This is a genomic window from Stenotrophomonas sp. 21LCFQ19 (assembly GCF_056861425.1).
The window spans coordinates 298,551-356,221 of the sequence record NZ_JBSPUF010000001.1; the positions used below are offsets into that span (position 1 = coordinate 298,551).

At 64.4% G+C, this 57,671-nt stretch carries 44 protein-coding genes and 1 riboswitch (1 of these 45 only partly in view); of the genes, 20 read left to right on the forward strand and 24 right to left on the reverse strand.

Features of this window, described 5'->3' with window-relative positions:
• Positions 1–96 precede the first annotated feature (96 nt).
• Together mpl and AC13FW_RS01355 are read right to left on the reverse strand one after the other, a co-directional pair.
• Positions 97–1,602, reverse strand: a complete 1,506-nt coding sequence (gene mpl / locus AC13FW_RS01350; protein ID WP_482987923.1) for a UDP-N-acetylmuramate:L-alanyl-gamma-D-glutamyl-meso-diaminopimelate ligase — start codon at positions 1,600–1,602, stop codon at positions 97–99.
• 330 nt (positions 1,603–1,932) lie between these two features.
• The gene (locus AC13FW_RS01355; RefSeq protein WP_057627841.1) at positions 1,933–2,496 is read right to left on the reverse strand and encodes an adenylate kinase; all 564 of its coding nucleotides are present in this window, start codon (positions 2,494–2,496) and stop codon (positions 1,933–1,935) included.
• A gap of 143 nt (positions 2,497–2,639) precedes the next feature.
• Between AC13FW_RS01355 and AC13FW_RS01360 the strand changes: the two genes are divergently transcribed.
• From AC13FW_RS01360 to AC13FW_RS01375, 4 genes are all read left to right on the forward strand, one after another.
• Positions 2,640–3,896, forward strand: coding sequence for a 6-phosphofructokinase (locus AC13FW_RS01360; protein WP_482987924.1), 1,257 nt, complete (start codon positions 2,640–2,642; stop codon positions 3,894–3,896).
• A 62-nt stretch (positions 3,897–3,958) separates the two neighbouring features.
• Positions 3,959–4,549: a YiiX family permuted papain-like enzyme gene (locus tag AC13FW_RS01365; protein ID WP_482987925.1), complete on the forward strand. Its 591-nt coding sequence runs from the start codon at positions 3,959–3,961 to the stop codon at positions 4,547–4,549.
• Positions 4,550–5,112: 563 nt separating this feature from the next.
• Complete coding sequence (locus tag AC13FW_RS01370) at positions 5,113–5,826, forward strand: hypothetical protein (protein WP_482987926.1); 714 nt, start codon at positions 5,113–5,115, stop codon at positions 5,824–5,826.
• A 4-nt stretch (positions 5,827–5,830) separates the two neighbouring features.
• Positions 5,831–6,424 carry a DUF2846 domain-containing protein gene (locus AC13FW_RS01375; protein WP_282268556.1) on the forward strand — a complete coding sequence of 198 codons (594 nt, stop codon included), beginning with the start codon at positions 5,831–5,833 and terminating at the stop codon, positions 6,422–6,424.
• A gap of 37 nt (positions 6,425–6,461) precedes the next feature.
• On the opposite strand, the gene AC13FW_RS01380 is transcribed toward AC13FW_RS01375, so the two are convergent.
• Complete coding sequence (locus tag AC13FW_RS01380; RefSeq protein ID WP_481511670.1) at positions 6,462–6,968, reverse strand: hypothetical protein; 507 nt, start codon at positions 6,966–6,968, stop codon at positions 6,462–6,464.
• Between the two features lie 242 nt (positions 6,969–7,210).
• On the opposite strand from AC13FW_RS01380, the gene AC13FW_RS01385 reads away from it, so the two are divergent.
• Positions 7,211–9,238, forward strand: coding sequence for a sodium-translocating pyrophosphatase (locus tag AC13FW_RS01385; RefSeq protein ID WP_482987927.1), 2,028 nt, complete (start codon positions 7,211–7,213; stop codon positions 9,236–9,238).
• Positions 9,239–9,422: 184 nt separating this feature from the next.
• On the opposite strand, the gene AC13FW_RS01390 is transcribed toward AC13FW_RS01385, so the two are convergent.
• The 10 genes from AC13FW_RS01390 to AC13FW_RS01435 all read right to left on the reverse strand — a co-directional run bounded on the left by AC13FW_RS01390 (position 9,423) and on the right by AC13FW_RS01435 (position 19,402).
• Complete coding sequence (locus AC13FW_RS01390) at positions 9,423–10,091, reverse strand: glutaminyl-peptide cyclotransferase (RefSeq protein WP_482987928.1); 669 nt, start codon at positions 10,089–10,091, stop codon at positions 9,423–9,425.
• Between the two features lie 47 nt (positions 10,092–10,138).
• On the reverse strand, positions 10,139–11,359 hold the full coding sequence (locus AC13FW_RS01395; RefSeq protein ID WP_482987929.1) for a helix-turn-helix domain-containing protein: 1,221 nt from the start codon (positions 11,357–11,359) through the stop codon (positions 10,139–10,141).
• A 222-nt stretch (positions 11,360–11,581) separates the two neighbouring features.
• Complete coding sequence (locus AC13FW_RS01400) at positions 11,582–12,322, reverse strand: energy transducer TonB (protein ID WP_482987930.1); 741 nt, start codon at positions 12,320–12,322, stop codon at positions 11,582–11,584.
• Positions 12,319–12,744: a TonB system transport protein ExbD gene (gene exbD / locus AC13FW_RS01405; protein ID WP_482987931.1), complete on the reverse strand. Its 426-nt coding sequence runs from the start codon at positions 12,742–12,744 to the stop codon at positions 12,319–12,321. The genes AC13FW_RS01400 and exbD overlap by 4 nt, the downstream gene beginning before the upstream one ends.
• A gap of 9 nt (positions 12,745–12,753) precedes the next feature.
• Entirely contained in the window at positions 12,754–13,470 is a 717-nt protein-coding gene (exbB, locus tag AC13FW_RS01410) for a tonB-system energizer ExbB (RefSeq protein WP_482987932.1), read from the reverse strand.
• Positions 13,471–13,596: 126 nt separating this feature from the next.
• Positions 13,597–13,986, reverse strand: coding sequence for a YbaN family protein (locus tag AC13FW_RS01415; RefSeq protein WP_296251842.1), 390 nt, complete (start codon positions 13,984–13,986; stop codon positions 13,597–13,599).
• A gap of 40 nt (positions 13,987–14,026) precedes the next feature.
• Positions 14,027–14,617, reverse strand: a complete 591-nt coding sequence (locus AC13FW_RS01420) for a biliverdin-producing heme oxygenase (RefSeq protein ID WP_282268566.1) — start codon at positions 14,615–14,617, stop codon at positions 14,027–14,029.
• 179 nt (positions 14,618–14,796) lie between these two features.
• The gene (locus AC13FW_RS01425) at positions 14,797–17,715 is read right to left on the reverse strand and encodes a TonB-dependent receptor (RefSeq protein WP_482987933.1); all 2,919 of its coding nucleotides are present in this window, start codon (positions 17,713–17,715) and stop codon (positions 14,797–14,799) included.
• Positions 17,716–17,841: 126 nt separating this feature from the next.
• Positions 17,842–18,813 carry a FecR family protein gene (locus tag AC13FW_RS01430; RefSeq protein ID WP_482987934.1) on the reverse strand — a complete coding sequence of 324 codons (972 nt, stop codon included), beginning with the start codon at positions 18,811–18,813 and terminating at the stop codon, positions 17,842–17,844.
• 88 nt (positions 18,814–18,901) lie between these two features.
• Positions 18,902–19,402 carry an RNA polymerase sigma factor gene (locus AC13FW_RS01435; RefSeq protein ID WP_282268570.1) on the reverse strand — a complete coding sequence of 167 codons (501 nt, stop codon included), beginning with the start codon at positions 19,400–19,402 and terminating at the stop codon, positions 18,902–18,904.
• Between the two features lie 219 nt (positions 19,403–19,621).
• Between AC13FW_RS01435 and ppa the strand changes: the two genes are divergently transcribed.
• Together ppa and AC13FW_RS01445 are read left to right on the forward strand one after the other, a co-directional pair.
• The gene (ppa, locus tag AC13FW_RS01440; protein WP_282268572.1) at positions 19,622–20,167 is read left to right on the forward strand and encodes an inorganic diphosphatase; all 546 of its coding nucleotides are present in this window, start codon (positions 19,622–19,624) and stop codon (positions 20,165–20,167) included.
• Between the two features lie 161 nt (positions 20,168–20,328).
• Positions 20,329–21,444, forward strand: coding sequence for an HDOD domain-containing protein (locus tag AC13FW_RS01445; protein ID WP_296251853.1), 1,116 nt, complete (start codon positions 20,329–20,331; stop codon positions 21,442–21,444).
• 225 nt (positions 21,445–21,669) lie between these two features.
• Here AC13FW_RS01445 and AC13FW_RS01450 read toward each other — a convergent pair whose 3' ends face one another.
• The 6 genes from AC13FW_RS01450 to thiC form a co-directional block, all read right to left on the reverse strand.
• On the reverse strand, positions 21,670–24,540 hold the full coding sequence (locus AC13FW_RS01450; protein WP_481614947.1) for a TonB-dependent receptor plug domain-containing protein: 2,871 nt from the start codon (positions 24,538–24,540) through the stop codon (positions 21,670–21,672).
• 61 nt (positions 24,541–24,601) lie between these two features.
• Positions 24,602–25,504, reverse strand: a complete 903-nt coding sequence (locus AC13FW_RS01455; RefSeq protein ID WP_482987935.1) for a helix-turn-helix domain-containing protein — start codon at positions 25,502–25,504, stop codon at positions 24,602–24,604.
• Positions 25,505–25,637: 133 nt separating this feature from the next.
• Positions 25,638–27,917: a winged helix-turn-helix domain-containing protein gene (locus tag AC13FW_RS01460; protein ID WP_482987936.1), complete on the reverse strand. Its 2,280-nt coding sequence runs from the start codon at positions 27,915–27,917 to the stop codon at positions 25,638–25,640.
• A gap of 241 nt (positions 27,918–28,158) precedes the next feature.
• On the reverse strand, positions 28,159–28,842 hold the full coding sequence (locus AC13FW_RS01465; protein WP_296251859.1) for an ion channel: 684 nt from the start codon (positions 28,840–28,842) through the stop codon (positions 28,159–28,161).
• 56 nt (positions 28,843–28,898) lie between these two features.
• Positions 28,899–29,489 carry a DUF4136 domain-containing protein gene (locus tag AC13FW_RS01470; protein ID WP_296251861.1) on the reverse strand — a complete coding sequence of 197 codons (591 nt, stop codon included), beginning with the start codon at positions 29,487–29,489 and terminating at the stop codon, positions 28,899–28,901.
• Between the two features lie 106 nt (positions 29,490–29,595).
• On the reverse strand, positions 29,596–31,470 hold the full coding sequence (gene thiC, locus AC13FW_RS01475) for a phosphomethylpyrimidine synthase ThiC (RefSeq protein ID WP_482987937.1): 1,875 nt from the start codon (positions 31,468–31,470) through the stop codon (positions 29,596–29,598).
• A 116-nt stretch (positions 31,471–31,586) separates the two neighbouring features.
• Positions 31,587–31,688, reverse strand: a riboswitch (TPP riboswitch).
• 278 nt (positions 31,689–31,966) lie between these two features.
• Here thiC and AC13FW_RS01480 point away from each other — a divergent pair.
• The gene (locus AC13FW_RS01480) at positions 31,967–33,547 is read left to right on the forward strand and encodes a BCCT family transporter (protein ID WP_482987938.1); all 1,581 of its coding nucleotides are present in this window, start codon (positions 31,967–31,969) and stop codon (positions 33,545–33,547) included.
• A gap of 293 nt (positions 33,548–33,840) precedes the next feature.
• On the opposite strand, the gene ggt is transcribed toward AC13FW_RS01480, so the two are convergent.
• Both ggt and AC13FW_RS01490 read right to left on the reverse strand, forming a co-directional pair.
• Positions 33,841–35,544, reverse strand: a complete 1,704-nt coding sequence (gene ggt, locus AC13FW_RS01485) for a gamma-glutamyltransferase (RefSeq protein ID WP_482987939.1) — start codon at positions 35,542–35,544, stop codon at positions 33,841–33,843.
• Between the two features lie 272 nt (positions 35,545–35,816).
• Positions 35,817–36,539 (reverse strand): AfsR/SARP family transcriptional regulator, encoded by a 723-nt coding sequence (locus AC13FW_RS01490; protein ID WP_482987940.1) that lies wholly within the window; start codon positions 36,537–36,539, stop codon positions 35,817–35,819.
• A gap of 732 nt (positions 36,540–37,271) precedes the next feature.
• Between AC13FW_RS01490 and ilvC the strand changes: the two genes are divergently transcribed.
• The 9 genes from ilvC to gdhA all read left to right on the forward strand — a co-directional run bounded on the left by ilvC (position 37,272) and on the right by gdhA (position 47,931).
• Positions 37,272–38,246 carry a ketol-acid reductoisomerase gene (ilvC, locus tag AC13FW_RS01495; protein WP_481511693.1) on the forward strand — a complete coding sequence of 325 codons (975 nt, stop codon included), beginning with the start codon at positions 37,272–37,274 and terminating at the stop codon, positions 38,244–38,246.
• A gap of 38 nt (positions 38,247–38,284) precedes the next feature.
• Entirely contained in the window at positions 38,285–40,012 is a 1,728-nt protein-coding gene (gene ilvG, locus AC13FW_RS01500) for an acetolactate synthase 2 catalytic subunit (RefSeq protein WP_482987941.1), read from the forward strand.
• Entirely contained in the window at positions 39,996–40,247 is a 252-nt protein-coding gene (locus AC13FW_RS01505) for an ACT domain-containing protein (protein ID WP_057632948.1), read from the forward strand. The genes ilvG and AC13FW_RS01505 overlap by 17 nt, the downstream gene beginning before the upstream one ends.
• A gap of 159 nt (positions 40,248–40,406) precedes the next feature.
• Positions 40,407–41,459: a threonine dehydratase gene (locus AC13FW_RS01510; RefSeq protein ID WP_481545083.1), complete on the forward strand. Its 1,053-nt coding sequence runs from the start codon at positions 40,407–40,409 to the stop codon at positions 41,457–41,459.
• Positions 41,456–43,012, forward strand: coding sequence for a 2-isopropylmalate synthase (locus AC13FW_RS01515; protein WP_481534435.1), 1,557 nt, complete (start codon positions 41,456–41,458; stop codon positions 43,010–43,012). Before AC13FW_RS01510 ends, AC13FW_RS01515 begins: the two co-directional genes overlap by 4 nt.
• Before the next feature lie 35 nt (positions 43,013–43,047).
• Positions 43,048–44,466 (forward strand): 3-isopropylmalate dehydratase large subunit, encoded by a 1,419-nt coding sequence (gene leuC, locus AC13FW_RS01520; RefSeq protein WP_481534436.1) that lies wholly within the window; start codon positions 43,048–43,050, stop codon positions 44,464–44,466.
• A gap of 193 nt (positions 44,467–44,659) precedes the next feature.
• Positions 44,660–45,238, forward strand: a complete 579-nt coding sequence (gene leuD / locus AC13FW_RS01525; protein WP_482987942.1) for a 3-isopropylmalate dehydratase small subunit — start codon at positions 44,660–44,662, stop codon at positions 45,236–45,238.
• 168 nt (positions 45,239–45,406) lie between these two features.
• Positions 45,407–46,468, forward strand: a complete 1,062-nt coding sequence (leuB, locus tag AC13FW_RS01530) for a 3-isopropylmalate dehydrogenase (RefSeq protein WP_482987943.1) — start codon at positions 45,407–45,409, stop codon at positions 46,466–46,468.
• A gap of 113 nt (positions 46,469–46,581) precedes the next feature.
• A complete protein-coding gene (gdhA, locus tag AC13FW_RS01535) occupies positions 46,582–47,931 on the forward strand; it encodes an NADP-specific glutamate dehydrogenase (RefSeq protein ID WP_482987944.1) in 1,350 nt (449 codons plus the stop codon).
• Between the two features lie 52 nt (positions 47,932–47,983).
• Here gdhA and AC13FW_RS01540 read toward each other — a convergent pair whose 3' ends face one another.
• From AC13FW_RS01540 to AC13FW_RS01550, 3 genes are all read right to left on the reverse strand, one after another.
• On the reverse strand, positions 47,984–50,836 hold the full coding sequence (locus AC13FW_RS01540) for a ligand-binding sensor domain-containing protein (protein WP_482987945.1): 2,853 nt from the start codon (positions 50,834–50,836) through the stop codon (positions 47,984–47,986).
• Positions 50,837–51,075: 239 nt separating this feature from the next.
• Positions 51,076–54,237, reverse strand: coding sequence for an efflux RND transporter permease subunit (locus AC13FW_RS01545; protein ID WP_482987946.1), 3,162 nt, complete (start codon positions 54,235–54,237; stop codon positions 51,076–51,078).
• A gap of 3 nt (positions 54,238–54,240) precedes the next feature.
• On the reverse strand, positions 54,241–55,368 hold the full coding sequence (locus AC13FW_RS01550) for an efflux RND transporter periplasmic adaptor subunit (RefSeq protein WP_482987947.1): 1,128 nt from the start codon (positions 55,366–55,368) through the stop codon (positions 54,241–54,243).
• Between the two features lie 106 nt (positions 55,369–55,474).
• Here AC13FW_RS01550 and AC13FW_RS01555 point away from each other — a divergent pair, with 106 nt between their 5' ends.
• From AC13FW_RS01555 to AC13FW_RS01565, 3 genes are all read left to right on the forward strand, one after another.
• On the forward strand, positions 55,475–56,149 hold the full coding sequence (locus AC13FW_RS01555; RefSeq protein ID WP_482985882.1) for a TetR/AcrR family transcriptional regulator: 675 nt from the start codon (positions 55,475–55,477) through the stop codon (positions 56,147–56,149).
• A 125-nt stretch (positions 56,150–56,274) separates the two neighbouring features.
• Positions 56,275–56,922 carry a protein-L-isoaspartate O-methyltransferase family protein gene (locus AC13FW_RS01560; RefSeq protein ID WP_296251412.1) on the forward strand — a complete coding sequence of 216 codons (648 nt, stop codon included), beginning with the start codon at positions 56,275–56,277 and terminating at the stop codon, positions 56,920–56,922.
• Positions 56,923–56,942: 20 nt separating this feature from the next.
• On the forward strand, positions 56,943–57,671 hold the 5' portion of the coding sequence (locus tag AC13FW_RS01565) for a TolC family outer membrane protein (protein ID WP_482987948.1). Its footprint extends 630 nt past the window's final position; the window shows 729 of its 1,359 coding nt (coding positions 1–729); it begins with the start codon at positions 56,943–56,945; its stop codon lies off the right edge, out of view.

Here is a 57,671-nt window from a genome sequence, read left to right on the forward strand (position 1 = left end):
CCAACCCGGCCGCCCCCATCGTGCCGCCCCGCCCTCCCCCCCCCCAACCCCCCCCCCCCCCCCCCCCCCCCACTACAGATGAAGCTGCAGTCCGTTCTACGCCGACTGCAGCTGCGCCAGGAACCGGCGCGGTGCGCCATCAAAACCGCCGTTGGACATGAACACCACGTGGTCGCCAGCAGCTGCAACGTCGCCGAGCGTGGACAACAAGGCATCCGTATCCGCCACGGCCTGCGCATCGCCACGCACCGCATCGATCACCTTTGCCGCGTCCCACGGCAGCTCAGGCCGGGCCAGGAATACCACCGCATCGGCGATATCCAGCGACGGCGCCAACGCATCCGAGTGCGCACCCAGCCGCATTGAATTGCTGCGCGGCTCCATCGCCACCACGATGCGCGCATCGCCAACCTTGGCCCGCAGGCCTTCCAACGTGGTGTGGATGGCGGTCGGGTGATGGGCGAAGTCGTCGTAGATGGTGATGCCCTGCGCCTGTCCGATGACTTCCATGCGCCGCTTGACGCTGTGGAAGCCAGCCAAGGCCGGCGCGACGCTGGCAACGTCGACGCCCACCGCATGCGCTGCAGCCAGGGCCGCGAGCCCATTGAGCACGTTGTGCCGGCCCAGCAGCGACCATTCAACGGTCGCCAACTCGGCACCGCGATGCAGCACCGCAAAGGCGCTGCCATCCTGGTTGATCAGGCGTGCGCTCCATTCCAGCGACGGATCAAAACCGAAGCGCTCCACCGGCGTCCAGCAGCCCATCGCCAGCACTTCGGCAAGGTACTTGTCCTCGCCATTGACGATCAGGCGACCACGACCAGGCACCGTGCGTACCAGATGATGGAACTGGCGCTGGATAGCGGCCACGTCCGGGAAGATGTCGGCGTGATCGAATTCCAGATTGTTGAGGATGGCGACCAAGGGGCGGTAATGGACGAACTTGCTGCGCTTGTCGAAGAACGCCGTGTCGTATTCGTCAGCTTCCACCACAAAAAGTGGTCGATTTGACACTGATCGATCCGAAAGGATCGATGCGTCCTCCCCTTCCCCCGCCGGGGGGACAAAGGGCCTGCCCCCGCGAAGGCGGGGGTGCCCCGAAGGGGCGGATGAGGGTAAGGCCTTACCCGCACTCCCAGCCAGCGACCTACCCAACCGCGCCGACACCCCGAAATCCTCCGCCACGCCACCGATCAGGAAGCCCGGCTCACGCCCGGCCGCCTGCAGCAGGAAGGACAGGATGGTGGTGGTGGTGGTCTTGCCGTGCGTGCCGGCCACCGCCAGGGTGTCGCGGCCCGGCAGCACCTGCTCGGACAGCCATTGCGCGCCCGATGTATAGCGTCGGCCCGAATCAAGCACCGCCTCTACCGCCGGGTTGCCGCGCGAGAGCGCGTTGCCGACCACTACCTCGTCGCAATCGGGACTGATATTGCCCGGCAGATAGCCCTGTGAAAGGCTGATCCCCAAGGTTTCCAATTGGGTGGACATCGGCGGGTATACCGCCTGATCGCTGCCTTCGACCTGATGACCGAGTTCGCGGGCCAGAGCGGCCACGCCGCCCATGAAAGTGCCGGCAATGCCGAGGATATGGATCTTGCTCATCCCCAGATTGTCGCCGATGCGCCGGTTTAGGGGTATCCAGATCCAAGTTGAGCTGTATCCCCAATCGCCTGTAGGGGATTCCCCGATACCGTCACGCGACATTCACAATGAAAATACGTGACGCCAGCCTCAGTATCCCTCAGGTCCTACTCCCCAAGAGGCCATCCCCAGGGAGCTCATGCTGATGGGGCCGTGAGCACGCCCTTAGCTGGCTTTTTATAAGCGAAACGCCCGGTTCCAGCACATGGCCCCGGGCGTTTCTGTATGCGCGGCCGCCGCAGCGAGCACGCAGATGGGCGCACGGCGGTCAGCCGCCGGCGCCCTGCATCATCAGCGCTTGATCGCCGCCAGGATGCGGGCCAGCACTTCGTCCAGCGCGCCAACGCCGTCCACGCGCGCCAGGGTGCCCTTGGCGGCGTAGAAGTCGATCACCGGTGCGGTGGAATCGTTGTAGACCTGCAGGCGCTGACGCACCGATTCCGGGTTGTCATCGGCGCGGCCCTGCTCCTGGGCGCGGCCAGCGATGCGCTCGACCAGCAGCTCGGTCGGCACGTCCAACTGCACGATGGCATCCAGCGGCTGGTTCAGCTTGGCCAGCAGTTCGCCCAGCGCGTTGGCCTGGGCCACGTTGCGCGGGTAACCATCCAGGATGAAGCCCTTGGCGGTATCGGCCTGCGACAGGCGCGATTCCAGCATGCCCAGCAGGATGTCGTCGGACACCAGGTTGCCGGCATCCATCACCGCCTTGGCCTGCTTGCCCAGCTCGGTGCCGGCAGCCACTTCGGCGCGCAGCAGGTCACCGGTGGAAATGTGCGGAACCTGCAGTTGTTCCTTCAGGCTCGTAGCCTGTGTGCCCTTGCCCGAACCGGGCGGTCCCAACAGAACCAATCGCATTCCTGACTCCCATATGTTTTGAGGAAACGGGACGGACAGCGGCGTTAGACTCATGGGCCGATTCACGCTGCACCGCAATATGTGCAGCTTACCGCATCCGGCCAATGTCCCGGAATGTCCTCCCGCTCTGGAGAGTATTGCCCATGTCCAAAGGCACCTTGCTGTATGCCCAGTCCGGCGGCGTCACCGCCGTCATCAACGCCACCGCCTCGGCCGTCGTTGCCGAGGCAAGAACCAGGAAAATCAAGGTGTTGGCTGCGCGCAACGGCATCCTCGGCGCATTGCGCGAGGAGCTGATCGACACCTCGAAGGAGTCGGCCGCCAACATCGCCGCACTGGCCCACACCCCGGGCGGCGCGTTCGGCTCGTGCCGCTACAAGCTCAAGTCGCTGGAGGCCGACCGCGCCAAGTACGAGCGCCTGCTGGAGGTTTTCAAGGCGCACGACGTGCGCTGGTTCCTCTACAACGGCGGCAACGACTCGGCCGACACCGCGCTCAAAGTTTCGCAGCTTGCCAAGGAATACGGCTACCCGCTGACCTGCGTGGGCGTACCCAAGACCATCGACAACGACCTGGCGGTCACCGACACCTGCCCGGGCTTCGGCTCGGCAGCCAAGTACACCGCAATCTCGGTGCGCGAAGCCGCGCTGGACGTGGCAGCGATGGCCGAGACCTCCACCCGGGTCTTCATCTACGAGGCGATGGGTCGCCATGCCGGTTGGCTGGCCGCAGCTGCGGGCCTGGCTGGCGAGAACCCCGACGACGCACCGCAGATCATCCTGTTGCCGGAGCGCGCCTATGACGAGCCGGTGTTCCTGGCCAAGGTCAAGCAGACGGTCGAGAAAGTCGGCTTCTGCGTGGTGGTGGCCAGCGAAGGCATCCACACCGCCGACGGCCAGTTCGTCGCCGATGCCGGCGGGGCCAAGGATTCTTTCGGCCACACCCAGCTCGGCGGCGTGGCTTCGTACCTGGCCGGCAAGGTCAAGGCCGAACTCGGCTACAAGGTGCACTGGACCCTGCCCGACTACCTGCAGCGCTCGGCCCGCCATATCGCCTCCAAGACCGACTGGGAACAGGCACAGGCGGTGGGCAAGGCAGCGGTGCAGTTCGCACTGAAGGGACAGAACTCGGTGATGCCGGTGATCGTGCGCAGCTCGGACGTGCCGTATCGCTGGAAGATCGAAGCCGCGCCGCTGTCCAAGGTCGCCAACCACGAAAAGAAGATGCCGGCCAGCTTCATCCGCAAGGACGGCTTCGGCATCACCGAGAAGGCGCGCCGCTACCTGCAGCCGCTGATCCGCGGCGAAGCGCCGCTGCCGTACGGCCGCGACGGCCTGCCGAAGTACGTGACCCTGAAGAACGTCGCCGTGGCGAAGAAGCTGGCAGCCTGGGAAGGCTGATGTCGCGCCGTCGCCGGTGCTGTCTGCGGCCTCCACGCCGCTTCACCGCTGGTTCCAGGGCGATGCAGTGCATCGCCCTGCTGCTGTGCATGGCATCCGCGCAACTGGCCGGCGCCTACACACCGCAGGATGGCGACATCGTCTTCCACACCTCCACCTCCAGCCAAAGTGCAGCAGTACAGGCCGCCACCGGCTCGCGTTACAGCCATATGAGTGTCGTCCTGCTGCGTGGCGGTCAAGCCCAGGTATTGGAAGCGGTGCAGCCGGTGCGGTATACGCCCTTGCAGGCCTGGTTGGATCGCGGTGCGCAGCGTCACTATGTGATCAAACGCCCATCAAGACCGCTGACACCGGCAAACAAGGCCCGGATGCACACCGCCGCCGCACGCTATGTGGGCCGCCCCTATGACCTGGGCTTCGCGTGGTCTGACCAACGCATCTATTGCTCGGAGCTGGTGTGGAAGCTGTACCGCGACGCCGCCGGCATCGAACTGGCGCCACTGGCGCGCCTGGACAGCTTCAACCTGCAGGCGCCTGTGGTCCGCAGCAAACTGCGCGAACGTTACGGCAACCATGTCCCGTTGGCCGAGCCGGTGATTTCGCCAGCGGCCATCTTCGCCTCACCCTTGCTGGTGACGGTTGACCAGCGCTGACGGAAGCACGGCGTAGTGCCGAGCCATGCTCGGCAGAGGCTTTCCCGGCAACGCTCCAGCCGAGCATGGCTCGGCTCTACCGGTTGTGCTTTCCCGGTAACGCTCCAGCCGAGCATGGCTCGGCTCTACCGGTTGTGCTTTCCCGGTAACGCTCCGGCCGAGCATGGCTCGGCTCTACCGGTTGTGCTTTCCCGGTAACGCTCCAGCCGAGCATGGCTCGGCTCTACGGTTAAAGCCTGATCACGCATTACTTCAGACAGGTGTGCCGCCCCGGTGGGCGGCGCATTCTTCGCCCAAGGCCTCCACACAGGCGGTGCAGCATGTTCCGCAAGATATTGATCGGGATGCTTGGCGTTCTCATCGTCTGCGGCTTGGCCGCGGCAGGCTACCGCGTTGGCCAGCAGCTCGCGCAGCACGACAGGACCGCCACCGCTGGCTGATGCACTCCGGCTTCAGCCCTTCGCAGCCACCTCCCTGACGCTACCTGGGAAGGCTGGTTGACGCATTTCAAATTTACTCCGCAGCGGCTACGATCAGCGCTTCAGGCGGGGGGGCCTATCAACATGTCGTCAGTCATATTCCGCTGCGCCACGATGGCGCTGGTCCTGCATGCCACATGCGCTGGCGCAGTCACCCAGCAACAAGTCTCACCGACGGCCCAGGCAGTGGAGCAGGCAAGCCTGACAGAGCCGACTGAAGCCGTTCCCGCGATTCCCGCGGGCATCCCGGTTTTCATTGAAATCGCCGAACCGCTGGCATCCTCCACACACAAACGCGGCGACATTTTCGCCATCACCCTGGCCGAACCGCTGGTTCTCGACGGCGTCGAACGACTGCCCCGCGGAACCCGTGGGACTGGCGAAATCGTGCACGCAGCTGCCGCACGCGGTGGTGGAGCTCCCGGCGAACTGTTGATTGCTGCACGCACGCTGGAAACGGCACAAGGCCCACTGCTGCTACGTGGCTTCAAGCTCGGGGCAACCGGCGATGACAACAGCGGCATGGCGATCGGCGTATCAATCGCTGCGGGCCCGTTCGCCATGTTCATCAGGGGCAGGGAAATCGTGATTCCCGCCGGTACGCGCGGCGTCGCCAAAACCAAGGCTGCACCAGCACCCGCTGCAAGCGCAGCGTCCGCGGCCGACATCGAAGTCCGGGCCCAGCCAGGTGCCGCAAGCGCGGTCGATCCGGCTACCGCACCCCCGGACAACATCACTGCAACTGCAGTACCCGCCATTACATCCCAGCCGGAAACCCCGGTCCAACCCAAGGAGTAGTTCGATGCGTCTACGTTCGTGCGCAGTGGTCCTTTCTGCCAGTCTGCTCACCCCGTTCGGTGTGTTCGCGCAACAAGTGCAGGCACCGCCGGCTAGCGATGCCGCTGTCACCGCGCAGGAAGCGCCTCCGGCCGACGCACCGTCAGCCACCGCCCCTGAAGAAGCTGAAGCCGCCGACACCTCGGCCACGCCAACGCAGGCTGCTGACGCTGCCGTCGCCGACAGCCCTGTCGCAGGGGAGACCGCTGCCCACAGCGGGCTGATCGCCCCTGCCCCCGCCGACAAGGCCCAGATCGTCTTCTTCCGCCCGTCAAAGTTCACTGGCGGCGCAATCGGCTTCAAGGTCCGCGAAGGTGAGCAGGAACTGGGCAAGCTGCGCAGTGGCAACTATTTCATCCACCTCGCTGAGCCAGGCACCCACGAATACACCGTCCACTCCGAAGCCAAAGACGTACTGAGCATGGAAGTGGAAGAAGGCGAGACCTACTTCGTGCAGGGAACGATCACCATGGGTGTGTTCGCTGGCCGCCCCAACCTGTCACCTTCCGACGAAGGTACCTTCAATGGCATGGCTGACAAGCTGAAGCTGCGCGAATAAGCAGCGCAACGGGAGAACAGCCTTGATCCTGCCGCACTCAGCGGCAGGGTCTGCCTTCCATCTGCAGGCGCGCCGAATACGCCGGCAATGCCGCCAGCCGCCCGGCCGCCGCCTGCGCCTTGGCGTCACCCAGATAGACCCGGTTCTGGCCCTGCCCGTCCAGCGCGACCTGCTGCCCGGCCGGCTTGCGCCACACTTCGATCACGGCCTGTTGCGTGCTGCAGGATGCCGAGGGAATACGTGCCACTTCATTGAGCTTCCAGCCAGCCGCCTCGCTGGGGTTGACCTTGCTGGCATCCAGGAACACCGCACGCGGCTGGCACTGCGGGCTGGTGCGCACCAACTGCATGTCATACGGCTGCGCCGCCGTGCCGGTGAAGTGGCCTTCGATGCGGGTACAGGCTTCTGGGATCTGCCGCACCGTATGCACCGCGCCAGTGGCCTGCGCGCTGGCTGCCGGGCGTTCGATCTCGGGCTTGGCGTTGGCCGCCAGCAACGGCAGCGGCGACAAGGCCGTCACGGCAAGGACTAGCAGGGCTTTCATCGGCAGCGATTCCACATGGACAGATACGCGACGTTGCCAGCATCCGACTGAACCCAACAGCAAGCAGCGGTGGCTGGCGGTCGAGACAGCTGGCAGTCATACTCAGGCCGCCTCAGAGTGTTTGAACACAGCGACACGTACCACAGCCGCACGCGGCCCGGGTCTGTTCCAGTGCTTCGATCTACCCGGCGTGTCCCCGCTTCATCCACAGCTGGATGGCATCCACCAACGCTGGAGGGGTCATGCTCGAACAGTACGGTCTTGTGCTTTCGCTTGTCTGCGCCGCTGTCGCCATCGTCTACGGCATCATCTCGGCCCAATGGGTCCTACGACAACCTGCCGGCAATGCCCGCATGCAGGAAATCGCCGCCGCCATCCAGGAAGGCGCGCGGGCCTACCTCAACCGCCAGTACCTGACCATCGCCATCGTCGGCGTGGTGTTGTTCGTGCTGGTCGGCGTCTTCCTCAGCTGGTACACGGCGATCGGTTTTGCGGTCGGCGCGGTGTTGTCCGGTGCTGCCGGCTATATCGGCATGAACGTGTCGGTACGTGCCAACGTGCGCACCGCCGAGGCGGCCCGCAACGGCATGAGCGCGGCCATGGATGTGGCGTTCCGCGGCGGTGCGATCACCGGCATGCTGGTGGTCGGGCTGGGCCTGCTTGGCGTGGCCGGCTACTACCTGATCCTGCAGCGCATGGGCCTGAGCCAGGCCGACAACCTGCACGCCTTGGTCGGATTGGCATTCGGCAGTTCCTTGATCTCGATCTTCGCGCGCTTGGGCGGCGGTATCTTCACCAAGGGTGCGGACGTCGGCGCAGACCTGGTCGGCAAGGTCGAAGCCGGCATTCCCGAGGACGATCCGCGCAATCCGGCGGTGATCGCCGACAACGTCGGTGACAACGTTGGCGACTGCGCCGGCATGGCCGCTGACCTGTTCGAGACCTATGCGGTGACGGTGATCGCCACCATGCTGCTCGGCGGCATGATGATGGCCGAAGTCGGCCGCAACGCGGTGCTGTTCCCACTGGTGCTGGGCGGCGTGTCGATCATCGCCTCGATCATCGGCGCGTTCTTCGTCAAGGTGAAAGCCGGCGGCTCGATCATGGGCGCGCTGTACAAGGGCGTGATCGTCTCCGGCGTGCTGGCCGCGATTGCCTTCTGGCCGGTGACCACGCAGCTGATGGCCGACTCCAGCCACGGCGCCACCAACCTGTATATCTGCGCCTTGATCGGGCTGGTGCTGACCGGCCTGATCGTCTGGATCACCGAGTACTACACCGGCACCCAGTACAAGCCGGTGCAGCACGTGGCGCAGGCATCGACCACCGGCCACGGCACCAACATCATCGCCGGCCTCGGTGTCTCGATGAAATCCACCGCACTGCCGGTTATCGCAGTGTGTGTGGCGATCTGGTCTGCGTTCCACTTTGGCGGCCTGTACGGCATTGCCATCGCCGCGACGGCGATGCTGTCGATGGCCGGCATGATCGTCGCACTGGATGCGTACGGCCCGATTACCGACAACGCCGGCGGTATTGCCGAAATGGCCGAGCTGCCATCGGACATCCGCGACATCACCGATCCGCTCGACGCAGTGGGCAATACCACCAAGGCGGTAACCAAGGGTTATGCGATTGGTTCGGCGGCATTGGCGGCACTGGTGCTGTTCGCCGACTACACCCACAACCTGCAGGTGGCGCATCCGGGCGAGGCCTTTGCTTTCGATCTGTCCGACCACACGGTGATCATCGGCCTGCTGATCGGCGGTTTGATCCCCTATCTGTTCGGCGCGATGGCGATGGAAGCGGTAGGCCGAGCGGCCGGTGCGGTGGTGGAAGAAGTACGCCGCCAGTTCCGCGAAATCCCCGGCATCATGCAGGGCACGGCCAAGCCGCAGTACCACAAGGCGGTGGACATGCTGACCCGCTCGGCGATCAAGGAAATGATCGTGCCTTCATTGCTGCCGGTCGCAGTGCCGGTGGTGGTTGGCCTGCTGCTTGGGCCGAAGGCATTGGGTGGTTTGTTGATCGGCACCATCGTCACCGGCCTGTTCGTGGCGATCTCGATGACTACCGGCGGCGGTGCCTGGGACAACGCCAAGAAGTACATCGAGGACGGTCACTTCGGCGGCAAGGGCAGTGAAGCGCACAAGGCCGCTGTGACTGGCGATACGGTCGGCGATCCGTACAAGGACACGGCAGGGCCGGCGATCAATCCCCTCATAAAAATCATCAATATTGTCGCGCTGCTGTTGGTGCCGCTGCTTTAATTCTGCCTGACAGCGAAAAGCTGCCCTCACCCCAACCCCTCTCCCGCCTGCGGGAGAGGGGCTCTTGTATCCAGCAGCGTGGTGACCGGAAAGTGCACGAAGCGTCGTAGCACTTGTAGGAGCGGCGTCAGACGCGAAGCTGACATCGCATCAGCCAAACGTAAAACACCCCAACCAACTCCACTCAACCCGATCGCTTCACCGCATACACCCGACCATCATTTCCACCACCGCAATAGAACAGCTCGCCACCATCCGCCTCCAGCCCACTGACACTGATGCCTTCCGGCATCTGCAGGCGCTCGAGCACCTCGCCGGTATCGGCCTGCAGGCGGCGGATGTCACTCCGCCCTGCTTCGCCCGTGGCATGCCAGAGTTCCCCATCCACCCAGGTCACGCCGGTGACGAAGCGATCGGATTCGATCGTGCGCAGGATCTTGCCGTTGGCCGGATCAATCTGGTGAATCTTCCGCTGCCGGTACTGCCCCACCCACAGGCTGCCTTCCGCCCAGGCCATGCCCGAATCCATTCCATTGCCCGGTGCCGGGATCGATGCCAGCACCTCGCCACTTTGCGGATCGATCTTGTCGATACGCGCTTCGGCGATCTGCCAAAGATAGGTTCCATCGAACGCAGTACCGGCGTCACAAGGCACGGCCAAGCTACGCAACGTCCCGCCATCACGCGGATCGAAGGCCACCAGCGCCGCACCCGTTGCGGCCCAGACGTTTTTTCCATCGAAGCTGACGCCATTGATGGTGTCCGAACCGGCGAACGGGCCGTACTTGCGTACCACCTCGGCAGGGCGGACCTTGGCCGCCGCAAGCTTGGGATTCAGGGTTTGGGTATTCATCGCTGCGATCTCCTGGCATGTCCTCGATTGGCTGCCTGCCAGCGACACTAGTCAATCGGCAGCGCAGCAGGGAGTAACAAGATCGTCGTGAATCCGCTCAGCGGCACCGCGCGCCAACGCTGCGCTCGTCCACGTCCAATCGCGTACACACGCCCTGCTGCCTCCAGCTCCAGCAGCGCCCGCTGCGCGTTGCGCTGGCTCTGGCCCAAGGCCAAACCCAATGCCGAGGTCGACCAGGCCGCGCCATCGGCAAGCAACGCGAGCAGCGCGCCTTGTTCCCCCTCGATGGGCGGGAGCAATACCTTCACCGCGGTCGCCGAACAAGGCGACAGGCGGAAGCCAGCAGCAGTCGCTTCAATCTTCGCCTGCACCGCGATGAGCCCACGCAGGCGACCGATCTCCACACGCAGCCGGGCGCGCAGCGTCTCGTCGTAGTGATGCATGGAAAATGCGCGGCTGATCAGCACATCGCGGTCAACCTCACCCGGCCAGGCCTCGGCCAGCGCACGGGCAAGCGCGAACAGCACCGGACGCCTTGCCAGCGATTGCCAGCCTGCACCAGACCTGATGCCGCGCTGGCACCCGTCAACGATCAGTGCGCCGGAATCCAACAGCTGCTGCACCTGGTCAATACGCAGCAGCTGATCCGCCCCTGCGCCAAGGCAGCGCGCGGCCGGCCGGTCCAACTTGATGCGAGCTTCATCTACTTCCGCCTGCAGCGCGGCTACACCTGCTTGCACCGCAGCCATCCGTGCACGTTCCAGCAGCGCGCGTGCCTGCGCAATTCGCATCCTGCGCAGTGCCAAGGTCGCAGCAGTCAGATCAGCCATGGCGCTCAGCGCGGGCGGCAGCTGCCTTCCCTCCAACCTGGCCAGTGCATGCGCTGCTTCATCCAGCTTGCCCAGCAGCAGCGCTCGCCGCGCCAGGATCAACCAGGCCTGCAGTGCATTGGCCGCATCACCCTGCGCATCAAGCACGGTCGCGATGGATGACAGCGGTTCGGAGTTGCCGCCAAGTTCCCGCAGCGCCAGCGCCACTTCGGCTTCGGCCAGACCGCAGCGTGCGCGTGCGAGGACTTCATGTGCGCCGAAGCCACGTTGCGCACGTCGCAGCAGCTCGCGTGCACGGCTCAGGTCCCCCAACTGGGCCATCGCGATTCCGCGGAGCGCCAGTGCAGGAGGATCGTCACGCAATGCGACGTGCTTGAGCGCAGTGAGTACGTCACCTGTAGCCAGGGCGCGTGCGGAAGCTGCGATCAGGGAATCCATGGGGGCAGGCTAACTGCGGGCGGGCGTGGATGCACTTTTCCGCGATGCTGCGCCTGCGCAGGCAGTCGAGTCATCCCTAGGGGGAATGCCTGCGCGCTGCAAGACAACCGCTAAAAAGCGCCCTCACCCCTACCCCTCTCCCGCAACGCGGGAGAGGGGACAGCCCACTTTCCTGCGGGACGAAGGGACAGCCCACGCCTGCGGGGAATCAGGGGCTGTCGCTTACCTGCGATTGATGAAGAACTCCACCGGCACCATCACCTCCACCGGGTCGCCAGCGACGTCCGCTGGCGGTGCCGGCACCGGTGTTGCGCGCGCCACCGTTTCCAGCGTGGCCTCGTCCAGGCTGTCATGACCGCTGCTGCGACCGATCCGGGCATTGCTGACCCTGCCCTGCCTGTCCACGCTGAAGCGCACATAGGCCACGCCTTGCTGGCGCAGACGCTCGGCCAGGCGTGGGTAGCGGCGGTATTTTTCCAGATGCCCCAGCAGCTGCCCTTGCCAGGTAACCGAGGCCTGCGCCTGTTGCCCGGCCGTGGTCTGGCGGGCAGCGTAGCGCTCACTGGACTTGGCGCTGACATCTGGCGGCGCCAGGGTCTGGTCAACGGTGTGGGCGTCGGAGGCAGGTACCTGTTCGCGCGGTTGCGGCGGCACGTACGCGTCAACCACCTCCGGCTCCTGCGGCGGTGGCTCGCGTTCCACGCGCGGCGCTGGGGTCGGCTCGCTGCGTTGCTGCTCCTGCTGCGGCGGACCCTGCGGGATCTCGGTTGGTGCGGCGGGTGGAGCCTCGGGCGTCTCGGCCAGATCGACCATTACCGCTTCCAGCGGTTGCTGGTCGGCCAGCACGGGCGGCGTGCGCAGACTCCACCACAGCGCCGCGCCGATGACCACGGCGTGCAGCAGCAGCGCCAGCGCGAAACTGCCGCCCCAACGCAGGCGGGAGGATGCAGTAGCGGCGGTCACGGCGACTGCTCTACCCCGACCAGCGCCACTTTCAGGTAACCGGCGCGACGCAGCAGGTTCATGGCTTCCATCAGGTCGCCATAGCTGACCGAACGGTCGGCGCGCAGGAAAATGCGCTGCGAATGATCACCCTGGGTGCGTTTCTCCAGTTCCGCCGCCAGCGCGTCAGCCGACACCGCAGTCTCACCAATGCGCAGCGACAGATCGGCCTGTACGGTGAGGAACAGCGGTTCGGCATCGCGCGGCTGAGGCTTGGCGCTGCTGGCCGGCAGTTCCACCGGTACATCGACGGTGGCCAGCGGCGCGGCCACCATGAAGATGATCAGCAGCACCAGCATCACGTCGATGAACGGGGTGACATTGATCTCGTGTGCTTCGTCCAGCGCTTCGTCGTCGGACTCGCGGGGAGTACGGATTGCCATTGCCAGGCCTCAGCGCGCGTCGCGCGGCAACGCGCGGCCGCAATCCAGATCGCGCGAGACGATCTGCTGCACGCTGGCGGAGATGTCACCGCCCAGTGCCCGCAGGCTCAGCAGGCGGCGACTGAAGTGGTTGTAGATCACCACCGCGGGGATCGCCGCGACCAGGCCCATCGCGGTGGCCAGCAAGGCTTCGGCGATGCCCGGTGCAACCACGGCAAGATTGGTGGTATTGGACGCGGCGATGCCGACGAAGCTGTTCATGATGCCCCACACGGTGCCGAACAGACCGACGAACGGTGCCACCGCACCGATGCTGGCCAGCAGACCGACACCGCTGCGCAGGCGCCGGCTGTTACCCAGCTCGATGCGCTCAAGCCGCGAACCGAGACGTTCCTTGACGCCATCATGGCCCTGCGCATCGGCGGACAAGGCCAGCTCGGTACGCGCCGCACCCAGCATGCTGCGTGCAAGGTCCGATTGCTGCAGCAACGGCTGCGCCTCCGCACTATCGAGGCTGCCACTGACCTCCAGCACCTCGCGCGCGGCCTGCAGCTCACGGCCGATACGACCAAGCTCCAATGTCTTGGCGATCAGGACCGTCCAGGTTGCCAGCGATGCCAATGCCAGGCAGATCATCACCGCCTGCACCACCCAGTCGGCGGACTGGTACATGGCCCAGGGCGTGAGTGCCTGTGTGCTAGCGGTCGAGGAAATGTCAGCGTGCATGGAAAGATTCCGGATCGTCGTGGAAGAAAGTCGCACTGGCGATCTGGCTGGTGCGTTGAACGTGGTACGAACAGATGTCGCATCGGGCTGATGCAGGTGGAAGCGCGGCGACGGCGACGGACTGCATCATGGCTGCTCGCCACCATCGGCCGGCTCACGCGGGCTGGGCCGCGACAGCACATAAGCGGCGCTGGCCAGGAAAAAAATCGCCACAGGCACAGCCAGCTTCCAGCTCGGATGCGCGCCGATGAAGAACAACACGTAGCCCAGCGCCATGCCGCCAGCGGCAAAGCACTTGCCCTTGCGGCTCACCGCGCCCTGCTCGCGCCACAGCCGCAACGGCCGACCGTAGCGCGGATGCTGCAACAGCCACGCTTCAAAGCGTGGCGAGGATTTGGAAAAGCACCACACCGCCAGGATCAGGAAGATGGTGGTCGGCATCACCGGCAGCAAGGCACCGATCACGCCCAGCGCCACCATCAACCAGCCCATGCAGAACCACAGCCAGCGGATCACGTCGCTGCCTTCATGGTGGCTGCTGGTGCGTCCCCCTGCATCAGGCGAATTCCTGCTCGACGTAGCCACGCACCGTGCGGAACGCAGCATTGGCGCCTTCGATGGCCGCCGCTTCCTGCGCTTCGGTCATGCTGATGCCATCCAGCGACGCAGTGAACTCACGCCAGTGGCGGGCGGCGCCATCCGGATGCGCGGCCAGGTGGCTGGCACCAAACGCCGCGCCCAAGCCCAGCTTGCCAGCCAGCTTGAACAGGATGGTGCCACCGAGGTTGGAGCCTTCAGCCACGTACAGCCAACCCAGCGCCTGCGGCAGCTCGATGTCGTCGGGGATGACGGCGGCGCTGTCGGCGGGAACGTCCTGTTGCAGGTCACCCAGATCAGCAACGATCTGCTGCAGGCGCTGGCGCTGTTCCAGATCCGGCAACAGCGCGCGCAGCAACGGCGTTGCATACAGCGCCTGGATGTCGCGGTGGAAACGGTATTGCACGCGCACGAACTTGGCGAAGCGCTCGCGGCTGGCAAAGATGTCCTCGGACATGATCCGCTTGTCCAGGGAATCGTGGGTGGTGCTGGTAGCCGCCTTCAGGCGCTGGCTACGGGTGGGAGCTGCAATGGTTTCGGTCGTGGTCATGGTCTGCAACAACGAAGCGGAGGGGGAAACCGGCTGCCTTTTTTTATGGAAGGGCCGGTCGTCCTGATTGAGACGTCTGCCGGGGGCCTTCCCCCAAGTGGCCTGCATGGTGTGCTGCAACCGGCGATCCCGGCGCTGCCGCGCCGGGATCACCTGCTGCATCGATCACACCCTATCCATCAGTAGCGGAAGGTCAGTGCCATCCGCGCGGTACGGCCCGGTGCCGGCAGGATGCCCAACGCCAGCGGGTCCAGGTAGTAGCGGTCGGTGGCGTTGTCCAGGTTGACGTCCAGGTTCCACTGGTCATTGAACGACCAGCTGGCGAACAGGTCGACGATGGTCGCCGGGCGGTACAGCTGCTGGATCGCCGACAGGCCGACGTTCCATTCCTTGTCCAGCTTGCTGATCGGGCCGGCGTTGTGCACCACGCGGGTACCGAAGGTCAGCCGTTCGTCGAACAGGCGCGAACCCAGGGTCATGTTGACCGTGTAACGCGGCGGGTTCTGGGTATTGCTGTAGGAACCCTCGAAGCCACCGTCCACGCAGTTCGGGGTGTTCTTCAATTCCTCGATGTTGCGTGCCTGTCCGTAGGCGCGGCGCTCTGCAGCAATATCCGGCGCGCAGGTCTTGGCCTTGAAGTAGTAGTGCGCGGACAGGTCGGCGAACACCTTGCCGGCATCGTAGTTGGACTGGAACTCCATGCCCGACACCTTGAAGCGATCCACATTGCGGATCAAGCCGGCCGACAGCGTGCGGTAATCGCGGGTGATCAGGTCATCCACGCGGGTATCGAAGTAGGCCAGCTTCAGTGCCAGCTGGTCGCCATTGGCGAACAGGTCGCGCTTGATGGTGCTTGCGCCGATTTCCCAGCTGCCGGAGCGCTCGGGCTTCAGCTCGCCGACCGGCTTGGCGGCGGTGAACAGGCCCAGCGTGGTCTCGAACAGGCTCGGCAGCTTGGTGCCCTCGGCGTACTTGAGGTAAACCATGCTGTCGTCGTCGAAGTGGTAGGTGACGCTTGCAGTCGGCGAGAACGCACTGTCGCGGCGCTTGATCGGCTTGGACCAGGTCCAGCTCACCGGCACCATCAGGTCCTCCGCGGCATCGGCGTCGTAGAAGTTCCAGCCACCGATATCGGCCACCGTGCCCTTCTTGTACGGCGAGGCCAGCAGCGACGCTTCGGTGAAATTGCCATTGGCATCCGGGTACCAGTTCAGCATCGCGATGCGCTTGGCACGCCATGACGGCAGGCTCGGGTCACCGTCAAGCAGCTGGGTGTAGCGGTACTGACCCTGGGCCTCGAACTTGTCCTCGGTCGCCAGGCGATTGCGGTCGTGCACATTGACCCGGTTCCAGCGGCCACCGGCCATGAACTCCCAGTGTTCATTGGGCTCCCACTTGATCGATGCGACCGCGCTGTATTCCTTGCGCTCGGCATTGCGCAGGAAGCGGTTGTTGACCAGATCGTCATGCATGATCGGCGAGTTCGGGCGGATGTCCTCGTCGCTGAGCGACAGGCCGTAGTCGAAGGTGAACAGACCTGCGCTGGTTTCCAGCAGCGAGGTATTGCTCACGTCCAGGCCGAAGCGTTGCTGCTTCAGCGGGTTGGCATAGGCATCCTTGTAGCCGGGGTTGCCGCTGAAACTTGGCGCGTCATACCACTCGGTTCGGCGATCGAAGTACCACGGGGTGATGCCCGTCAGGCTGTTGTACATCAGGCTTTCGGCATCGGTGTACCAGGCGTTTGCACGCAGGTCGACCAAGGCGCTGTCCGGGTTGAAGCGGTAGCGCAGGCTGTAGCTGTCCATGTCGACATGGCCCGGGTCCCACTGCGGCACGCGATCGCGGTCCACGCGGATGATCTGCGAGGCCATGATCTCGCCGGCAGTGCCTTCATAGCGGCGGTAGCCCAGTTCCAGCGTCTGCGCATCGTCGATGCGCCAGGTGCCCTTGAGCAGCGCCGATTCCGAACGCGAGGAGGTATTGAACACTTCGGTGCGCGGCGGGTTCAGTGGTGCCAGCGTGCGCCGGGTCTGCGGGAAGTCGTCATAGCCGTGCTTGCCGCCGAAATAGTTGCCGGTATCGCGCCAGGCATACGCCGCCACCAGGTCGAACCGGTCCCAGCGCTGGGCCAAGGCCACGTTGGCGAACTGGTTGCCAGTGGCGTTGCGGTCGGTGCGCGGTGCGGCGCTGTAGTCGGGCACGTTGTTGGCGCTGTTGTTGGCCAGGCCGGTGCGCACGCGGATGCCGCTGTCACGGCCTTCGCGCAGCACGTCATCCACTTTCAAGGTCTCCATCTCGACCACGCCACCGATGCCGCCGGAGGCATTTGCCTGCAGGCTCGGCCCCTTGGTGATGGTGATGTTGGAGATCAGGTCCGGATCGAGGTAGGTACGCTGCGACTGGCCAGCGTAACCACGGTAGGTATCCATGGTGGACTGGCCACCATCGATGATCACCGGGATGCGGCTTTGCCCCTGGATGCCACGGATGTTCACGTCCAGGGCGTTGCCCACGCGCGGGTCACCGGCGGTGACGCCGGCCACGCCCTTGATGATGTCGGCGGTGGAGGTGCCACGGAAGCGTTCGATGGTCTGCTGCGGGATGTAGGCGGTCGAACCGGTGGTGCGGTAGGTATCGAGCAGGCGCGCGGCATCGCTGCCGCTGCCTTCGCCACCGCGCTGATCGCCTGCCACGCTCAGCGTACCGGTCACGACCAGGTCATCGGCATTATTGGCACCCGCAGGCAGCTTTTCGAGCGTCACCGCACCATTGCCGCTGCGGCGGGCTGCGAGGCCGGTGCCGCGCAGCAGCTGCTGCAGCGCCGCTGCCGGTGCCAGCTGGCCGGAAACCGGTGCCGAGGTGGCACCGTCAGCCAAGGCTGCGGTATAGGCCACCTGTACGCCAGACTGACGCATGTACTGACCCAGGGCTGTGGCAAGCGGCTGTGCGGGGATGTCGAACTGCGCGGAGGCGCTGGCCACGGTGGCCTGCGCCATTGCGGGAACGGCTGGCGTCATCACTGCCAGGCCGGCGGCCAGCATCGCGACGTGCAGACGGGACAGGCGCAGGCGTGGGCCGGCGCGGAAAGAACTGGGCATTGAAAATCCTGTTGTCGAAGCCGCAATCAGGCGGCGGAGGTTCGACGTACGTGGCGGCGGCTGAGGTACGGTCGGGGTTAAGACGAATGAACCGGGCAAACCCCCAAGATCAATCGCCCAGCTCAGCTAGCGACGCGCTGGCAGCTCGTTTTCCTGTGTCTGCACGATGGCGATGCCGAACGGCAACCGCGTCACGCGCAAGCCACTGCCCGCAGCCAGCGCGTCCAGCGCCTGCTCGGGTTGATCCAGACGCAACGCGGCATTGATCGGCGGCAACGCCGACAGATCGCCACGCACGAATACATGGCCGGGCCGATAACGCCCCAACTCGGCCAGCACCTGCGTCACCGGCACGTTCTCCAGCAACAGCTCGCCGCGTCGCCATGCAGCGACATGATCAGGCGCAAACTCCGCGCCGCGCTCGGCAACGCCGCCATTGCTCCAGCCCGCGGCCTGGCCTGCCTGCAGGTACATCCAGCCCTGGTCAGGGCGTGCTGCTACCCGCACTCGCCCCTGTTCGACCGCGGTATCGACGCGATCAGCTTCCCGGCTGACCACGAATGCGGTGGAGATATCCTCCACCACGCCATCACCGACGGTAATGCGGAAGGGTGCGCCGGCTTGCGGCACAACCTCGAACCAGGCGCGCCCACGCAGCAGCTCGATACGCCGGGTGGCCTCGCCGTAATGCACGGCAATAGCGGCGCCAGCATCCAGCACCGCGGTTGAACCGTCGGGCAGGCGGACATGCTGGATGGCAACATCCGCGCGGTGGTCCGCGCGCATGCGCAGCGCCAGCTCCGGCGCCGACATCACCCCGCAGAACAGCGCCAGCACCGCCACTGCCGCCAACCAGCGCCGTCGCGCATGCCGCTGCGGGCGCTGCACCAGCACCGTGGTCTGCGGGCGGGCAGCGAGACTGCGCCAGAGCACGCGTTCATGTTCAAACGCGTGGCGGTGCCCGGGCTGCAGCAGCCATTGCTCGAACGCCTGCATGTCAGGCTCGCCCATGGTTCCCGATGCCAGCCGCAGCACCCAGTCGCGCGCCTGCTGCGCAACGGGATTCTCGGGCGGGACGGAAGAGGACGGCGGGCGCATGGGCTGGCTCAGATGGTGATGCTGTTGGTGGGTACGGACGGAATACAAGACGATTGGCGGCGCCGCATCCCCAAGGGTAGCTGCGAGGCTAGTCGCCGCTGCGCGCCCAGGCCAGGCGCTGCAGGGCCAGGCGCAGGTGGTTTTCGACGGTGGTCACCGAGACCCCCATGCGCCGTGCCACTTCCGGCTGGGTCAGCCCCTGCAGGCGGTTCAGGCGGAACATGCTGCGGGTAGGCTCGGGCAGGTGGTCGGCCGCTTCCAGTACCCGCGCCAGCTCATCCTGCGCCATCACCTGCTCTTCGGTGGACAGCACCTCGTCCGCTCCCCACAGGTAATTCTCGGCCTGCAGGCGCAGCCGACGCGTGCGTTCACGACCGTGATCGGTGGCCAGGTTGCTGGCCAGCCGGTACAGGTAGGCACGCGGATTGCCGATCACCGGCTCATTGCCGACCCCGCGGACCTTGAACCACACCCCCTGGATGACGTCGTCCGCGCCGCCATCACTGCCGAGGATCTGGCGCACCAGACGCAGCAAGGCCGGGCGTTCGCGGATCAGCAGTTCGGTCAAGGTGGTGGCGTTGCTGGACATGGGGCAGGGCTGTTAAGGCAAGACAGGCCGCCTGCGTCAGGCAGCCTTGGGCGGACAAGGATATCCGCATAATGATAATGGTTCTCATATGTATTGCGCGACAGTGTGTTCCCCCCCGCCCACCCCGGACCGGCCAGCCAGTCGGGTTTGGTGCGCCGCAATAGTGGTGCGCGTAGAATGGAGCTCTTTTTCAACCAACAACGATTCGGAGTCAGCGCAATGAGCCTGAAATTGGTCTCGCCGGGCAAGAACCCGCCGGAAGAAATCAACGTCATCGTCGAGATCCCGAAGGATTCGGAGCCGGTGAAGTACGAAATGGACAAGGAAAGCGGCGCGATGTTCGTCGATCGCATCCTGTCCACGCCGATGCGCTACCCCTGCAACTACGGCTTCGTGCCGCAGACCCTGTGCGGCGACGGTGACCCGGCCGACGTGCTGGTGGTGCTGCCGCTGCCGCTGGTCCCGGGCTCGGTCGTGCGCTGCCGCCCGGTCGGCGTGCTGAAGATGAGCGACGAAGCTGGCAGCGACGAGAAGATCCTCGCCGTGCCGGTCGCCAAGATCTTCAGCGGCTACGCCCATGTGGAAGACATCGCCCAGGTATCCAGCCACTGGCTGGAGCGCATTGGCCACTTCTTCGAGCACTACAAGGACCTGGAGAAGGGCAAGTGGGTCAAGATCGAAGGCTGGGGCGACGCCGCCGAAGCCAAGCGCATCCTCAGCGAGGCGCACAAGACCTACCTCGCCACCCAGGAGCAGGACGTCTGATTGTGCCGGCGCAGGGTCGTAACACGGGCCCTGCGTAGCGACAACCATCACGTTTTCCTTGCAGAGGGCATGACCCTTTGCCAGCGAGCAGCTACATTGACAGGCCGGTTTCCGGCCTGTTTTTTTGTGCGGATTTTGCGTTTTGTCCAAGGGGAAGTGTCTTGCGAATCCTGTTAGTCGGTGGCGAAGCCAACCTGTCGGCCGAGCTGCTTGAGTACGTCGCCGATCTGGGCGATGAGTGGGAAGTACAGTCGGTCCCGGATGGCAGTGCCGCCATCGTCGCGGTGTCCTCGGCCACCATCGACGCGATCATCGTTGCGCCGGTATTGCCGGACCTGGCCCCGGCCACCCTGCTCGGGCAGATCCGCACGCTACGCCCGGAAACCATCCGCATAGCCCTGATCGACGGCGACAACAACCAGCGCGTGCCATCGGCCCGCATCATTGGCGTGGCCCATCGTTTCCTCCCGCTGCCGCTGGCCCCGGAAGTGCTGCTTGAAGCATTGACCAGCCTGGAGGAACTGCGCGAACTGCTGGACAGCCCACACCTGCGCCAGACGATCGGCCGCATCGAAAAGCTGCCCTCGCCGCCGCACCTGTACATCAGCCTGACCCACGCGCTGGAAGAGGACGAGGAAAGCGATTCTGCGGAGATCGCCAAGCTGATCGCAGCCGATCCGGCCATCGCCGCCAAGGTATTGCAGCTGTCCAACTCGGCCTTCTTCAACAGCGGCCGTGCCATTTCCGACCTGCGGGGCGCAGTGACCCGATTGGGCATGGCCACCCTGCGCGACCTGGTCCTGGCCAGTGAAGTATTCGCCCTGCCCGGCATGTCCGGGCCCGACCGCAACGCATTGCAATCACGCGCATTGATGGCCTCACGCCTGGCCGCCAAGATGCTGCCGGCGTCCAGCGCCGAGCTCGGCTCCACCGCCGCACTGCTGGCCGATATCGGCCTGCTGTTGCCCGGCGTACGCGATGAACGCCAGGCCGCGGAGGCCGATGACCCGCGTCCCGGCCACGCCGAGGCTGGTGCCTATCTGATGGGCCTGTGGGGCCTGCCGATGCCGATCATCGAAGCCGTCGCCTTCCAGCTGCAGCCGGGGCGCTCGAATGTGCGCAGTTTCTGGGTGGCCGGTGCCGTCCACGTCGCCACTGCACTGGCCGCCGGCACCGCCGTAGATGAGCAGTATCTGGCCAATGTCGGCGTACTGCCCAAGCTTGAGCAATGGCGTGCCATTGCCGATGAGATGATGGGCTTGAGCGTCGACGCCTGAGCCAGCGCTGCATCACAACGCAAGATATGGATTGAACAACAACGGCCGCCTAGCGGCCGTTGTTGTTTCCGCGCGTTGAAAGCGGCTGGCGTGCGACCAAAGCGTTGGCTCACGCTGCGGCACCGATTCCAGATGCGCTGCGCTTGCCCGGGGCGCGCAACGCACAAAGAAAAAGGGTGGGCCGTGCGGCCCACCCTTCGTCATGCATCACAGAGCTTCGATGGATCAGAAGCGCTGGTTGTACTGGATGAACAGGAAGCGGTCGTAGTCGAGCATCGGATCGATCTGCGAGGCGCTGCTGTTGCTCACCGAATAGGTGATCGGCGGCTGCTTGTCGAACACGTTGCGGGCGCCGACGGTCACGCTGCCATCCCACGGAGCCTGCCAGGTGACGGACACGTCGTGGTACACGATCGCACCCTTCTTGTTGGCGCCGGTGCCGCCCGACCAGCCACCGTTCGGCGTCTGGTAGTTCGGCTCGTTGCACTCAACGCCATCGTCGTAGCAGTAGTCGCGGAAGCCGCCGTAGTAACGCATGCCCCAGTTAGCCGACAGCGTGTCCTTGGCCCAGTTCAGGCCCAGGGTTGCACGCACGCGCGGGTAGTTCCAGTAACCGGCGTAGTTGTCCCACTCGGCACCCTTGGTCGACTGCTGACGGTAGGCGCTCAGGTAGTTCGCATCGAGGTTGACGCCGAAGGTACCAATCTCGGTTTCCGGCAGGCGGTAACGGACGCCGAAGTTGTAGCCTTCGGTTTCCAGCGAGCCCAGGTTGGCATTGCCGCGGCTCAGGCTGGTGACCTGACCGGTGGTGGCATCACGACCGTACTGGTCGCAGAACTGCGCAACACCGTTCTGGTAGCACTGGCCCAGCACGTAGTTGGCGGACACGGCGGTGATCACGTTATCAACGGTGATCTTGTACCAGTCCAGCGAGACGTCCAGACCCGGGACATAGCTCGGGCTGTACACCAGACCCACGGTGCGGGTCTTGCTGGTTTCCGGCTGCAGCTGGTCGTTGCCCACGCCCGACTGGAACGCAGCATTGGCCTGCGTGTCACGCGCGGTGATCGGCTTGCCAGCAGCATCGGTCTGACGGTAGGTCGAGCTCAGGCCTTCGGCCTGGCAACGAGCGGCAACGCGCGCATCGCTCAGCATGCCGAACTGTGCATCGCACGGATCGGTGAAGCGATCGAAGGTCTGCGAACCGCCACCGAAGGTGTCGTCCATGGTCGGGGCACGGAAGCCCTCGCCGTAGGTACCACGCACCAGCAGGTCTTCAATCGGACGCCAGGTCAGGCTGAACTTGCTGTTGATGGTGTCGCCGAACTTGTCGAAGTCGGAGTAGCGGCTGGCGATATCCAGCGACAGCTCCTTGGCACCCGGCAGGTCACGCAGCAGCGGAACCATGAATTCCAGGTAGAACTCATTGGCCTTGTACTTGCCCGAGGCAGCGCCGGCAGCCAGGTCGGTGGTGTAACCGGCCGAGGACAGTGCATCCGGGTGGTCGTAGCCGCTGACTTCGCGGTGCTCGTAACCCGCAGCGAAGGCCAGCTCACCAGCGTCGCCCGGCATGTCGAACAGGCCACCGGTGATGTTGGCGAAGTACTGCTTGCTCTTGCTCTGCGAGGTCGCGTTGAGCAGGGTGTTGATGTACTTCAACGCTTCCGGGGTAGCAGCGGTAGCGCCACCCAGGACGTCAAACGGGGTGCACTGGCCCAGTGCTGCATTGGTGCCCAATGCAATCGGATTGGCCAGCGAACCGCACTGCGCCACACCTGCGCTGTTGATGAACGACGGGCCCAGGGCCTTCTGCAGTGCCAGCAGGTTGATGTTGCCGCTGCTGGTTTCGGTCACGTCGTACTGGTTGTAGTTCAGGCCCACATCCCAGTCGAACGGACGGTCGTTGAAATCAAAGGTGCCTTCCAACGCTGCGTCGAAGTGGAACGACTTGACGTTGTTTTCGCTGATGCGCGGCAGCTCGAAAATACGACGGCCCCAGCTGGTGATATCAGCACCGACCGGGTTGTAGACGCTGTCCTTGCTCAGGGCAACCGGGAAGTTCTTCTGCGAAGTACCGGTCAGCGGGTAGCCAGCGATCTGACGCTTGGAGTCACGCTCCGAGTACATCACGGTCGACTTCAAACGCAGGTTGTCGTTGATGTCGTAGGTACCAGCGGCGAAGACCGACTTGTTCTCCGAGCCCTGGTTCAACATCATCTGCTCAGTGGCGTTGAAATAATCATCGCCATTGATCTCGTGGTAGTTGTTCGGGTCGCTGGAATCAGCGCCGACGCCACCCGGATGATTGATGACCATCACCTTGCCGGTGACCGGATCGGTGTAACGACCCCACTGGCCGGCCGGGCTCAGGCCGTCTGCAGCGTGGTTCGGGCCGTAGGTGTAACGGGTCAGTTCACGGTCCTTTGCCCACACCGGATCTTCCTTGGTGTAGGAAGCGCCCAGCATGATCGACGAACGCTCGCCAACTGCGCCCAAGGTCAGGTTGTACTGGGTCTTGGCACCGTCGCCGTCGCTGTTCTGGCCGTAGTAGACCGAAGCTTCAGCGCCTTCGAAATCCTTGCGCAGGATGATGTTGATCACGCCGGCAATCGCGTCGGAGCCGTAGATGGCGGAGGCGCCGTCCTTCAGCACTTCGATGCGCTCGATCAGCGAGCTCGGAATGGTCGACATATCGGTGAAGCCAGCCAGGCTGGAGCTCCAACGCTTGCCATTGACCAGCACCAGGGTGCGCATTTCACCCAGGTTGTAGAGGTTGGCGTACTGGCCACCCTGCTCCGGGTTGGATGCCAGCACGGCAGCCTTGGAGAAGGTCTGGGTGCCCGACACGGTCAGGTTCTGCAGGATGTCGCCAACGCTGACCAGACCCGAACGCTTGATGTCCTCGGAGGACACAGTGAAGATCGGCTGGGCGGTCTCAACGTCCACCGAGCGGATACGCGAACCAGTGACTTCCAGGCGATCCAGGGTGGTCGCACCGGCAGCAGCTTCCTGCGCCGAAGCAAATGAGGGGGTCAAGGCAATAGCAATGCCGGCCGGGAGCAAGCCCAACCGCACTGCAGAATTACGAAGCTTCATCAATCTCTCCAAAGAGCTAAACAAACGACAAAGTTAGCGGTGCGTTAAACACCCCTGAACGTTACGTTCGTACTGCCACCTTGGTTTTGCGCGAGCCATCCTTAGGCTTTGCCGAATCTGGCTTCAACGCCCCGGGCTGCTCACGGTACTGCGTGGCCGACGCACCAAACCGTGCGCGGAACGCACGCGCGAAGCTGCAGCAGTTGTCAAAGCCGCTGGCAGACGCAACTTCGCCAATCATCATGTCGGTATCACGCAACAGCATCGCCGCCCGCTCCAGTCGCAGCCGCGCCGACAAGGATTGCGGGCTCTCTTCATACAGACTCTGGAAGGTCTTGGACAAATACCAGCTGGAGAAGTTGGTCAGCTCGGCCAGCTCACCAATGCGCACCACGCGGTGGCTGTTGCCCTCCAGGTACATGCGCGCACGCTGCATGCGACCGAACACCTGGCGCTTGCGGATACGCGAACGACCCGGGCAGCGTTGCACGGTGCCGGCAAGGTCACGCTGCAGGGAAGCAAGATGCAGCAGCAGCGGACGCAACTGATGAATGGTCGCGCCCGGTGCCTGCGCCTCACGCCACAGGCGCAACGCCAGGCGAGCCTCACCCTGGCTCATGCGGCCGCGGCCGGTGTAGACACTGCAATCGGCCAGGGTGCCGAGCATGCGCAGCGCATCGGTGTCCAGGCTGATACCGATGCACATACCATCACGGCCGGCCTGGACCAGCGGGCGCGATTCCTTTTCAAAGGCAATCCACTCGCGCTGGCGAAGGCGGAACTTGCCTTCCTTGGATTCCACCCAGGCGGTGCCACGCAGCTGCAACCACACGGTGAACACGGTGCCCGAGGTCTGCAGGCTGCCCAGTCGCGCCACACCTACACAGGCAGGCCGCGGGCCATCCTCCGCAGGCTTCTCGAATGACACCGACTGACCACGATCCACCCACGAAACCTGCCGCATATCGCACACCATCGTTTGCTCATATTGAGCGAACGTTTTGCCAACTTTGGCGATGCGGGTCAGGAAAGTCCGGCGAGAAAGCGGCGAATTCTTCCCGATAAGCTCTACGAAATATTTCCGAAACCACAATTTCCTACGGCGACAACCACTTAGCCAAGCCGAGTACCCGTCGCGGCGCACGCTGCGGAATGCGCATCATCCCGATATCGGCGTTGTCAGCGGCGGCCAAGGCGATGAAAACTGCCTTTCCATCCGGCGCCAGGCTCAGGCCGTTGCTCGCACTGAAGCGGCTCGCATCCAGACACTGGCTGCTGCCATCACCGGCGATTGCAGTGAGCCGACTACTGCAGTCCCGGCTGATGTCCAGGTATTCCACCGCACCGCTGGCAGCCACGGCCCAAGCACGGTAACGCCAGCGACTAGGCAGCTCGGCGTGCACCGCTTTCACGCTGTCCGGACTCAGGCCCGGCGCCGCCTGCCAAAGCCCGCCGCTGGCCAAGCGCGTGAACAGCACCCGTTGTCCGGCGCTGTCGAAACGCACCTGCGACACACCTTCCAATGACGCCAGCCGTTTCCAAGGCTGCTGGCTGCGGTCAAACAAGGTCAACGCCATCCGCTCGTCATCACCGCGTTCCACCACCAGCAGCGTATCGGCGACTGGCCCATACACCGCCTGCAACGGTTCACGTACGGGCACTGGCAGCTTCACCCAGTGGCCTTCCTCGGGCGCCACTTCATAGATACCCGGTGTGCCATCCGCATCTCGCCCGGTCACCAGCAGACGCCGGCCATCGGCGGACCAGTCCATGGGCTGCCGCGCCTCGGGGCGCACCCCTTCGATCATCTGCAGGGACGCTGGTTCATTCAGGCGCGCCCACCACAACGCGAACGCACCCGAACGGTCCGAGGTGAACGCCAACTGCCCGCCATCGGGGGAAACCATTGGCTGGCCATCACGCGCCGAGGAAGCAAACAGGCGCTGCGCCGATCCAGCATCGGCTCCCAACGGGATGCGGTACAAACCGAACTGCGGCTGGCTGCGCATGAACGCCAGATTGCCACCGCCACGCGACACCGCGGGGCTCTGCGCGTTGTCGATGCCCATGTCACGCAAGGCGCGCGTCGCCACATCCAGGCGATACAGGCGCGCTTCGCTGTCGATACGGCGGCCGAACACCATTTCATCCGAGCCCAACCAGCTCCAGCCCCTGATTTCAGCGGCCTCGTCGGTCAAACGCTGCGCGTTGCCGCCATCGGCATCCATCACCCACATATCGCCTACCTGGGGATTGCGCACGAAACCGATCTTTCTCCCGTCCGCCGAGTAGCGCGGCGCATAGTCGAAATCGTCTGCGCCGATTTCGTACTGCAACGATGACCAGCGTCCCGATGCCAGGTCCAGACTGCGTATGCCACGGCTGGCGTAACGGCCGGTCATGGAACCAAACAACAGACTCGCACCGTCCGGCGCCCAGTCAAAGCTGAGCATATCGGTACCATCGCAACGCGCGGCGCGGCGCAGGCCAGTGCCCGTTGCCGACACCACCAGAACCTCGCAGTCCCCCTGCGACAGGAAGCGCGCGAAGGCGATATTGCGGCCATTCGGCGACCATACCGGGAAGCGATCCGAAGCCCCTGCGGGCGTGGCCAGCAGCGGCGTGGCGGTTGCGTTGCTTACACTCTGTATCCACAAGCTGGAGCGGTTGTCCCTCTCACGCGCGAACACCACCAACGCACCATCGGGTGAGAGCGAAGGATTGACCTCAACGTCCTCGGTTGCGGTAATCAGCCGATAGGGGCGCGCAGGACTGCCCACCACCCGGTTGCCCTCGGCAACCGTTGCATCCACCTGTGAAGGCACATCACGCCCCCACAGCAGCCATGCCATCACCAGTGTGCTGAGCAGCAAGGCAATACCGATTGCCAGCAGGCCATGACGTCGCATCCTCCGCCGCTTGTAGCGCGTTGCTTCGCGCACGGTTGCTTCAACTGCATCTACAGGGACCGGATCAGTGACCCCCGCCTCAACGCCCTCGGGTGACGCGACATCCCCGTCCGGCTCCCAAACCACCGCGGCCAGCAGCCGATATCCGGTCTTGGCGATGGTTTCTATATAGGGTGTACCTTCGCCTGCCTCGCTTGCGGCAAACGCCTTGCGCAACTGGGTGACCGCCTGGGTCAGCACGTCGTTGGTCGGCATGGTGTCCGGCCAGACCTCGGCGAACAGCTCTTCGCGCGTCACCACCTGCCCCGGCCTGCGCGCAAGCGCCAACAACACCCCCACCGATTTTGGTGTGAGCCGCTGGATCTTGCGTGTCCCTGGCAGATGCACCTCGCGAGAGGAAAGCACCACCAGACACTCACCGACGCGCAGTCGGTCAGAGCTAGGTTTTTCGGTGGGGTTCGTTGCCATCGCGGTCTTTCAAAATCGCTGGCGGACACGAATCCTGTGTCCAGCTCTCCGGGTCCATGCCCTTATAAGCCGCCAAATTCCGCAAAAGGCATCAACGCACAGAGCAAATGTTTTATCTGGAACAGATATTACTCTAACCAAGTTCCCCACGTGCCACACGTGGACGACATCAGGCTCTCTCTCGCCGACGAAATTACATAATCAGCTACATGATTCGCGCCGCACGGCGCGATTTTTTTAACTAGCGTTCAGTTTTTTCTGCCTTGTAGATGGTCAGGCCAACCAGCCGCGAAACCACCAAGGCAACGTACATAACGCCTGCAAACTGCTCCAACATCACCAATGCACGTGCTTGCGGATGCACTGGCACCACGTCGCTCAGACCTACCCCTGACAACAAGCTGAAGCTGAGATAAAGCAGCTCGACCCAGCTCCTGAAATCGCCTTCACTGGTGGCTACAAAACTGCCCGGATAGACGTGCTGGCAAACTGAATAGGCAAACGCGAACGCCCAGGCCAGCAAGGTAAACGTAGCACCCGCAGCAAACAGCTCATCGCGCGTGACCTTGTGGTCCTGCAGCATGTAGGCAATCAAACTGCAGGAGGTATAGAAGTACAGCAGGCTCTCGAATGCCTGCGCCACTGCGACCAGCGAATGGCGCCCCAGCAAGGCACCGGCGATGGAGAACACCACGGCCGGGATCGCCAGCGTCAACGCCAGCCACAGCAACAGCGGACTGCGCCGCACCACCCACACCGCCAACCCCAGCACCACCATGCCGAACGCGCCGAACAACGCGCGTCCGGCCGGCATATGCTCCATCGCCGGGTAAAGCAGCACGCCCAGCAATTGCACCGCCAGCAACCATGCCGATGGGTGCCTGCGCGCCATCACGATCAATCTCAAGCGCGACTGCATACGCATCCCTTCATTGCCGGTGCCGAACGGTGAGGTTGAGCCAAGGCCCGCAGGGGCGGACCTCAGGGACCCGGACTGGTCGCCATCCCGGCGCGATACGGGTAAGCGGCAAAGATAGCGGCCACCGCGGCATCAATGCGCTCGCCGCGCTGCTCCGGCTTCACCCGCCCCACCGTACCGACCGCGACGCCTTCCCAGACCAGCTGCTTCTTCCGCGCATCCACCACGTCGATGTTCAAGGTGCCTTCGGTGTACTGGCGCACGTCGGTGCGGTCACGCCAGTACGGCACGGCGACATAACCGCGGGCGCGGTAGCTGTAGTAATAGTCGTAATCCACTTCCGGCATCGTGGTGACCTGGGTCTTGTCCTGCAGGTAGGCGTTGAGGTTCACCCACAGGTCCGGGTTGGCTTCATCGAACCGGTAACCACGTGACTCCATCTGCGTGCGCACCGCGGCGCGGATGCGGTTGCTGGTGATGGTGGTATAGCCGTGCTGCTCGAGCGCCAGCGGGGTGTAGAACGCAAAGCTGCGGTAGCGCGAAAAGTCGGCAGTCGGATCGGCCTGGCTGGCTACACGCGGCGTGCTGGCGCAGGCGCCCAGCAGGAGCAGCGAGGACAAGACGAGAAGCAAGGAAACGAAGCGAAGTTTCATGGCCTACCCCTGGTGTGGACGAGCGAACGCTAACACGTCCGTCGCGGTCCCGGCGTCAAGCAAGGGCCGGGGCACCCGCCGGGATGCCCCGCCCCGTACCGCGTGTCTACTCGACCCGGTAGACCTGCGCGCCCAGCTCGCGGAACTGCGCCGATTTCTCGGCCATCCCCGCCGCCAACGCCAGCCCTTCATCCACGCCCTGCTCGGCCGCGTACTCACGCACATCCTGGGTGATCTTCATCGAACAGAAATGCGGGCCGCACATCGAGCAGAAGTGGGCCAGCTTGTGCGCGTCCTTGGGCAGTGTTTCATCATGGAATTCCTTGGCCTTCTCCGGATCCAGACCGAGATTGAACTGGTCCTCCCAGCGGAATTCGAAACGCGCCTTGCTCAAGGCGTTATCGCGGACCTGCGCACCCGGATGGCCCTTGGCAAGATCGGCGGCATGCGCGGCGATCTTGTACGCCATGATGCCGTCGCGCACGTCCTGCCGGTTGGGCAGGCCCAGGTGTTCCTTCGGCGTCACGTAGCAGAGCATCGCGGTGCCGTACCAACCAATCATCGCCGCACCGATCGCGCTGGTGATGTGGTCGTAACCCGGCGCGATATCGGTGGTCAGCGGCCCCAGCGTATAGAACGGCGCTTCGCCGCACTCCTGCAGCTGCTTGTCCATGTTCTGCTTGATCAGCTGCATCGGCACATGGCCGGGGCCTTCGATGATGGTCTGCACATCATGCTTCCAGGCAATCTTGGTCAACTCGCCCAGCGCTTCCAGTTCACCGAACTGCGCCGCATCGTTGGCATCGGCAATGCAGCCCGGACGCAGGCCGTCACCGAGACTGAAGGACACGTCGTAGGCCTTCATGATGTCGCAGATGTCCTCGAAGTGCGTGTAGAGGAAATTTTCCTTGTGGTGCGCCAGGCACCACTTGGCCATGATCGAACCGCCGCGCGAGACGATGCCGGTGACACGCTTCGCAGTCAGTGGCACGTGCCGCAGCAACACCCCGGCGTGGATGGTGAAGTAATCAACCCCCTGCTCGGCCTGCTCGATCAAGGTGTCGCGGAAGATCTCCCAGGTCAGCTCCTCGGCCCGGCCATCCACCTTCTCCAGCGCCTGGTAGATCGGCACCGTGCCAATCGGCACCGGTGAGTTGCGCACGATCCACTCGCGCGTCTCATGGATGTGCTTGCCGGTGGACAGATCCATCACCGTGTCGCCGCCCCAGCGGATCGCCCACACCAGCTTCTCCACTTCCTCGGCTATGCCCGACGACACCGCGCTGTTGCCGATGTTGGCGTTGATCTTGGTGAGGAAGTTGCGGCCGATGATCATCGGCTCACACTCGGGGTGGTTGATGTTGTTCGGCAGGACCGCGCGGCCGCGCGCGATCTCATCGCGCACGAATTCCGGGGTGATGATCTGCTGGATGCTGGCGCCGAAGCTCTGCCCTGGATGCTGGGCAAGCAGTCCTTCATCACGCACCGCATCCAAGCGCTGGTTCTCGCGGATGGCGACGTACTCCATCTCCGGGGTAACGATGCCGCGCCGCGCATAGTGCATCTGGGTGACATTGGCGGTACCAATCGCGCGGCGCGGCAGCGTGCGGCCGGGAAAGCGCACGGCATCAAGCCTGCCATCGTGCTGGCGGCCACGGCCGAACTCGGAGCTGAGACCGGCCAACTGCTCGGTATCCCCGCGCTCCTCGATCCAGGCGCTGCGCACCGCCGCCAGCCCCGCTGCCAGATCGATGTTGGCCTGCGGATCCGTATACGGGCCGGAGGTGTCGTACACGGTGACCGGATGGTTCTCCTCGCCGCCGAACAGGGTGGGCGTGCGGGTCAACGCAATCTCGCGCATCGGCACCTGCAGGTCCGGGCGCGAACCAGAGACGAAGATCTTGCGCGAGCCGGGAATCGGCCGGGTCACGGATTCGGAAAGTTGCTGGGCCTGTTGCTGCAGGCTGGGCTGTGCGTTCATTGGCATTCGTCCTGGTCTATCCACACGCGGGGTGCGAAGGCCACGCGAGGGATTCGCATGACGGAACGAAGCGAAGGCGCACGCCAGCCGGCCCCGGCCCATTGCGGGCGCATCGACTGGCGGCACACGAAGCTTCCCTACGCCGGTATGAGCCGGATCAGGTTCGAAGGGTATGTCTCAACCGCGACCCTATGGTCACGGTACCCCCGCTTCGGGCGTCATTAGACCTGCAATCGATGGGAAAGCCAAGCCAGCAGGAACACCGGTCAACGGGCTGCAGCTGCTGACCGCAGGCGTCTCCCTACACAGCGTCACAGGCCACTAACGTAATCGTGACGCGCCATTCAGTAACATCGCGCGCAGGCTCGTTTCGAATGACTGCCTTGCGGCGCTTGCCGCCCCTCCTTTCCCGGCCCGGCGCCATGGTGCCAGCCGGTTGTCCTGCAAGCTCAGGCTCGCTCCCCTCAATCGCTCATTTGATCGGAGAAGCTCCTTCATGGTGTTTCGTATTTCCATTGCACTGGTCGCGCTACTGGTGCTGATTGCCGGCCTCGCGCCCGGTCCCTTCAACGACGTGGTGCAGGCCGCGCTGGCCCAGGTTGTGCGTGGCGCTGGTTGGATGTACCTGCTGATCGTGTTCCTGACACTGTCTTTCCTGCTGTACCTGGCGTTCGGCCGCTTCGGCAGCCTGCGCATCGGCGGTGAAGATGCCGAGCCGGACTTCTCCCGCGCCAGCTGGCTGTCGATGCTGTTCGCCGCCGGCATGGGCATCGGCCTGGTGTTCTGGGGCGCGGCCGAGCCGATATCGCATTTCGTCACCCCGCCGGAAGGCCTGCCGCCGCAAAGCATGGATGCCGCCCGCGCCGCGATGCGTTACTCGTTCTTCCATTGGGGCCTGCACCCTTGGGCGATCTATGCGTTGATCGGGCTGGCAATGGCCTGGTTCCAGTACAACCGCAATGGCCGCGGCTTGATCAGCGACATGCTGCAGCCGGTGATCGGCCGCCATCATCGCGGTTGGATCGGCAAGCTGGTGAACATTGCCGCCGTGGTTGCCACCGCAATCGGTGTCGCCACCACGCTGGGATTCGGCACCATCCAGATCGCGGCCGGTATGCAACGTGTGTTCGGCGTCACCGCCGGCGTGCCGCTGCAGATGACGGTCATTGCCATCGCCTTCGTGCTTTACATGATCTCCACCACCAGCGGCGTGGACCGTGGCATCAAGTGGTTGTCCAACTTCAATCTGGCAATGGCGGCATTGCTGCTTGCCGCAGTGCTGGTGCTCGGCCCCACCGGCTTCATATTCGATACCTTCACCACTACCTTGGGCGCCTACCTGAACCAGCTGGTGACGATGAGCCTGCGCATGTCGCCCTTCTCGGGCAGCACCTGGGTCGCCGATTGGACCATTTTCTACTGGGCCTGGTGGATTGCCTGGGCGCCGTTCGTGGGGTCCTTCATTGCGCGGGTTTCACGCGGCCGCAGCGTGCGCGAGTTCGTGGTCGGGGTGGTGCTGGCGCCAACCCTGCTCGGCTTCCTGTGGTTCTCGGTGTTCGGTGGCACCGCGTTGTGGGCGCAGCTGTCTGGCCACGCCGATCTGGTCCAGGCGCTGGGCAATGGCTATGAGACGGTATTGTTCACGCTGTTCGACAGCATGTCGGCCTCCTTGCTGCTGGCGGGCCTGGCCTTGGTCCTGCTCGTTATCTTCTTCGTCACCTCGGCCGATTCCGCGGTGCTGGTGCTGGCCAGCATGTCCACCGATGAAGCCGGTGATCCGCCGCTGTCACGCAAGCTCGTATGGGGCATTGCCATTGCACTGATCGCCGCGGCATTGCTGCTGGCGGGTGGGCTGGATGCACTGCAGGGCATGATCACCATTGCCGCACTGCCGTTCGCGCTGTTGATGGTGTTGGTGATGGTATCGCTGTACCGCGTGCTGGACGCCGAGCACAACCGCCAGCGCCGGCTCGCGCAGCGCGCACGGCACATGATCGAGGCATGGATCGAGCGCGAGCAGGCAGCACAGGAAGAAGCACGTGCAGTCACCGAGCGTTCGCCAGGTCTGGACAAGTAGGCGGGAGCTGCGGGAGCTGTGAATTGCCGCGGCGCATCTGGTTGGCTTCGCATCCAGCTGCGCAATGTGGCTGAATAATTGGGTGGTAGGGACGGCAGCGAAGAGCTACCCCTCCCCAACCCTCCCCTTCGCTGCGCGAAAGGGAGGGGGCCGTTCCTGGCGATCTACAAGATGGCGACGTAGCCGCTTCTACCCCCTCCCTTTCGCGCAGCGAAGGGGAGGGTTGGGGAGGGGTGCTTTGGCTTTGGCTTTGACTTTGGCGTTGCCCCTGCCACAACCAAAAGAAGCGACGATCAGTACCCCGCCGCCTGCCCATCCTTTCGACTCTCCGAAGCACCGTAGTAAACGCCGCTTTCCGGGTCACGCATGATTGCCTGATAGCCACCATAAGGGCCGTCGGCAAATACCACGCGATGGCCCTTGCGCATCAGGCTACGTATCGTCTCGTAGGAAAACCCGGTTTCCAGATTGAGCTCGCCACCATCACGCATCGCCGTCGCCTGTCCGGTAGGCTCGGTGGAGCCCTCGTGCTGGATGCGTGGTGCATCGCCGGCCTCCTGCAGGTTCATGCCGAAGTCGACGAGGTTCATCACGATCTGCGCATGCCCTTGTGGCTGCATCGCACCGCCCATCACGCCGAAGCTGGCGAACGGCTTGCCGTCCTTGGTGATGAAGGCCGGAATGATGGTCTGGAACGGCCGTTTGCCCGGCGCATAGCCGTTGGGATGATCCTTCTGCAACACGAACATCTCGCCGCGGTCCTGCAGGATGAAGCCCAGCCCCGGCGGCGCCATGCCGCTGCCCATGCCGCGATAGTTGGACTGGATCAGCGACACCATCATGCCGTCGGCATCGGCCACGGTCATGTAGATGGTGTCACCCTCCTCCAGCTGCCTGGGCGTTCCCGGCTGAGCTTCCTTCAAGGCCTTGTCCATCGAGATCAGGCTGCGGCGCTGCGCAGCGTAGTCCTTGGAAATCAGTCGCTGTACCGGTGCCGGCGAGAACGCCGGGTCCGCATAGAAGCGGGCACGATCGGCGAAGGCCAGTTTCTTGGCTTCAACGAACAAATGGATGTGCTCGGCCGAGCCGAATGGAATCTTCGAGAAATCGTAGCCTTCCAGCACGTTGAGGATCTGCAGCGCAGCGATGCCCTGGCTGTTCGGTGGCAGTTCCCATACGTCATAGCCTCGGTAGTTGCTGCTGACCGGCTCGACCCACTCGCCGTGATGCGCGGCCATGTCCTCGTAGCTCAGATAACCGCCATTGGCCTTGAAGTAGTCGCCAATGCCGCGCGCGATGTCGCCTTTATAGAACGCATCGCGGCCACCATCGGCAATCTGCTGCAAGGTGTTTGCCAGGTTTGGATTGCGCCACATCTGTCCCTTGCGTGGCGCGTGTCCATCAATGGTGAACTGCTCCTTGAAACCCGGATACTGCGACAGCTTGGGCACCGAGCGGTCCCAGTAATACGCAATGACCTCGGAAACCGGATGTCCATTGCGGGCGTAGGCGATGGCCGGCGCCAGGTTTTCAGCCATGGGCTTGCGCCCGAAGCGTTCATGCAATGCGAACCAGCCATCCACCGCGCCCGGCACCGACACCGGCAGCGGCCCGGTCGCGGGAATCTCCTTCAAACCACGCCGCTGCAACTCCGCCAGCGTCAACGAACGCGGTGAACGACCCGAGCCGTTGTAGCCATGGAGCTTCTGCGTCTTCGGGTCCCAGACGATCGCGAACAGGTCACCGCCAATGCCATTGCCGGTCGGCTCCATCAATCCCAGCGCGGCATTGGCAGCGATGGCCGCATCCATCGCCGAGCCGCCGTCCTTCATCACGTCCAGCGCGATCTGCGTGGCCAGCGGCTGCGAGGTGGCTGCCATTGCATGCGGCGCTATGACTTCCGAGCGGGTGGCAAATTCATGGCCGGTGATGCGGTCTGCGGCAAACGCCGTTACCGACACAGTAGACAGGGCAAGCAACAACGCGCTACGCAGCATGGCAGACAACCAGCAAGGGAATGGCGGGACGATAGCCCAGCCACCGCGCTGGCGCACGCCTTGTGCAGGCGCCCGGCAATGCACTCCCCGTCCCCCCTGCGTTCAAGCCAGCCAAGCCAAGCCCCGGGCATCACGCTGTCTTGTAGGAGAAGCATCCGCAGCCCAAACAGGGACGTCACCAGATGAAGCGGATTGAGCAACCCCAGCTTCGCGGCTGACGCCGCTCCCACAGCAAGACCGCCAGCTCGCAGTCCGCCGCGGGCAACCCCGCCCTACATCCGTGCAGACGCCATTCCGATCAAGCCGGCTGCCTCGTGTCCGCTACTGATCTGCTCCAGCAAGCCACGCGTCTCCTGGTCTGGATCCAGCCCCAGCTCCTGCCGCAATACCGATTCGAATCGCTGGTAGACCTTCAGCGCCGCGCCCCGCATGCCGGTGCCGGCGTGGGCGCGCATCACCCGCCGGGTATGCGCTTCATTCCATGGATCGCGCTTGCTCAAGGCATTGGCCAGCTGCATCGCCGACTCCCAACGCGATGCTTCCAGCATTTCATCGCAGCAGCGTGCCGCCGCGTCGATCAGCTGTGCGTCCAGCGATTGGCGGGTACTCGCCAACCAGCTCTGGAAGTTGGAGTCGGCAATGTCCTCCATTCCATCCAGGAACACCCGCTGCTCGGCCATCATATGAACCGATTCGCACGGCGCCTGCTCCAGCAGATCGATATCGAACATGGGCTCACCGCCGCGCATCAGGCCAACCGTCGAGCGCTCGATGCGCAGAATGCCCTCCTCCATCACCAGATTGCAGAAGCGATTGAGGTTGCTCAACACCTGGCGCAGGTTGGTCAAGGCACTGGTCTCCCCCAGGCTGGGCCACAACAGGGCCGCCAGCGCTGCCCGCGAATGCATGCGATTGGACTCGACCGACAGGTAGCCGAGCAGGGCCCAGCCCTTCCGGTAGATCAGCGGCGCCGGCAGAACACCTCCCTGACCCATCAGCTGCAGCAGACCGGGGGGCCGCCCCTCGCCGGGTACGTCACACCGGTGTGCGCCTGCACACGTGATGTCCTGTCCTGTTTTCTGCGTCATGGTTCCCTACCTCCGGCCGGCCCAGAAAGAGCCTGTTACTTGCTAAACCGGCAAAAGCGACGCAATCCAATCACGACAGGACAAATATTCCCTCCGGCCCAATCAACTCGTGGCATTGACCGGAATCCGCGCAAACCGGCTGCGGCTGGCGCTTGAGCCTGCAGGTTTCAGTCGCAACCATGCTGCTGCGACGGGGCTTCCGCGCCAGATCCGGGAAATCACACCTGCAAGCGTTGACATGACGACGACGCGATGGTTATCTCGACCCATGCTGCAACGCCACAACGCCACCGCTGACCTGACATCGACCCCGGCCCACGCCGCGGCGTCGATTCTCGTACTCGTACTTATTACCGAGCCAACAGGTGCGGGGCAGACTGGCGCGTAACGTAAAGACAGCCAGATTCGACTAAAGACCCCGCGCCGACCCCGGTGCGGGGTTTTTCGTTTCCAGCTTCTATTTCATCTGAAACCATGTACCCAACCACTGACACCTCCAGGAAACACACCGCCAACGCCGCCAGCCGCAGCGCTGCGACCTGCATGGTGCCTCCCCCGCCCGCCCCGGCCGCTGCGTCCTGACGCAACGGCCGTTTTTATTTCTGCCTGACTCTCTTCATTGCAAGGAAACCAAGCACCATGAGCACCAACGAACTGCCCCAGATCAAAATCGCCGTCGTCGGTTACGGCAGCCAGGGCCGCGCCCATGCCATGAACCTGCGTGAATCCGGCTTCGACGTGGTTGTCGGCCTGCGCGCTGGCGGCCCCACCGAAGTCAAGGCGCAGGCCGATGGCTTCACCGTCAAGAGCCCGGCCGAAGCGGTCAAGGACGCCGACCTGGTCGCCGTACTGACCCCGGACATGGTGCAGAAGAAGCTGTACAACGAGGTGCTGGCGCCGAACATGAAGCAGGGCGCCTGCCTGCTGTTCGCGCACGGCCTGAACGTGCATTTCGGCATGATCGAGCCGCGCGCCGACCTGGACGTGGTGCTGGTCGCGCCGAAGGGCCCGGGCGCACTGGTGCGTCGCGAGTATGAAATCGGCCGCGGCGTGCCGTGCATCTACGCGGTCTACCAGGACAAGAGCGGCAAGGCCGAGCAGTTCGCGCTGGCCTATGCGGCTGGCCTGGGCGGCGCCCGCGCCAACATCATCAAGACCACCTTCAAGGAAGAGACCGAAACCGATCTGTTCGGCGAGCAGGCCGTGCTGTGCGGTGGCGCGTCCTCGCTGGTCCAGGCCGGCTTCGAAACCCTGGTGGAAGCCGGCTACCAGCCGGAAATCGCTTACTACGAAGTGCTGCACGAACTGAAGCTGATCGTCGACCTGTTCTACGAAGGCGGCATCACCCGCATGCTGGAGTTCATCTCCGAGACCGCGCAGTACGGCGATTTCGTCAGCGGCCCGCGCGTTATCGATGCCTCGGTGAAGGCCCGCATGAAGGACGTGCTGACCGACATCCAGAACGGCACCTTCACCAAGAACTGGGAAGCCGAGTACGAAGCAGGCCTGCCGAACTACAAGAAGTTCCAGCAGGCAGACATGGAACACCCGATCGAGAAGGTGGGCAAAGAGCTCCGCGCCAAGATGGTTTGGCTGCAAGCACAGACTGCGTAATCCGCGGTCCCCCACCCGCAACTGGCAAAGGTCGCTGCATGAACACTTCCACCCCCGGTGCGCCCCGTAACGGCGCACGCTGGCTGACGCAGGCCCTGGAAGCCGAAGGCGTGCAAACGCTGTTCGGCTACCCGGGCGGCACCATCATGCCGTTCTACGACGCATTGGTGGACTCCAGCCTCAAGCACATCCTGGTACGACACGAGCAGGGCGCGGCGCTTGCCGCCAATGGTTATGCCCGCGCAAGCGGCAAGGTAGGCGTATGCGTGGCCACCTCCGGCCCGGGCGCGTCCAACCTGGTCACCGGCATCGCCGACGCCATGCTCGACTCGGTACCGATGGTGTGCCTGACCGGCCAGGTCGCTACCCCGCTGCTGGGTACCGATGCGTTCCAGGAACTGGATGTGTTCGGCATGACCATGCCGATCGTCAAGCACAGCTGGCTGGTGCGCAGCGTTGATGAGCTGCCGCAGGTGGTTGCCGAAGCCTTCCGTGTCGCCCGCGAAGGGCGGCCCGGTCCGGTGCTGATCGACCTGCCCAAGGACGTGCAGCTGGGCGATGCCTCGCACCTGCCCGATCACGTGCCAGCCTCGGTGGACCCGGTGCCGGCACCGTCCGCAGAGCGCCTGGCTGCTGCGGTCGAGATGATTGCCGCTGCAGAGAAGCCGGTTGTCTACGGCGGCGGCGGCATCGGCCTGGCCGATGCGGTTGGCGAGTTCCGCCACTTCGTCGAAAGCTCGGGCATCCCGACCGTACTGACGCTGCGCGGCCTGGGCGCTTTGCCGGCCAATCATCCGCAGTACCTGGGCATGCTGGGCATGCACGGCACCCGTGCCGCCAACATGGCGGTGCAGGAGTCGGACCTGCTGATCGTGGTCGGTGCCCGCTTCGATGACCGCGCCACCGGCAAGCTGGCCGAATTCGCCCCGTTCGCCCGCGTCATCCACCTGGATGCCGATGCCTACGAGATCTCCAAGCTGCGCGCGGTCGACATTGCCATCCCCGGCAACGTCAAGACCGGCCTGCAGGCACTGACCAGCATCCGCAGCAGCTGCAACAGCTGGCGCGCACGTTGTGCCGCCAACCGTGAAAAGTTCGCCGCACGCTATGACGCGCCCGGCCACGACATCTACGCACCGGCGTTGTTGAAGCGCCTGAGCGAAGTGGCACCGCCGGATACCGTTATCGCCTGCGATGTCGGCCAGCACCAGATGTGGGTGGCGCAGCATTGCCGCTTCAACCATCCGCGCAACCACCTGACTTCCGGCGCGCTGGGCACGATGGGCTTCGGCCTGCCGGCGGCGATGGGCGCACAGTTCGCCTGCCCCGATCGCACCGTGGTGCTGGTCTCCGGTGATGGCAGCTTCATGATGAACGTGCAGGAGCTGGCCACCATCGCCCGCTGTCGCCTGCCGGTGAAGATCGTGCTGCTGGACAATTCATCGCTGGGCATGGTCCGCCAGTGGCAGGAGCTGTTCTTCGCCGAGCGTTACAGCGAGATCGACCTGTCCGACAACCCGGACTTCGCCGCGCTGGTGCAGGTGTTCGGCATCCCCGCCACCCGCATCACCCAGCGTGCGCAGGTCGAGGACGCACTGGCCGCCATGCTGGATACGCCCGGCCCGGCGCTGCTGCACGTCTCCATCGATGCACGCGCCAACGTGTGGCCGCTGGTGCCACCCAACAACGCCAACAGCACCATGCTGGACAGCAACCCAGCCCATGCCAAGGCAGCGCAGGAGAGTTCCAATGCAATACCGGCTTGACCTGGTGCTGAAGCCTGCCGAAGGCGCGCTGGTGCGCGTGATCGGCATGGTCGAACGGCGCGGCTTCGCCCCCAGCAACATCGCCGGCAACCGCAATGCCGACGATGCCGGCCGTTGGCACGTGCAAATGGACATCCATGGCACGCGCCCGCCGGAAACCCTGTGCCATCAGCTGCAGAAGGTCTACGACTGCGAATCCGTGCGGCTGGTACCGGTAGCAGGTGCCAGCGTATGAGCAGCGATGTAAGTGGCGTACCGGTAGTACGCCGCCGCAAACCACGGAGGCGTCTTCTTCAACGCGAACAGTCGACAGCAGGTTCGTTCGTATGCGGTGACGGCCACGTACATGCCTGACCGTGGCCGCGCCAACGCAGTTGCAACACCCGCTGACGCATTGAACGTCAGCGTTGCCGATGTCTTGGCCGCGCAGGCCCGCCTGCGCCGTTTCCTGCCGCCTACCCCGCTGCACTACGCGGAACGTTTCGGCACCTGGTTGAAGCTGGAGAATCTGCAGCGCACCGGGTCCTACAAGGTGCGTGGCGCTTTGAACGCGATGCTGGCGGCACTGGAGCGCGGCGACGAGCGCCCGGTGATCTGCGCCTCGGCCGGCAACCACGCCCAAGGTGTGGCCTGGGCCTCGCATCGGCTGGGCGTACAGGCCATCACGGTGATGCCGCATGGCGCACCGGCCACCAAGATCGCCGGCGTCCAGCATTGGGGCGCCACCGTACGCCAGCACGGCAACAGCTACGACGAAGCCTTCGCCTTCGCCCGCGAGCTGGCCGAACAGAACGGCTACCGCTTCCTGTCCGCCTTCGACGACCCGGACGTGATCGCCGGCCAGGGCACGCTGGGCATCGAGCTGGCGCCGCATGCACCGGACGTGGTGATCGTGCCGATCGGCGGCGGCGGCCTGGCCTCGGGCGTTGCGCTGGCCCTGAAATCGCAGGGCGTGCGTATCATCGGTGCGCAGGTCGAAGGCGTGGACTCGATGGCACGCGCGATCAAGGGCGATGTGCGCGAAGTTGATCCGGTGCCGACCCTCGCCGATGGCGTCAAGGTCAAGATCCCGGGCTTCCTCACCCGCCGCCTGTGCGCCAGCCTGCTCGACGATGTGGTCATCGTCCGTGAAGCCGAGCTGCGCGAAACCCTGGTGCGGCTGGCGTTGGAAGAACACGTCATCGCCGAAGGTGCAGGTGCACTGGCGTTGGCCGCAGGCCGCCGCGTCTCCGGCAAGCGCAAATGTGCTGTGGTATCCGGCGGCAACATCGATGCCACGGTATTGTCGACCTTGTTGTCTGAAGTACGCCCCAGCCCACCACGCAAACCTCGACGGCGTAACGCCGAACGACTTAGAAGCCGTGTCGTTGCATCGACACAGCGCAGTTCCAGATCCGAATCCCCCCAAATTTCCGTTACCGCCGCAGTCGAGGAGACCCTCTGGTGAATACTCCAACCAACAATACCCCGCGAATTACCATCTTCGACACGACCCTGCGCGACGGTGAGCAATCACCCGGCTGCAGCATGACGCCACCACAGAAGCTGGTGATGGCGAGGGCGCTGGCGGAACTGGGCGTGGACGTGATCGAAACCGGCTTCCCCGCAAGTTCGCAGTCCGACCGCGAAGCCATGGCGCTGATCGGCCGCGAGGTACGACAGCCGGTCCTGGCAGTGCTGTCGCGCTGCCTGGCCGGCGATATCGAAACCTCCATCAAGGCTCTGGAAGCCGCAGCGCGCCCGCGCCTGCACCTGTTCCTGTCCACCAGTCCGCTGCACCGCGAGCACAAGCTGCGCATCAGCAAGGAACAGGTGCTGGAATCGGTACACAAGCATGTGAGCATGGCGCGCGGCTACCTGGACGACGTCGAGTTCTCCGCCGAGGACGCCACCCGCACCGAACTGGACTTCCTGACCGAAGTCACCCAGGTCGCGATCGCTGCCGGCGCGCGCACCATCAACCTGCCCGATACCGTTGGTTTCACCACGCCGGAGGAAATCCGCGCGATGTTCCAGCACGTGATCGCCAATGCGGCCGGCGCTGACAAGGTGGTGTTCAGTACCCACTGCCACAACGACCTGGGCCTGGCCGTGGCCAACTCGCTGGCCGCCATCGAAGGCGGTGCACGCCAGGTGGAAGGTTCGATAAACGGCATCGGCGAGCGCGCCGGCAACTGCGCGCTGGAAGAAATCGCGATGGTGCTGAAGGTCCGCAACGCCTTCTACAACAACTTCGACACCGGTTTCGACACCCGCCGCATCGTGCCCACCTCGCAACTGCTGCAGCGTCTGGTCGGCATGCCGGTGCAGCGCAACAAGGCCATCGTTGGCGCCAATGCCTTCGCGCACGAATCCGGCATCCACCAGCACGGCATGCTGCGCAACCGCAATACCTACGAAATCATGCGTCCTGAAGACGTGGGCTGGGAATCCTCGCAGATGGTGCTGGGCCGCCACAGCGGCCGTGCCGCGGTCGAGGCGCGCCTGCGTGCACTGGGCTACTGGCTGGAAGAAGAAGAGCTGAAGCTGATCTTCGAGCAGTTCAAGGCACTGTGCGAACAGCAGCGCGTGGTCACCGATGCCGACCTGCAGACCCTGATGCAGGGCACCTCCAGCAGCGACGGCTACCGCCTGGCTTCGATGACCATCAGCGACGTCGGCAGCCGTGCCAATGCGCTGGTCGAACTGTCCGATCCGGAAGGCAACCGGGTTGCCGAAACCGCGCAGGGCGACGGCCCGGTCGATGCCTTGTTCTCGGCATTGTCGGCTGCCACCGGCGTGCAGCTGACCTTGGACAGCTACCACGTGCACAGCGTCGGCATCGGCGCCGATGCGCGTGGCGAAGCCAACCTGAGCGTGCGTCACGAAGGCGAGATCCTCGAAGGCACCGGCACCAGCCGTGACATCATCGAAGCCAGCGCGCTTGCCTGGCTGGATGTCACCAACCGCCTGCTGCGCCAGCGTGAAAGCAGCACCACCGAGGAAGCCGTCAGCGCCTGAGCGCGACGGCAGAACATAGGCACCGGAACGAACCAATGAGCTCCGCACCCAAAACCCTGTACGACAAACTGTGGGACGCCCACGTTGTCGTCCCCGAATCCGACAACGCGCCGGCCGTGCTGTACATCGACCTGCACCTGATCCATGAAGTGACCTCACCGCAGGCCTTCACCGAGCTGCGCGAGCGCGGCCTGAAACCACGCCGCACCGATCGCACCAAGGCGACGATGGATCACTCCACGCCGACCCTGCCGGCCGGCCCGGACGGCAAGCTGCCGTACGCAAGCAAGGCCTCCGAAGCGCAGGTCGAAACACTGGCGAAGAATTGCGCCGAGTACGGCATCGAGCTGTTCGACCTGTCCTCGGCCAACCGCGGCATCGTCCACGTCATCGCCCCGGAGCAGGGTTTCACCCAGCCCGGCATGACCATCGTCTGCGGTGACAGCCACACCTCCACGCATGGCGCGTTCGGCTCGCTGGCCTTCGGCATCGGCACCAGCGAAGTCGGCCACGTGCTGGCCACGCAGTGCCTGCTGCAGCGCAAGGCCAGGACCATGGCAATCACCGTCGACGGCGAACTGGCGCCGGGCGTGGGTGCCAAGGACGTGGTGCTGCACATCATCGGCGTGATCGGCGTCAACGGTGGCACCGGCCATGTACTGGAATTCCGTGGCTCGGCGATCCGCGCGATGGACATGGAACAGCGCATGACCCTGTGCAACATGTCGATCGAAGCCGGTGCCCGCGCCGGTATGGTGGCGCCGGACCAGGTCACCTTCGACTGGGTCGCCAACACCCCGCGCGGCCCCAAGGGCGCCGACTTCGACACCGCCGTGGCGTACTGGTCCTCGTTGAACAGCGACGAAGGCGCACGCTTCGATGTGGAAGTGCAGATCGACGCCGCCGACATCCGCCCGACCCTGACCTGGGGCACGCACCCGGGCACCGCGATTGCGGTTGATGCGCCGATCCCGGCCGCCAACGATGCCGCTGCGCAGAAGGGCCTGGACTACATGAAGTTCGAAGCCGGCCACAGCTTGATCGGTACGCCGGTGGATGTGGTGTTCGTCGGTTCCTGCACCAATGGCCGCTTGAGCGACATGCGCGAAGTCGCACAGGTGTTGCGCGGCCGCCACGTCGCCGATGGCGTACGCATGCTGGTGGTGCCGGGCTCGGAGATCGTCAAGCGCGATGCCGAGGCCGAAGGCATCCACGAAATCGTGCGTGCCGCCGGTGCCGAGTGGCGCGAGCCGGGCTGCTCGATGTGCATCGCCATGAACGGCGACCTGGTTGCACCCGGCCAGTTGGCGGTCAGCACCAGCAATCGTAACTTTGAAGGCCGCCAAGGGCCGGGCTCGCGCACCTTGCTGGCCTCGCCGATGAGCGCGGCATGGGCGGCGGTGAACGGCCGCGTTGCCGATACCCGCGATCTGTTTGCCAAGGAGGTGGCGTGATGGCCGTCGCTTTTGCCCTTCTCCCTCCGGGAGATACAAAGGTATGCCCCCGCGAAGGCGGGGGTGCCCCGAAGGGGCGGATGAGGGCGACCGCTGCTCATTCCGGCAAACACCCTGCGCAAGCACACCCTCATCCGGCGCTGCGCGCCACCTTCTCCCGATGGGAGAAGGGCTACGCACTGGAGCTGTACTGATGGCCGCATTGACCACGATCACCTCGCGCAGCGTTGTGCTGCGCCAGACCAATATCGATACCGACCAGATCATCCCGGCGCGTTTCCTGTCCACCACCGAGCGTGCCGGCCTGGGAAAGAACGCGTTCAATGATTGGCGCTGGCAGGCCGATGGTTCACCGAATGCGGAGTTCGCCTTCAACCAGCCGCACAACCAGGGCCGCGCGATTTTGCTGGCCGGGCGAAACTTCGGCTGCGGCTCCTCGCGCGAGCATGCGCCGTGGGCGCTGACCGACCTGGGCCTGCAGGCAATCGTCAGCAGCGAGATCGCCGACATCTTCCGCAACAACTCGCTGAAGAACGGCCTGCTGCCGATCGTGCTGGACGAAGCCGACGTACAGGAGTTGATGCAGAACCCGGATGACGAGCTGACCGTGGATGTGGCGGCACGCGAGCTGCGTACCTCCAGCGGCAAGGCCTACAGCTTCCCGCTGGATGGTTTCTCGCAGACCTGTCTGCTGGAAGGCGTGGATCAGCTGGGTTGGTTGCTTGGTCGGGTGGATGAGATCGAGCGGTATGAGGCTGCTCGCGCGGTGTGAAGCACTTGCCCTTCTCCCCTCGGGAGAAGGGCCCCGCAGGGGCGGATGAGGGTGCGGACGAAGCCTACTGCAGCCAAACAGCGCATGGCGCCCCCTACCCTCACCCCAACCCCTCTCCCGGTGGGAGAGGGGCTTTGAAAAAACAACAACAGCAACCGGAACCCTTACATGCAAGCCAACATCGTCGTACTGCCGGGTGACGGCATCGGTCCAGAAATCACCGCCGTTGCCGTCGACGTGCTCAAGGCCATCGCAGCCCGGTTCGGTCACAGCTTCAGCTTCAGCGAACACGACATCGGCGGCATCGCCATCGACAATCACGGCGAGCCGCTACCGGCAGCCACGCTGGAAGCCTGCAGCAAGGCGGACGCGGTCCTGCTCGGCGCCGTCGGTGGCCCGAAGTGGTCCGACCCGAACGCCAAAGTGCGCCCGGAACAAGGCCTGCTGGCGATCCGCAAGGCACTGGGCCTGTACGCCAATCTGCGCCCGGTGCGCACCCACCCGGCCGCGCTCAATGCCTCGCCGATCAAGCCCGAACTGCTCAAGGACGTGGACTTCGTGGTGGTGCGCGAGCTGACCGGCGGCATCTACTTCGGCGACAAGAGCCGCGATGCCGACAGCGCCAGCGACCTGTGCCGCTACACCGTGGTCGAGATCGAGCGCGTGCTGCGCAGCGCCTTCCGCCTGGCCCAACAGCGCCGCGGCAAGCTCACCTCGGTGGACAAGGCCAATGTGCTGGAAACCTCGCGCCTCTGGCGTGACATCGCCGCACGCATCGGCCGCGAAGAATTCCCGGACGTGGAACTGGAACACCAGCTGGTCGATTCCATGGCCATGCACCTGATCGCCAAGCCGCGCGTCTACGATGTGATCGTCACCGAGAACATGTTCGGCGACATCCTCACCGACGAGGCCTCGATGCTGGCCGGTTCGCTGGGCCTGCTGCCGTCGGCTTCGCTGGGCGAACAGGGCAAGGTCGGCATCTACGAGCCCATCCACGGTTCGGCGCCGGATATCGCCGGCATGGGCATCGCCAACCCCTATGCCACCATCCTCAGTGCGGCGATGCTGCTGCGCCATTCACTGGGACTGGAGGCCGAGGCTGCAGCCATCGAGCAGGCGGTCAGCGCCGCACTCGATGGTGGCCACTTCACCGCCGACCTGGCCGCACAAGGACAGGCGCTCAACACCCAGCAAGCCGGGCTAGCCGTGCTTGCGCAGTTGAACTGATGTAACCAGACGCGGCCCTTGGCCGCGTCTTTTTTTGCGGGCTGTTCCCGCCAGGTGGATACCACGCCGTTTCTTCATTGGACCTGTCGCTTCAGGTCCCGCACGAAAAAGGAATGACCTTGAACTACCGCACTCCCGACGACTTCCTGGCCCATGTGGCCAAGCGCGACCCCAACCAATCCGAGTTCCTGCAGGCGGTAAAGGAAGTGGCGCACAGCCTGTGGCCGTTCCTGCAGCAGAACCCGAAGTACACGCAATATGGGTTGCTGGAACGTCTGGTCGAGCCGGAGCGGGTGATCCAGTTCCGCGTCGCCTGGGCCGATGACAAGGGGCAAACCCACGTCAACCGCGCCTGGCGCGTGCAGCACAATTCGGCGATAGGTCCATTCAAGGGTGGCATGCGCTTCCACCCGTCGGTGAACCTGTCCATCCTCAAGTTCCTGGCCTTCGAGCAGACCTTCAAGAACGCCTTGACCACGCTGCCGATGGGTGGCGGCAAGGGCGGCTCGGACTTCGACCCCAAGGGCAAGAGCGATAGCGAAGTGATGCGCTTCTGCCAGGCGCTGATGCTGGAGCTGTACCGCCACCTTGGGCCTGATACCGATGTGCCTGCCGGTGATATCGGCGTTGGCGCACGCGAGGTCGGCTTCATGGCCGGCATGATGAAGAAGCTCAGCAACGATGCTTCCAGCGTTTTCACCGGTAAAGGGCTGGCTTTTGGCGGCAGCCTGATGCGGCCGGAAGCCACCGGCTTCGGCACGGTCTATTTCGTCGAGCAGATGCTGCACCACGCCAAGCGCCAGACCCACGGTGCCAAGGTGTTGGTGTCCGGTTCCGGCAACGTCGCCCAGTACGCGGCGATCAAGGCCAGCGAGCTCGGCGCCAAGGTGCTGACCTTCTCCGATTCCGGCGGCACCCTGTACGCACGCGATGGCTTCGACGAAACCGCCCTGCAGGACGTGATGGCGTTGAAGAACGAACGCCGCGGCCGCCTGTCCGAACTCGCCGATGATGCGCGCTTCGAGTTCCTGGCCGACCGTCGCCCCTGGCATATCCCGACCGATATCGCCCTGCCCTGCGCCACCCAGAACGAGTTGGATGAAACCGACGCCCGCACCCTGGTCCACAACGGCGTGCTGTGCGTGGCCGAAGGCGCAAACATGCCGTCAACGCTGGAAGCAGTGGATGTATTCCTGCAGGCCGGCACGCTGTACGCGCCGGGCAAGGCCAGCAATGCCGGTGGCGTGGCCACCTCGGGCCTGGAAATGAGCCAGAACGCGCTGCGCTTGTCGTGGCGCCATGCCGATGTCGATGAGCGCCTGCACGTGATCATGAAGGAGATCCACGCCAACTGCGTGCATCACGGCGTACGTGCCGATGGCAGCGTCAACTACGTGGACGGCGCCAACATCGCCGGCTTCGTCAAGGTCGCCGATGCCATGTTGGCGCAGGGGCTGTACTGAATCATCCAGCCTCCGCACGGCTGGAAACCGGCGGCGCCCAGGGGCGCCGTCGTCATGACAATACCCGGTTGCGGCCTTCGCGCTTGGCGCGATAGAGCTGCCGGTCAGCGGCCGCCAACAGGGTGCGTCCGTCCGCCTGGCCTGGGCCGAATGCCGCAACACCGATACTGACGGTGACACTGACGTCGGCATCCACGTCCTCGAAGCGCAGTCGCGCCAGGCGGATCCGCAGCTCCTGCAATGCCGCCACCGCCTCCTGCAGTGATATGCCATGTATCACCACCAGGAACTCCTCACCGCCATGCCGGGCCACGAACTGCTCCTTGCCAAGCCGCAGCTGCAACAGGCTGGCGATGTCGCGCAGCACCTGATCGCCGGCATCGTGGCCGTAGCGGTCATTGATCTGCTTGAAATGATCAACATCCACCAGCGCCACGTTCAAGGGCGTCCCCTCGGTGCTGGCGCGCTGCAACGCCTGCTGCAGATAGGCATCACCCGCGCGCCGGTTGGGCAGGCCGGTGAGTGGATCATGCATGGCCTGGTGCTCCAGGCGCTGCAACAGGCTGGCGCGCTCCGAGTCGGCCTGCTCCAGCGCGCGGTTTTTCTCGCTCAATTCCTGGGTGCGTGCAGCGATCTCGTTGCTCAGGCGCTGTTGCCCGCGTCGATAGCTGGCTGCGCGCCAACCTGCCAGCAACAGGATCAGGCCCAGCACGGCCGCAGCGCTCAGCCAGCGCACCCACGGGCGCTGCCATAGCGGTGCGGCGATATCCAGTTCCAGCACTGTTTCGCCGCCGCGATTGGTGTTTTCCCAATCCAACGGCAACGACATCGCCTGGATGCGCAGCCGATATTTCCCTGGTGGCAGATTGGTATAGATCGCTTCGACGCGACTGCCTGCATCCAGCCAATCACTGTCAAAGCCTTCAAGACGATAGCGGTAACGCATCTTGTCCGGCGCGCGGAAACCCAGCCCGGCGTAGGCCACGGCAATGCGATCCACGCCGGCTGGCAGGGAGTAGGCGCTGCTCACCGGCTGCGGATCGCCATCGATGACCACGCTTTCAATGGCTACCGGAATCTTCCGGAAACGTGCATTGCCATCGACACGCTGCGGATCGATCACCGCCAGGCCACCGGCGGTGGGAAACAACAATTCACCGTCACGCGTGAACCAGCCTGCAGGGGATGAAGCGCCATTGCCCTGGCTGCTGGGCATGCCATCGGTATGGTCCAGCACCTGCACCGCCAGATGCGTACGCGCGCCGGCAGCCACGGCAATCAGGTCCGTGCGATCAAGCCGGAACACGCCCTGGTTGCTGGACAGCCACAGATGGCCCACGCCATCGTCGATGACCCGGAAAACCTTGTCGCGCGGCAACCCGTTGCGATGATCGAACACGGCAATGTCCAAGCCACGCTTGCGCAGCAGTCCGTGGTCACTGGCAATCCACAGGTCACCATTGTCGTCGCCAAGGAAGTCGAAGACATAGCGCGCCGGGAACCCCACATCAGGCAACCACGCCTGCAGCTTGCCGTCCTTGTCCAGGCTCGCCATGCCACCGTCCGTACCTATCCAGAGTACGCCGGCAGCGTCGCGGTACAGCGCATGCACCGCCAGTCCCGGCAGCCCCTCTTCCAATCCATAGTGATGCAGCTTGCCGCGCTGGTGGTGATACAGACCTTCCGAGCTGCCTATCCAGAGGCTGCCATCGGCTTCACTCAACAGACTGCGGATCAGCGGCTGTACGGTACCCGGCAAGCTGATCTGTTGTACGACCCGACCAGCCTCATCCACGCCAAGCACGCCCTTGTTGTAGGTGCCAGCCCACACGCCCTGACCACGCGCAGCCAAGGCCAGCACCGACGCGTCACGGCCAGTGCCCGGCAACAAGCGCACCGCGCTGATCAGATCGCCGCGCATGCGGTTCAGGCCTTCGGAATGTCCGATCCAGACATCGCCGTTGTCGGACTGGATCAGCGCACGCAGATAGTCCGAGCCCAGTCCATCCTCCATGGTCAGTCCACGTGCCGCGCCTTCGTCGATGCGGAACAAGCCATCGGTGCTGCCCGCCCAGACCAGACCTTCCCGGTCGATCAACAAGGCGGGACTGACCTGCCCGGGAACCGCGATCCGCTCGGTCTTGCCTGGTGCCAAGCGCACCAGTCGGCCCGCGGACAGGCTCAGCCACAACGCATCGCTGGCATCATGGCGCACCGCATCCACGCGCTCACCAGGCAACAGGTGCTGCCGTCGGCCATCAGCGTGCAGCCAATGGACACCGTCGTCGGCAGCAACCACCCAGCCGTTGTCGCCATCATCGACCAGATCACGCACCACCCAACCAGCCGTACCGTTCCACGGCGCCAGATGTCCCTGCTGCTGGTGGTAGACACCTTTTTCAGTGGCAACCAGCACCGTTCCATCCGCCATCAGGCGCAGTGCGGTGATCGGCACCTCGGGCAGGCCAAGCGTGGCACCGGCATCGAGCAGCTGCCCCGAGGGCAGCAAGCGCAGCAGCTTGTCCTTGGCGGCGATCCACAGGTCGCCGGATGGATCCCGCAGCAATGCGGTAACCGATAGATGCCGGGCATCGCCCCCCCCCAATGCTTCCCAACGCCCGCGGTGGTAGCTGTAGACACCATCGGAAATGGTCCCGAACAGCACGGCGCCGTCGGCCTCGGGCAGGATGCTCAGCACCCCGGAAAGCTCCACGCCAGGGGTGTTCTGCCGATCAAATACGGTGAAGCTGCGGCCGTTGAAGCGGACCACGCCTTCCCAGGTGCCCAGCCAGATGAAGCCGTCAGTGCCCTGTGCCACCGACTGCACCAGGTTGTGCGGCAGCCCCTGCTCCATGCCCCACCCGGCCACGGTATGCCGCGCGGCCTGCGCCGGCGGCAAGATCACGGCCCACAGCAGGGCTGTTACGAGCAGGGTGCACAGCCAAGCCGTCAGCCGGTCCCGGCCGGCAAGGCATGCAGCTGTGGCGTCGGTAATCCTCTGGCGTCTGTACAAACCCGCCTCCGCAGGTCACGCCGACTCCCCCGTCGGCGCGCCAATTTACCACCTCAACCGTGAAATCCGTCGCCGTTTCTTACGGCCGGCCCCGTGGCCGGCCTTGGCGGCGACGGCTCACAGCGCGCTGCTCAGTGACTGGCCTCGTCCGGGCGCACCCGGAACCAGGCCGCATACAGCGCAGGCAGGAACACCAGGGTCAGCACCGTGCCGACGATCAACCCGCCCATGATCGAGATCGCCATCGAGCCGTAGAAGGCACTGCGCGACAGCGGGATCATCGCCAGCACCGCCGCCAGCGCGGTCAGCACGATAGGCCGGAAGCGGCGCACCGTGGCATCGATGATGGCGTGCCAGCGGTCATGGCCGGCATCGATGTCCTGCTGGATCTGGTCGATCAGGATCACCGAGTTGCGCATGATCATGCCGGCCAGGGCGATCGTGCCCAGCATTGCCACGAAGCCGAACGGCGCCTGGAACAGCAGCAGGAACCAGGTCGCGCCGATGATGCCCAGCGGTGCGGTGATGAACACCATCGCCGCCCGCGAGAAGCTGCGCAGCTGCACCATCAGCAGCGTCGCCACCACCACCAGGAACAGCGGCATGCCGGCCTTGATCGAGTTCTGCCCGCGCGCGGAGTCCTCCACGGTGCCGCCGGTTTCCAGCAGATAGCCACTGGGCAGGGCGTCGCGGATGTCACTCAAGGTCGGCACGATCTGCTCGACCACGCCGACCGGCAGCATGCTGTCGCCGATGTCGGCACGCACGGTGACGGTTGGCAGGCGGTCGCGGTGCCAGATGATGCCGTCTTCGAAGGCATATTCCAGCTTGGCCACCTGCGACAACGACACCGACTTGCCGCTGGCGGTCGGGATGGCCAGGCTGCCCAGCATGTCCAGACGCGCACGCTCATCATCCGGGCCACGCAGCAACATGCCGATCTGGCGGTTGCCTTCGCGGTAGGTGCTCACGCTCATGCCTGACAGCGAGCTGGTCAGGAACTGCGCGATCTGCGCACTGCTCACGCCCAGTACGCGGGCTCGGTCCTGGTCCACGACCAGGCGCACCACCTTGCTCGGTTCGCTCCAGTTGAGGTTGACGTTGGTGGTATGCGGGTTCTGCCGAACCTTTTCCGCCACCTGCGCGGCAATCGCCTGCACGCGCTCGATATGCTCGCCGGAAATACGGAACTGCACCGGGTAGCCAACCGGCGGGCCGTTCTCAAGGCGGGTCACACGCAGCTGCACATCACCGAACTTGGGCACGACTTCCGTCAACAACCAATCACGCAGCTCCTCGCGTGCCTTGGTGTCCTCGGCCAGCACCACGTACTGGGCGAAGTTGGTGGCCGGCAACTGCTGGTCCAACGGCAGGTAGAAGCGCGGCGAACCGTTGCCGACATAGCCGACGAAGTTGGCCACACCCTTGTGCCCCTTGATCAGCGCTTCGAACTTCTGTGCCTGTGCCTGGGTGGCAGTCAGCGACGCGCCTTCGGCCAGTTCGATATCCACCATCAGCTCGGGCCGGGTCGAATCCGGGAAGAACTGTTGCGGCACGAAGCGGAAGATCACCAGCGAGAACACGAACAGGCCCGCCGTGGCCAGGATCACCAGCCAACGGCGACGCAGGCAGGCATCCAGGAACACCCGGAAGCGCTGGTAGAACGCGCTCTTGTATGGGTCATGGTCGTGCGCCAGCTCCTTCGGCTTGATCAGGTTGGCCACGGCCGGATTGCGGTCGGCCCAGCGCAGCCGCAGCGCATGCCAGCGCCCGGCAATACTGCCCGGCCTGGGCGGCTGCGGGTTGTGCAGGTCCGGCAGCATCTTGTCGCCAAGATACGGAATGAACAGCACCGCGGCGATCCACGACACTACCAGCGCGATCGTCACCACCTGGAACAGGGAACGCGTGTATTCACCGGTGCTGGAAGCTGCGGTGGCAATCGGCAGGAAGCCGGCCGCGGTGATCAAGGTACCGGTCAACATCGGGAAGGCGGTGGATGTCCAGGCAAAGCTGGCCGCGCGCAGGCGGTCGTAGCCCTGCTCCATCTTGGTGGCCATCATCTCCACCGCGATGATCGCGTCGTCCACCAGCAGGCCCAGCGCAAGCACCAGGGCGCCCAGCGAAATCTTGTGCAAGCCGATATCGAACTGGTGCATGACGAAGAACGTCATCGCCAGCACCAGCGGGATCGATACCGCCACCACCAGACCGGTGCGCCAGCCCAGCGAGAAGAAGCTCACCAGCAGCACGATCACCACCGCTTCGGTCAGCACCTTGACGAACTCGCCCACCGATTCCTTCACCGCATGCGGCTGGTCGGAGACCTTGCGCAGCTGCATGCCGGCCGGCAGCGTCTTCTGCAGCTGCTCGAACTCGCTGTCCAGGGTCTTGCCCAGCTTGAGGATGTCTCCCCCGTTCTTCATCGCCACGGCAATACCGATGGCGTCCTCACCCATGAAGCGCATCTTGGCCGAGGCCGGATCGGCGAAGCCGCGCTTCACCTCGGCGATATCGCCCAGCCGCACGCTGCGATCACCGGCCTGGATCGGGAAGTTGCGGATGTCCTCGACGGAAGTGAACTGACCGCTGACGCGCAGCTGCACGCGATCGGTCGGGGTCTCGAACCAGCTGGCCGGAGCCACCGCATTCTGCTGCGCCAGCGCCTGCTGCACCTGCTGCATCGACACGCCCAGCGTGGCCAGCTTGGTGTTGGACAGCTGGATCCACACCTTCTCGTCCTGCAGGCCGAGCAGGTCGACCTTGCCGACATCGTCCACGCGCTGCAGCTGCAGCTGGATGCGGTCGGCATAGTCGCGCATCAGCGCATAGTCGAAACCCTTGCCGGTCAGCGCATAGATATTGCCGAAAGTGTCACCGAACTCATCATTGAAGAACGGCCCGATCACTTCGGCTGGCAGCTGCGAATGGATGTCGCCGACCTTCTTGCGCACCTGGTAGAACAGCTCGGGCACGTCCTTGGACGGCATCGAGTCGCGCGCCATGAAGATCACCTGCGACTCGCCCGGGCGCGAATAGGCCTGGATGAATTCGAATTCGCCGGTGTTCATCAACGCTTTTTCGATCGGCTCGGTGACCTGCTTGGACACCTGCTCGGCGGTGGCGCCCGGCCACATGGTCTGCACCACCATCGCCTTGAAGGTGAACGGCGGATCTTCGGATTGGCCAAGGTGCTTGTACGACCAGGCACCGATGATCGCCATGGCGATCATCATGAACAACACCAGCGGGCGGTTACCGAGCGCCCATTCGGAGAGATTGAAGCGTTTCACGCCTCACTCCCCTTTCTTTGCGGATGCGGCGGCAGGCGCAAGTACCGGCCTGTTACTCCTGTCCACCGCAGTCACCTGCTGACCTTCACGCAGCAGATGGCCACCGGCGGCAACCACCCAATCCTCGGCCTTCAAGCCCGCCAACACCGGAACGCTTTCCGGGCCGTAGGCACCCAGCGTCACCGTACGCGCCTGCAGCTTGCCATCGGCCGGGTTCACCACCCACACGCTGGCCTGCTGCGGCTGCTTGCCCGCCTGCACCGCGGCCAGCGGCACGCTCATCACGCCTTGCTTGCCGTGGGCGATGAACACCCGCGCGCTCTGGCCCAGTTCAACCGTATCCAATGCATCGGCAGCCAGACTGACCCGCGCGGCATAGGTACGCGCCTGCGGATCGGCAGCGGCGGCGATCTCGCGGATGCTGCCCGACAGACGCTTGCCTTCCTGGTTCCACAACTCGACCTCGACCGCCTGGCCAACGCTGAAGTCGCGGATCGCACTTTCCGGCAATGCAATGGCGACTTCGCGTGCGCCGTCGGCGGCCATCGTGTAAATGGTCTGGCCTGCGGCAACCACCTGCCCGGCCTCGGCCTCGCGGCTGGCGATCATGCCGCCTTCCGGTGCATGCAGTTGGGCGTAGCCGGACTGGTTGCGCGCAACATCGAGATTGGCCCGCGCCGCATCGGCCTGGCCCTGCGCTGCTTTCAGGGCAGCGGTCTGCGCATCCAGCGCCGACTGGCTGACCAGTTGCTGGCTGGCCAGCGTTTGATAGCGTTTGTGCTCGTCGCGGGCACGCACCAGGTCAGCTTCGGCGGCAGCGAACTGTGCCTGCGCCGCACGTGCCTGCAGGTTGTAGTCGGCAACATCCAGTTCAGCCAGCAACTGTCCCTTGCTGACCCGCTGGCCGGCATCCACTTCGCGCCGCAGCAGCTTGCCGCCGACCCGGAAGGACAGCGCGGTTTCCTCGCGCGCACGCACCTCGCCCGGATAGGCGCCGACCGCCACCCCGCCATTGCCGGCCGGGTGCTCCACCAACACGGGTACAGCATGCACAGGCACGGATTCGGGCTTGCCGCAGGCAGCAAGCAAGGGCAACAGCAGGCAACAGCCAATCCATCGAAGGTGGGTCATAAATAAGGTCGCTGACGCAAGGGGGAAGAGGGGACGGGGTTTCACCGCCATTACTAAACGCATCGGTATAGTATAAATATCGAACCAGCTGGTCTAGTATTACCGGATGTCTCCGAAAAAACCCTCCCCAGCGCCCGCCACGTCGGCGCAACGCAGTTCCGGTCCGGGTCGCCCCAAGGACCTGGGCAAGCGTGCGGCCATCCTGGACGCAGCCAAGGAGTTGTTCATCGAGCAGGGTTTCAATGGCGTCAGCATGGACGAGATTGCCGCCCGCGCCAGTGTCTCCAAGCTGACGGTCTACAGCCATTTCGGCGACAAGGACACCTTGTTCAGCGAGGCGATCCAGGCCAAGTGCGTGGAAATGATGCCTGATGAGCTGTTTGTCACCGACAACGAGGCGCCGCTGCGCGGCCAGCTGCAGGGCATCGGCCACGCGTTTTTTGCCCTGATCAGCAGTGACGCGGCCATCGCCACCCAGCGCATGATGATGACCCCGGATACCGATGACCGGGTCCGGCAGATGTTCTGGCAGGCTGGCCCAGCCCGTACCGAATCCGCGCTCACCGAGTTCCTCGGCGCCCGCGTTGCCCGTGGCCAGCTGGACATCGACGACCTGCCTCTGGCATCCCGGCAGTTCTTCTGCCTGATCAAGGGCGAGGTCCACGCACATATGATGTGTGGCCTGTGCACCGCCCCGGATCAGCTCAATGTGGACGTGCATATTGCCGCCAGCGTTGATTTTTTCCTGCGCGCCTACGGCCCGCGCCCGCAAGCTGAATGAACCGGAGGTGCGAATGACTTCCGGCACTGCGTCCAACGCGGCCCTCGCCGCAATGTTGGACCCGTACTTTGTGTCTGGTAACCGGTAAAATGGCCGGCCCACTGCGCTGGAATGATGAGCTTCCCATGACGATCGATTACTCCCACGTCCGCGAAATGATGGTTGAACAGCAGATCCGGCCCTGGGATGTGCTGGAGGTCCGCGTGCTGGACGTGCTGGCCCGCCTGCCGCGTGAAGCCTTCGTCGCCGAATCGCACCGCGCCCTGGCCTATGCCGATATCGAGCTGCCGCTGGGTCACGGCCAGAAGATGATGAAGCCGGTCATCGAAGGCCGTACCTTGCAGGCGCTGGATCTGCAGCCAACCGACGAAGTGCTGGAAATCGGCACCGGCAGCGGCTTCCTGAGCGCCTGCATGGGCCAGCTGGCCCGCGAAGTGCTGAGTCTTGAAATCCAGCCCGAACTGGCCGAGCGTGCCCGCCAGAACCTGGACGCCGCCAAGCTGGGCAGCAATGTCCGCATTGAAGTGGCCGATGGCCTGAATTGGCAGAGCCAGCGTCAGTTCGACGCCATCTGCATCACCGGTGCGGTAGAAACCGTTCCGGTGGAACTGCTGAAGCTGCTGCGCAGCGGCGGCCGCCTGTTTGCCATCCGCGGGGTCTCTCCGGTGATGGAAGCGGTGCTGGTCCAGGCCGATGGCAGCACCGCCTCGCTGTTCGAAACCGATCTTGATTATCTGCAGGGCGCTGCGCCCGCACCGCAATTCCAACTCTAAAACCGTCCAAGGAAGCCGCAATGATCCGCCGATCCCTCACCCTTGCGCTGGCAGTCGCCCTCACTCCGCTGACTTCCCATGCCGCCGACCTGTTGCAGGTCTACGAAATGGCCCGCAACGGTGACACGCAGCTGGCTGCGGCTGAATCCACGCGTTTGTTCGACAAGGAAGGCCAGGTGCAGGCACGCGCTGCGCTGCTGCCGCAGATCGGCGGTGAGGCATCCTTGAACCGTACCCGCACCAGTTACGACGACATCAGCGGCAGCTCCACCTCCAAGACCCGCAACTACGGCATCAACGGCAGCCAGACCCTGTTCAACTGGAGCCAGTTCGCCAACCTGCGCGCGCAGCGCGATGTCAGCAAGGCCGCCGACTTCACCTTGGAATCGGCCAACGACGAACTGGTGGTGCGTACTGCGACCACCTACTTCAACGTGCTGGTCGGCATTGAATCGCTGACCGCTGCCGAGACCAACGAAGCCGCTGCCAAGAAGCAGTTCGACTACGCCGACAAGCGTCTGGAAGTGGGCCTGGCACCGATCACCGATATGCACGAAGCCCGTGCCCAGTACGACCAGGCCCGTGCCGACACCATCCTTGCCCGCAATGCGCTGGAAGACGCCTACCAGGCACTGACCGAGCTGACCGGCCAGCCGGTGCGCGATGTGCGTGGCCTGCCGGTCGACTTCCGCCCGGAACTGCCGGCCAACCGCGGCAACGTCGACCAGCTGGTCACCGATGCGGTCTCG

What these genes read in the sequence shown, in the direction of transcription:
- AC13FW_RS01435 (WP_282268570.1), bottom strand. Translation starts at nt 19,402, where the DNA reads ATGTCCAGCAACGCCACCACCTTGACCGAACTGCTGATCCGCGAACGC.
- leuC (WP_481534436.1), top strand. Translation starts at nt 43,048, where the DNA reads ATGAGCTCCGCACCCAAAACCCTGTACGACAAACTGTGGGACGCCCAC.
- AC13FW_RS01385 (WP_482987927.1), top strand. Translation starts at nt 7,211, where the DNA reads ATGCTCGAACAGTACGGTCTTGTGCTTTCGCTTGTCTGCGCCGCTGTC.
- AC13FW_RS01470 (WP_296251861.1), bottom strand. Translation starts at nt 29,489, where the DNA reads ATGAAACTTCGCTTCGTTTCCTTGCTTCTCGTCTTGTCCTCGCTGCTC.
- ilvG (WP_482987941.1), top strand. Translation starts at nt 38,285, where the DNA reads ATGAACACTTCCACCCCCGGTGCGCCCCGTAACGGCGCACGCTGGCTG.
- AC13FW_RS01490 (WP_482987940.1), bottom strand. Translation starts at nt 36,539, where the DNA reads ATGGGTCAGGGAGGTGTTCTGCCGGCGCCGCTGATCTACCGGAAGGGC.
- AC13FW_RS01460 (WP_482987936.1), bottom strand. Translation starts at nt 27,917, where the DNA reads ATGGCAACGAACCCCACCGAAAAACCTAGCTCTGACCGACTGCGCGTC.
- leuD (WP_482987942.1), top strand. Translation starts at nt 44,660, where the DNA reads ATGGCCGCATTGACCACGATCACCTCGCGCAGCGTTGTGCTGCGCCAG.
- AC13FW_RS01430 (WP_482987934.1), bottom strand. Translation starts at nt 18,813, where the DNA reads ATGCGCCCGCCGTCCTCTTCCGTCCCGCCCGAGAATCCCGTTGCGCAG.
- AC13FW_RS01380 (WP_481511670.1), bottom strand. Translation starts at nt 6,968, where the DNA reads ATGAAAGCCCTGCTAGTCCTTGCCGTGACGGCCTTGTCGCCGCTGCCG.
- AC13FW_RS01420 (WP_282268566.1), bottom strand. Translation starts at nt 14,617, where the DNA reads ATGACCACGACCGAAACCATTGCAGCTCCCACCCGTAGCCAGCGCCTG.
- AC13FW_RS01465 (WP_296251859.1), bottom strand. Translation starts at nt 28,842, where the DNA reads ATGCGTATGCAGTCGCGCTTGAGATTGATCGTGATGGCGCGCAGGCAC.
- AC13FW_RS01425 (WP_482987933.1), bottom strand. Translation starts at nt 17,715, where the DNA reads ATGCCCAGTTCTTTCCGCGCCGGCCCACGCCTGCGCCTGTCCCGTCTG.
- exbB (WP_482987932.1), bottom strand. Translation starts at nt 13,470, where the DNA reads ATGCACGCTGACATTTCCTCGACCGCTAGCACACAGGCACTCACGCCC.
- exbD (WP_482987931.1), bottom strand. Translation starts at nt 12,744, where the DNA reads ATGGCAATCCGTACTCCCCGCGAGTCCGACGACGAAGCGCTGGACGAA.
- ppa (WP_282268572.1), top strand. Translation starts at nt 19,622, where the DNA reads ATGAGCCTGAAATTGGTCTCGCCGGGCAAGAACCCGCCGGAAGAAATC.
- AC13FW_RS01395 (WP_482987929.1), bottom strand. Translation starts at nt 11,359, where the DNA reads ATGGATTCCCTGATCGCAGCTTCCGCACGCGCCCTGGCTACAGGTGAC.
- AC13FW_RS01360 (WP_482987924.1), top strand. Translation starts at nt 2,640, where the DNA reads ATGTCCAAAGGCACCTTGCTGTATGCCCAGTCCGGCGGCGTCACCGCC.
- AC13FW_RS01450 (WP_481614947.1), bottom strand. Translation starts at nt 24,540, where the DNA reads ATGAAGCTTCGTAATTCTGCAGTGCGGTTGGGCTTGCTCCCGGCCGGC.
- AC13FW_RS01560 (WP_296251412.1), top strand. Translation starts at nt 56,275, where the DNA reads ATGACGATCGATTACTCCCACGTCCGCGAAATGATGGTTGAACAGCAG.
- ilvC (WP_481511693.1), top strand. Translation starts at nt 37,272, where the DNA reads ATGAGCACCAACGAACTGCCCCAGATCAAAATCGCCGTCGTCGGTTAC.
- AC13FW_RS01550 (WP_482987947.1), bottom strand. Translation starts at nt 55,368, where the DNA reads ATGACCCACCTTCGATGGATTGGCTGTTGCCTGCTGTTGCCCTTGCTT.
- gdhA (WP_482987944.1), top strand. Translation starts at nt 46,582, where the DNA reads ATGACCTTGAACTACCGCACTCCCGACGACTTCCTGGCCCATGTGGCC.
- AC13FW_RS01365 (WP_482987925.1), top strand. Translation starts at nt 3,959, where the DNA reads ATGCAGTGCATCGCCCTGCTGCTGTGCATGGCATCCGCGCAACTGGCC.
- AC13FW_RS01355 (WP_057627841.1), bottom strand. Translation starts at nt 2,496, where the DNA reads ATGCGATTGGTTCTGTTGGGACCGCCCGGTTCGGGCAAGGGCACACAG.
- AC13FW_RS01455 (WP_482987935.1), bottom strand. Translation starts at nt 25,504, where the DNA reads ATGCGGCAGGTTTCGTGGGTGGATCGTGGTCAGTCGGTGTCATTCGAG.
- AC13FW_RS01505 (WP_057632948.1), top strand. Translation starts at nt 39,996, where the DNA reads ATGCAATACCGGCTTGACCTGGTGCTGAAGCCTGCCGAAGGCGCGCTG.
- thiC (WP_482987937.1), bottom strand. Translation starts at nt 31,470, where the DNA reads ATGAACGCACAGCCCAGCCTGCAGCAACAGGCCCAGCAACTTTCCGAA.
- leuB (WP_482987943.1), top strand. Translation starts at nt 45,407, where the DNA reads ATGCAAGCCAACATCGTCGTACTGCCGGGTGACGGCATCGGTCCAGAA.
- ggt (WP_482987939.1), bottom strand. Translation starts at nt 35,544, where the DNA reads ATGCTGCGTAGCGCGTTGTTGCTTGCCCTGTCTACTGTGTCGGTAACG.
- AC13FW_RS01555 (WP_482985882.1), top strand. Translation starts at nt 55,475, where the DNA reads ATGTCTCCGAAAAAACCCTCCCCAGCGCCCGCCACGTCGGCGCAACGC.
- AC13FW_RS01375 (WP_282268556.1), top strand. Translation starts at nt 5,831, where the DNA reads ATGCGTCTACGTTCGTGCGCAGTGGTCCTTTCTGCCAGTCTGCTCACC.
- AC13FW_RS01390 (WP_482987928.1), bottom strand. Translation starts at nt 10,091, where the DNA reads ATGAATACCCAAACCCTGAATCCCAAGCTTGCGGCGGCCAAGGTCCGC.
- AC13FW_RS01480 (WP_482987938.1), top strand. Translation starts at nt 31,967, where the DNA reads ATGGTGTTTCGTATTTCCATTGCACTGGTCGCGCTACTGGTGCTGATT.
- AC13FW_RS01370 (WP_482987926.1), top strand. Translation starts at nt 5,113, where the DNA reads ATGTCGTCAGTCATATTCCGCTGCGCCACGATGGCGCTGGTCCTGCAT.
- mpl (WP_482987923.1), bottom strand. Translation starts at nt 1,602, where the DNA reads ATGAGCAAGATCCATATCCTCGGCATTGCCGGCACTTTCATGGGCGGC.